At 38.7% G+C, this 57,671-nt stretch carries 54 protein-coding genes (1 of these 54 running past the window's edge); 33 read left to right on the forward strand and 21 right to left on the reverse strand.

Going from position 1 to position 57,671, the window contains the following annotated elements:
* Nucleotides 1-1,121: 1,121 nt before the first annotated feature.
* From HF078_RS04945 to HF078_RS05000, 12 genes are all read left to right on the forward strand, one after another.
* Nucleotides 1,122-1,505, forward strand: coding sequence for a thioesterase family protein (locus HF078_RS04945; protein WP_169290136.1), 384 nt, complete (start codon nucleotides 1,122-1,124; stop codon nucleotides 1,503-1,505).
* Between the two features lie 36 nt (nucleotides 1,506-1,541).
* A complete protein-coding gene (locus tag HF078_RS04950) occupies nucleotides 1,542-2,678 on the forward strand; it encodes a Leu/Phe/Val dehydrogenase (protein ID WP_010193997.1) in 1,137 nt (378 codons plus the stop codon).
* Between the two features lie 16 nt (nucleotides 2,679-2,694).
* Entirely contained in the window at nucleotides 2,695-3,759 is a 1,065-nt protein-coding gene (gene pdhA / locus HF078_RS04955) for a pyruvate dehydrogenase (acetyl-transferring) E1 component subunit alpha (RefSeq protein WP_169290137.1), read from the forward strand.
* Nucleotides 3,760-3,791: 32 nt separating this feature from the next.
* Nucleotides 3,792-4,754 (forward strand): alpha-ketoacid dehydrogenase subunit beta, encoded by a 963-nt coding sequence (locus tag HF078_RS04960; protein WP_205831529.1) that lies wholly within the window; start codon nucleotides 3,792-3,794, stop codon nucleotides 4,752-4,754.
* An 18-nt stretch (nucleotides 4,755-4,772) separates the two neighbouring features.
* Nucleotides 4,773-6,026, forward strand: a complete 1,254-nt coding sequence (locus tag HF078_RS04965) for a dihydrolipoamide acetyltransferase family protein (protein ID WP_205831528.1) — start codon at nucleotides 4,773-4,775, stop codon at nucleotides 6,024-6,026.
* The gene (locus tag HF078_RS04970) at nucleotides 6,027-7,463 is read left to right on the forward strand and encodes a dihydrolipoyl dehydrogenase family protein (protein WP_169290139.1); all 1,437 of its coding nucleotides are present in this window, start codon (nucleotides 6,027-6,029) and stop codon (nucleotides 7,461-7,463) included.
* Nucleotides 7,464-7,581: 118 nt separating this feature from the next.
* Nucleotides 7,582-8,700, forward strand: coding sequence for a 4-hydroxyphenylpyruvate dioxygenase (hppD, locus tag HF078_RS04975; RefSeq protein ID WP_169290140.1), 1,119 nt, complete (start codon nucleotides 7,582-7,584; stop codon nucleotides 8,698-8,700).
* Between the two features lie 58 nt (nucleotides 8,701-8,758).
* Nucleotides 8,759-9,847 (forward strand): histidinol-phosphate transaminase, encoded by a 1,089-nt coding sequence (gene hisC, locus HF078_RS04980; protein ID WP_169290141.1) that lies wholly within the window; start codon nucleotides 8,759-8,761, stop codon nucleotides 9,845-9,847.
* Between the two features lie 19 nt (nucleotides 9,848-9,866).
* Nucleotides 9,867-10,475, forward strand: a complete 609-nt coding sequence (locus tag HF078_RS04985) for a flavin reductase family protein (protein WP_169290142.1) — start codon at nucleotides 9,867-9,869, stop codon at nucleotides 10,473-10,475.
* Between the two features lie 19 nt (nucleotides 10,476-10,494).
* Nucleotides 10,495-11,406: a fumarylacetoacetate hydrolase family protein gene (locus HF078_RS04990; protein WP_169290143.1), complete on the forward strand. Its 912-nt coding sequence runs from the start codon at nucleotides 10,495-10,497 to the stop codon at nucleotides 11,404-11,406.
* Nucleotides 11,407-11,429: 23 nt separating this feature from the next.
* Entirely contained in the window at nucleotides 11,430-12,581 is a 1,152-nt protein-coding gene (locus tag HF078_RS04995) for a homogentisate 1,2-dioxygenase (RefSeq protein WP_169290144.1), read from the forward strand.
* Nucleotides 12,582-12,961: 380 nt separating this feature from the next.
* Entirely contained in the window at nucleotides 12,962-13,798 is an 837-nt protein-coding gene (locus tag HF078_RS05000; protein ID WP_169290145.1) for a CAP domain-containing protein, read from the forward strand.
* Between the two features lie 42 nt (nucleotides 13,799-13,840).
* Here the strand turns inward: HF078_RS05000 and HF078_RS05005 are convergent, their stop codons facing one another.
* Nucleotides 13,841-14,218, reverse strand: coding sequence for a hypothetical protein (locus tag HF078_RS05005; protein WP_169290146.1), 378 nt, complete (start codon nucleotides 14,216-14,218; stop codon nucleotides 13,841-13,843).
* A 91-nt stretch (nucleotides 14,219-14,309) separates the two neighbouring features.
* Complete coding sequence (locus HF078_RS05010) at nucleotides 14,310-15,674, reverse strand: MATE family efflux transporter (protein WP_169290147.1); 1,365 nt, start codon at nucleotides 15,672-15,674, stop codon at nucleotides 14,310-14,312.
* Between the two features lie 417 nt (nucleotides 15,675-16,091).
* Between HF078_RS05010 and HF078_RS05015 the strand changes: the two genes are divergently transcribed.
* The 8 genes from HF078_RS05015 (at nucleotide 16,092) to HF078_RS05050 (ending at nucleotide 25,361) form a co-directional block, all read left to right on the forward strand.
* Complete coding sequence (locus HF078_RS05015) at nucleotides 16,092-16,874, forward strand: TerC family protein (RefSeq protein WP_169290148.1); 783 nt, start codon at nucleotides 16,092-16,094, stop codon at nucleotides 16,872-16,874.
* Between the two features lie 150 nt (nucleotides 16,875-17,024).
* Nucleotides 17,025-17,897, forward strand: a complete 873-nt coding sequence (locus tag HF078_RS05020; RefSeq protein ID WP_169290149.1) for an ATP-binding protein — start codon at nucleotides 17,025-17,027, stop codon at nucleotides 17,895-17,897.
* A 10-nt stretch (nucleotides 17,898-17,907) separates the two neighbouring features.
* Nucleotides 17,908-19,833 carry a vWA domain-containing protein gene (locus HF078_RS05025; protein ID WP_169290150.1) on the forward strand — a complete coding sequence of 642 codons (1,926 nt, stop codon included), beginning with the start codon at nucleotides 17,908-17,910 and terminating at the stop codon, nucleotides 19,831-19,833.
* A gap of 63 nt (nucleotides 19,834-19,896) precedes the next feature.
* On the forward strand, nucleotides 19,897-20,541 hold the full coding sequence (locus HF078_RS05030) for a phosphatase PAP2 family protein (protein WP_169290151.1): 645 nt from the start codon (nucleotides 19,897-19,899) through the stop codon (nucleotides 20,539-20,541).
* 36 nt (nucleotides 20,542-20,577) lie between these two features.
* Nucleotides 20,578-21,783 carry an MFS transporter gene (locus HF078_RS05035; RefSeq protein WP_169290152.1) on the forward strand — a complete coding sequence of 402 codons (1,206 nt, stop codon included), beginning with the start codon at nucleotides 20,578-20,580 and terminating at the stop codon, nucleotides 21,781-21,783.
* Between the two features lie 95 nt (nucleotides 21,784-21,878).
* A complete protein-coding gene (locus HF078_RS05040; protein ID WP_346775311.1) occupies nucleotides 21,879-23,294 on the forward strand; it encodes an NAD-dependent succinate-semialdehyde dehydrogenase in 1,416 nt (471 codons plus the stop codon).
* A gap of 198 nt (nucleotides 23,295-23,492) precedes the next feature.
* On the forward strand, nucleotides 23,493-24,140 hold the full coding sequence (locus HF078_RS05045) for a 5-bromo-4-chloroindolyl phosphate hydrolysis family protein (protein WP_169290153.1): 648 nt from the start codon (nucleotides 23,493-23,495) through the stop codon (nucleotides 24,138-24,140).
* Nucleotides 24,141-24,158: 18 nt separating this feature from the next.
* Complete coding sequence (locus tag HF078_RS05050) at nucleotides 24,159-25,361, forward strand: toxic anion resistance protein (protein ID WP_169290154.1); 1,203 nt, start codon at nucleotides 24,159-24,161, stop codon at nucleotides 25,359-25,361.
* 46 nt (nucleotides 25,362-25,407) lie between these two features.
* Here HF078_RS05050 and HF078_RS05055 read toward each other — a convergent pair whose 3' ends face one another.
* On the reverse strand, nucleotides 25,408-25,944 hold the full coding sequence (locus HF078_RS05055; RefSeq protein WP_240951674.1) for a YhcN/YlaJ family sporulation lipoprotein: 537 nt from the start codon (nucleotides 25,942-25,944) through the stop codon (nucleotides 25,408-25,410).
* Nucleotides 25,945-26,075: 131 nt separating this feature from the next.
* On the opposite strand from HF078_RS05055, the gene HF078_RS05060 reads away from it, so the two are divergent.
* Entirely contained in the window at nucleotides 26,076-26,957 is an 882-nt protein-coding gene (locus HF078_RS05060) for an alpha/beta hydrolase (protein WP_169290155.1), read from the forward strand.
* A gap of 42 nt (nucleotides 26,958-26,999) precedes the next feature.
* Nucleotides 27,000-27,191 (forward strand): DUF2187 family protein, encoded by a 192-nt coding sequence (locus HF078_RS05065; RefSeq protein ID WP_060663773.1) that lies wholly within the window; start codon nucleotides 27,000-27,002, stop codon nucleotides 27,189-27,191.
* 47 nt (nucleotides 27,192-27,238) lie between these two features.
* Here the strand turns inward: HF078_RS05065 and HF078_RS05070 are convergent, their stop codons facing one another.
* A complete protein-coding gene (locus HF078_RS05070; RefSeq protein WP_169290156.1) occupies nucleotides 27,239-27,826 on the reverse strand; it encodes a cell wall hydrolase in 588 nt (195 codons plus the stop codon).
* 228 nt (nucleotides 27,827-28,054) lie between these two features.
* On the opposite strand from HF078_RS05070, the gene HF078_RS05075 reads away from it, so the two are divergent.
* The gene (locus tag HF078_RS05075; RefSeq protein WP_169290157.1) at nucleotides 28,055-28,507 is read left to right on the forward strand and encodes a hypothetical protein; all 453 of its coding nucleotides are present in this window, start codon (nucleotides 28,055-28,057) and stop codon (nucleotides 28,505-28,507) included.
* A 26-nt stretch (nucleotides 28,508-28,533) separates the two neighbouring features.
* Here HF078_RS05075 and HF078_RS05080 read toward each other — a convergent pair whose 3' ends face one another.
* Nucleotides 28,534-29,235, reverse strand: a complete 702-nt coding sequence (locus HF078_RS05080; protein WP_169290158.1) for a class I SAM-dependent methyltransferase — start codon at nucleotides 29,233-29,235, stop codon at nucleotides 28,534-28,536.
* Between the two features lie 103 nt (nucleotides 29,236-29,338).
* Here HF078_RS05080 and HF078_RS05085 point away from each other — a divergent pair, with 103 nt between their 5' ends.
* From HF078_RS05085 to HF078_RS05095, 3 genes are all read left to right on the forward strand, one after another.
* Nucleotides 29,339-29,542: a DUF6501 family protein gene (locus HF078_RS05085; RefSeq protein WP_169290212.1), complete on the forward strand. Its 204-nt coding sequence runs from the start codon at nucleotides 29,339-29,341 to the stop codon at nucleotides 29,540-29,542.
* Nucleotides 29,543-29,650: 108 nt separating this feature from the next.
* Nucleotides 29,651-30,763, forward strand: coding sequence for a PQQ-dependent sugar dehydrogenase (locus HF078_RS05090; RefSeq protein ID WP_240951675.1), 1,113 nt, complete (start codon nucleotides 29,651-29,653; stop codon nucleotides 30,761-30,763).
* Nucleotides 30,764-30,819: 56 nt separating this feature from the next.
* Complete coding sequence (locus tag HF078_RS05095) at nucleotides 30,820-32,247, forward strand: phospholipase D family protein (protein WP_169290159.1); 1,428 nt, start codon at nucleotides 30,820-30,822, stop codon at nucleotides 32,245-32,247.
* A 253-nt stretch (nucleotides 32,248-32,500) separates the two neighbouring features.
* Here HF078_RS05095 and trhA read toward each other — a convergent pair whose 3' ends face one another.
* From trhA to HF078_RS05115, 4 genes are all read right to left on the reverse strand, one after another.
* Nucleotides 32,501-33,148 carry a PAQR family membrane homeostasis protein TrhA gene (gene trhA / locus HF078_RS05100; protein ID WP_169290160.1) on the reverse strand — a complete coding sequence of 216 codons (648 nt, stop codon included), beginning with the start codon at nucleotides 33,146-33,148 and terminating at the stop codon, nucleotides 32,501-32,503.
* 515 nt (nucleotides 33,149-33,663) lie between these two features.
* Nucleotides 33,664-34,767 carry an AI-2E family transporter gene (locus HF078_RS05105; RefSeq protein ID WP_169290161.1) on the reverse strand — a complete coding sequence of 368 codons (1,104 nt, stop codon included), beginning with the start codon at nucleotides 34,765-34,767 and terminating at the stop codon, nucleotides 33,664-33,666.
* Nucleotides 34,768-34,904: 137 nt separating this feature from the next.
* On the reverse strand, nucleotides 34,905-36,524 hold the full coding sequence (locus tag HF078_RS05110) for an ABC-F family ATP-binding cassette domain-containing protein (RefSeq protein WP_148989988.1): 1,620 nt from the start codon (nucleotides 36,522-36,524) through the stop codon (nucleotides 34,905-34,907).
* A gap of 138 nt (nucleotides 36,525-36,662) precedes the next feature.
* Nucleotides 36,663-37,115: a cupredoxin domain-containing protein gene (locus HF078_RS05115; RefSeq protein ID WP_169290162.1), complete on the reverse strand. Its 453-nt coding sequence runs from the start codon at nucleotides 37,113-37,115 to the stop codon at nucleotides 36,663-36,665.
* A gap of 157 nt (nucleotides 37,116-37,272) precedes the next feature.
* Between HF078_RS05115 and HF078_RS05120 the strand changes: the two genes are divergently transcribed.
* The gene (locus tag HF078_RS05120; RefSeq protein WP_169290163.1) at nucleotides 37,273-38,259 is read left to right on the forward strand and encodes a DUF3231 family protein; all 987 of its coding nucleotides are present in this window, start codon (nucleotides 37,273-37,275) and stop codon (nucleotides 38,257-38,259) included.
* Nucleotides 38,260-38,293: 34 nt separating this feature from the next.
* On the opposite strand, the gene HF078_RS05125 is transcribed toward HF078_RS05120, so the two are convergent.
* Nucleotides 38,294-38,623 carry a DUF779 domain-containing protein gene (locus HF078_RS05125; protein ID WP_169290164.1) on the reverse strand — a complete coding sequence of 110 codons (330 nt, stop codon included), beginning with the start codon at nucleotides 38,621-38,623 and terminating at the stop codon, nucleotides 38,294-38,296.
* A gap of 1 nt (nucleotide 38,624) precedes the next feature.
* Nucleotides 38,625-40,145: an aldehyde dehydrogenase gene (gene adh, locus HF078_RS05130; RefSeq protein ID WP_169290165.1), complete on the reverse strand. Its 1,521-nt coding sequence runs from the start codon at nucleotides 40,143-40,145 to the stop codon at nucleotides 38,625-38,627.
* A 303-nt stretch (nucleotides 40,146-40,448) separates the two neighbouring features.
* Between adh and recQ the strand changes: the two genes are divergently transcribed.
* On the forward strand, nucleotides 40,449-42,593 hold the full coding sequence (gene recQ, locus HF078_RS05135; protein WP_169290166.1) for a DNA helicase RecQ: 2,145 nt from the start codon (nucleotides 40,449-40,451) through the stop codon (nucleotides 42,591-42,593).
* A 66-nt stretch (nucleotides 42,594-42,659) separates the two neighbouring features.
* Entirely contained in the window at nucleotides 42,660-42,932 is a 273-nt protein-coding gene (locus tag HF078_RS05140; protein ID WP_169290167.1) for a hypothetical protein, read from the forward strand.
* Nucleotides 42,933-42,973: 41 nt separating this feature from the next.
* Here the strand turns inward: HF078_RS05140 and HF078_RS05145 are convergent, their stop codons facing one another.
* A complete protein-coding gene (locus HF078_RS05145; RefSeq protein ID WP_169290168.1) occupies nucleotides 42,974-44,503 on the reverse strand; it encodes a hypothetical protein in 1,530 nt (509 codons plus the stop codon).
* 238 nt (nucleotides 44,504-44,741) lie between these two features.
* On the opposite strand from HF078_RS05145, the gene msrA reads away from it, so the two are divergent.
* The 3 genes from msrA to HF078_RS05160 are packed head-to-tail and all read left to right on the forward strand — an operon-like array spanning nucleotide 44,742 to nucleotide 46,945.
* A complete protein-coding gene (msrA, locus tag HF078_RS05150; RefSeq protein ID WP_169290169.1) occupies nucleotides 44,742-45,287 on the forward strand; it encodes a peptide-methionine (S)-S-oxide reductase MsrA in 546 nt (181 codons plus the stop codon).
* A gap of 48 nt (nucleotides 45,288-45,335) precedes the next feature.
* Entirely contained in the window at nucleotides 45,336-46,526 is a 1,191-nt protein-coding gene (locus HF078_RS05155; protein ID WP_169290170.1) for a DHH family phosphoesterase, read from the forward strand.
* A gap of 26 nt (nucleotides 46,527-46,552) precedes the next feature.
* Entirely contained in the window at nucleotides 46,553-46,945 is a 393-nt protein-coding gene (locus tag HF078_RS05160) for a VOC family protein (protein WP_169290171.1), read from the forward strand.
* Nucleotides 46,946-47,529: 584 nt separating this feature from the next.
* Here the strand turns inward: HF078_RS05160 and HF078_RS05165 are convergent.
* Nucleotides 47,530-48,597 carry a DUF3900 domain-containing protein gene (locus HF078_RS05165; RefSeq protein ID WP_169290172.1) on the reverse strand — a complete coding sequence of 356 codons (1,068 nt, stop codon included), beginning with the start codon at nucleotides 48,595-48,597 and terminating at the stop codon, nucleotides 47,530-47,532.
* Nucleotides 48,598-48,687: 90 nt separating this feature from the next.
* Nucleotides 48,688-49,929, reverse strand: coding sequence for an MFS transporter (locus HF078_RS05170; protein ID WP_169290173.1), 1,242 nt, complete (start codon nucleotides 49,927-49,929; stop codon nucleotides 48,688-48,690).
* A gap of 158 nt (nucleotides 49,930-50,087) precedes the next feature.
* Here HF078_RS05170 and ltaE point away from each other — a divergent pair, with 158 nt between their 5' ends.
* Nucleotides 50,088-51,116, forward strand: coding sequence for a low-specificity L-threonine aldolase (ltaE, locus tag HF078_RS05175; protein WP_169290174.1), 1,029 nt, complete (start codon nucleotides 50,088-50,090; stop codon nucleotides 51,114-51,116).
* A gap of 34 nt (nucleotides 51,117-51,150) precedes the next feature.
* Here the strand turns inward: ltaE and HF078_RS05180 are convergent, their stop codons facing one another.
* The 7 genes from HF078_RS05180 to HF078_RS05210 all read right to left on the reverse strand — a co-directional run.
* Complete coding sequence (locus HF078_RS05180) at nucleotides 51,151-52,806, reverse strand: AMP-binding protein (protein WP_169290175.1); 1,656 nt, start codon at nucleotides 52,804-52,806, stop codon at nucleotides 51,151-51,153.
* Nucleotides 52,807-52,882: 76 nt separating this feature from the next.
* The gene (locus HF078_RS05185; protein ID WP_169290176.1) at nucleotides 52,883-53,821 is read right to left on the reverse strand and encodes a hypothetical protein; all 939 of its coding nucleotides are present in this window, start codon (nucleotides 53,819-53,821) and stop codon (nucleotides 52,883-52,885) included.
* Between the two features lie 318 nt (nucleotides 53,822-54,139).
* Nucleotides 54,140-54,607: a spore coat protein gene (locus HF078_RS05190; RefSeq protein WP_169290177.1), complete on the reverse strand. Its 468-nt coding sequence runs from the start codon at nucleotides 54,605-54,607 to the stop codon at nucleotides 54,140-54,142.
* Nucleotides 54,608-54,634: 27 nt separating this feature from the next.
* Nucleotides 54,635-54,847: a hypothetical protein gene (locus HF078_RS05195; RefSeq protein ID WP_169290178.1), complete on the reverse strand. Its 213-nt coding sequence runs from the start codon at nucleotides 54,845-54,847 to the stop codon at nucleotides 54,635-54,637.
* Nucleotides 54,848-55,385: 538 nt separating this feature from the next.
* On the reverse strand, nucleotides 55,386-55,859 hold the full coding sequence (locus tag HF078_RS05200) for a GNAT family N-acetyltransferase (RefSeq protein WP_169290179.1): 474 nt from the start codon (nucleotides 55,857-55,859) through the stop codon (nucleotides 55,386-55,388).
* A gap of 72 nt (nucleotides 55,860-55,931) precedes the next feature.
* Nucleotides 55,932-56,849, reverse strand: a complete 918-nt coding sequence (locus HF078_RS05205; RefSeq protein ID WP_169290180.1) for a nuclease-related domain-containing protein — start codon at nucleotides 56,847-56,849, stop codon at nucleotides 55,932-55,934.
* A gap of 743 nt (nucleotides 56,850-57,592) precedes the next feature.
* Nucleotides 57,593-57,671: the 3' portion of a Gfo/Idh/MocA family protein gene (locus tag HF078_RS05210; protein WP_169290181.1), read on the reverse strand. Its footprint extends 908 nt past the window's final position; 79 of the gene's 987 nt are visible here — the last part of the coding sequence; the start codon falls outside the window, past its right edge; it ends in the stop codon at nucleotides 57,593-57,595.

A 57,671-nucleotide genomic window follows, 5' to 3' on the forward strand; every position in this document is an offset into this window, starting at 1 on the left:
GCATAGTGGGAAAGAAGGAAACGGTAACAGAGAAGGCGTCTCAATCATGCCCGGAAAGAGTGAAAATGCAGAGGAGCGGTCGTCATAGGAGGTGTATGACGACCGGTGAGGGTGAAAAAGCAGAGGAGCGGTCGTCATAGGAGGTGTATGACGACCGGTGAGGGTGAAAAAGCAGAGGAGCGGTCGTCATAGGAGGTGTATGACGACCGGTGAAGGTGAAAAAGCAGAGGAGCGGTCGTCATAGGAGGTGTATGACGACAGGTGAGGGTGGAAAAGCAGAGGAGCGGTCGTCATAGGAGGTGTATGACGACAGGTGAGGGTGAAAAAGCAGAGGAGCGGTCGTCATAGGAGGTGTATGACGACCGGTGAAGGTGAAAAAGCAGAGGAGCGGTCGTCATAGGAGGTGTATGACGACAGGTGAGGGTGAAAAAGTAGAGGAGTCGTCGTCATAGGAAGTGTATGACGACCGGTGAAGGTGAAAAAGCAGAGGAGCGGTCGTCATAGGAGGTGTATGACGACAGGTGAGGGTGAAAAAGTAGAGGGGCTAGCGTCATAGGAGGTGTATGACGACAGGTGAGGGTGAAAAAGCAGAGGGGCAGTGGTCATAGGGGATTTATCCTTAGATCATGTTGTAACTATTTTTGCACATTAATATGGACTTGACTCCTCATCACCGTTATGAAGACCTCAGTGACGAGAATTTACAGTAAAGAGGTCCTCATCGCCACCGATATGAAGGTAATTGAATTAGTCAAAGAAATTCGCACGACTTCCACTTCAATCAACAAGAAAGCTACATTAATTTAAGAGGTTATAAAAAAGGAAACTTTAACTGAAGTAGCTGATAATGCATTCATTTAACATTTATGCAATATTCAGCAGTGTATTGGAACAAAAGGCGAAGACTCCAGCGGGGGAGTAACGGTAGATTGAGACCTTACAACAAAGTGAGGAGGCTCAAGGCACCGTCCCGCGGAAAGGAACAGCGGTGATAAACCAATCAACTTAACTAATACAATTTATGATTGACTATTTATAAAATTTCTACAATTTATTGACGGTTCATTTAACGGAATGTTATTATAGCGTTGAATAAACGTTATACGTTTTGAGGTGAACACATGAAGCCGGAACTAACCATAGGTACGAAACATTCCATTCAAATCACGGTTACCAACAAAATGTTTGCACAATTTGAAGGGGAACTGGTCCACCCCGTGTATTCCACCGCAATGATGGTATATCACATGGAGTGGGTTTCACGGCAAATGATATTAGGAGTTTTGGATGAGACGGAAGAAGGAATGGGTGCAGAAGTTAAAGTAAAGCACCTGGCACCGGCAAAAGAAGGAACTATTTTAACGTTAGAAGCAACGGTAGTGGGTATCAAGAAGAACTTCATTATCACGAAAGTCCTAATATTTTCTGAAGATCGCATAATGGGCGAAGGGGAAGTAACGCAAGTGATAATACCAAAAAGTAAAATTAAAACAATGATAGACTAAAAGAATAATTGAAAAAGGGTGGTTGCTTTGACAAATATGAAAACGCTTACTTCAGAAGTTGGAGGAATGGAGATGTTCGATAAAATTCAACAACACCAACAAGTAGTTTTTTGTAATGATCCAGATACAGGGTTGAAAGCCATAATTGCGATACATAACACAACGCTTGGGCCAGCTTTGGGCGGGTGTCGTATGCAACCATATCAATCAGTGGATGCTGCTTTATATGATGTTCTTCGTCTTTCAAAAGGGATGACGTATAAATGCGCAGCAGCTGACGTTGATTTTGGCGGAGGGAAAGCGGTCATTATTGGTGACCCGAATAAAGACAAAACTCCAGAACTATTTAGAGCGTTCGGTCAATTTGTCGAATCGTTAAATGGTCGTTTTTATACTGGTACTGATATGGGAACATCACCGGAGGATTTTGTGCATGCCTTAAAAGAAACGAATTGTATTGTAGGTGTGGATGAGGTGTATGGCGGAAGTGGGGATTCATCAGTTCCGACAGCTCAAGGAGTAATCTACGGAATCGAAGCGACAAACCTTACACTATGGGGGTCAAAAAATCTTTACGGAAAAAGTTATGCAATCCAAGGCCTAGGAAAGGTTGGGGCAAAAGTGGCAGAGCAACTAATGCATGCTGGAGCAGACATTTATGTATCTGACATCAATGAATTCGCCATTAACCAACTCGTCTCTAAAGCGAAAGAGATTGGAGCAGGGATCAAAGTGGTTGGCGGAGATGAAATCTACTCGGTTGATGCAGATGTGTTTGTACCGTGCGCCCTTGGTGGAATCATCAACGACCAGACGATAGAACAGTTGAAGGTAAAAGCAGTGGTAGGTTCAGCCAATAACCAGCTGATCGAAAATCATCACTGTGCGATGCTGCAAGAAAAAGGGATCCTTTATGCTCCAGATTACATCGTCAATGCCGGTGGACTGATTCAAGTGGCAGATGAACTATATGAGCCAAACAAAGAACGTGTTCTTCGCAAAACTATGGCTATCTACAATTCTTTAATGGATGTATATAAAGAAGCAGAGAAAATGAATATTACGACAGTGGAAGCGGCAAATAACTTCTGCGAACAGAGATTAGTAGATAGAAGCAGAAGAAACAGCTTCTTCACTCATTCCAAGCGACCAAAATGGTCAGTACGAGTTTAATAGAGGGGGAAATAAGGTGATAAATCAATTTCCTATCATACAGATTATCGATAATCAAGGAAATATCCTTGATAAAACGTATGAAGAAAGAATCACAGAAGATCTTGCAAAGTCAATGTATAGACACTTACTTAGAATTCGCACCTTTGACAAAAAATGTATTAGTCTTCAACGACAAGGCCGCATCGGCACCTATGCTCCATATGAAGGGCAAGAAGCTTCCCAAGTAGGGAGTGCGATGGCATTGAATGATGAAGACTGGCTATTTCCTTCTTATAGAGACCACGGTGCTACCATGACGTTCGGTCACTCCCTTCGCAATATTCTCCTGTTTTGGAATGGGAGAAATGAAGGGTGTATTCCGGCAAATGGGAAGAAAGTATTTCCACCGGGGATTCCAATAGCAACACAGTTACCACATGCTGTAGGCGCAGCCTATGCAGAGAAAAGAAAAGGAACGAAAAATGCAAGTATTGTTTATTTCGGGGATGGAGCAACATCTGAAGGTGATTTTCATGAAGGGTTAAACTTTGCAAGCGTTCTTAAGGCGCCGGTTGTGTTTTTTAACCAGAACAATCATTTTGCCATTTCGGTACCTTTATCAAAACAAATGAATACTGAAACTATTGCTCAGAAAGCACTAGCTTATGATATGAGAAGTGTCCGTATAGATGGTAATGATGTTTTCGCCGTTTATTTTCATACGTTGGAATCATTAGAACAAGCAAGAAATGGGGAGGGTCCAACCTTAATCGAAGCGGTAACATGGAGATATGGTGCTCATACGACAGCTGATGACCCAACCAAATACAGAGACCAATCAGAAAATGAGAAAAGACGTGAGAATGACCCTGTTCTTCGTTTGGAACGCTTTATGAAAAATCAAGGCTGGTTTACAGAAGACTGGAAAGAATCAATGTTAGTGGATCTTTCTCAAGAAGTCGATACTGCAATAGAAGAAATGGAGAATTTTCCTAAGGCAGACCCTGCTGACATGTTCGACTACGTGTTTGAAAAACCGACATGGGGAATTGAGCAGCAGAAAAAGGAACTTCTTAACATGATGAGAGGTGAAGCATAGTGGAAACGGCATTGAAAACGAAAACATTGACAATGGTTCAAGCAATTACGGATGGGTTAGATACCATGCTTCGAGAAAACAAAAATGTACTTCTCATGGGCGAAGACATTGGGGTAAATGGTGGTGTTTTCCGGGCTACAGAAGGCCTGCAACAAAAATATGGCGAAGACCGTGTGATTGATACACCTTTAAGTGAAGCTGGTTTCATTGGAGCTGCAATCGGTATGGCGATAAATGGTTTCCGTCCGGTAACAGAGATACAATTTCTTGGATTTATTTATCCTGCCTACGAACAGATCATGACACATGCATCAAGGATTAGAGCTAGAACGATGGGGCATTATACGGTCCCTATGGTCATCCGGGCACCATATGGGGCAGGAGTAAGGGCACCAGAAATCCACTCAGATAGTACAGAGGCAATTTTCACCCATATGCCGGGAATCAAAGTGGTTTGTCCGTCTAATCCATATGACGCCAAAGGATTATTGATTGCTGCAATCGAGGATCCAGATCCTGTACTATTTTTAGAGCCGATGCGTTGTTATCGATCTGTAAGAGAAGATGTACCTGAAGGGAAATATACGGTGGAAATCGGGAAAGGAAAGATTTGCAAGGAAGGCGAGGATGTTACCATTATCGCTTGGGGAGCGATGGTTCCTGTTGCCCTTCAATCTGCAAAAAAACTAGAATCAGAGGGTGTTAGTTGCGAAGTAATTGACTTAAGAAGCCTCTACCCTATTGATAAAGATATCATTGCAGAATCTGTACAGAAAACTGGTAGAACGGTTATTGTTCACGAAGCGCATGCGGCAACAAGTGTTAGTGGAGATGTTCTTGCCATTATCAATGAAACATCATTCCTCTATCAAAAGGCGCCAGTGGAGCGAGTAACGGGATTTGATGTGCCTGTTCCTTATTTCGGTTTTGAAGACTACTATCTGCCTACTACTGACAGAGTCGTTGCGGCAGTAAATAAAGTGATGAAGTTTTAGTATAAGGGGGTTCAACGTATGATCGAGGTCAAACTTCATGATATTGGGGAAGGAATGACACAGGCTGATATTTTATCTTTTTTTGTGAAAAAGGGAGATAAAGTAAAGCCAGATGAGCCTCTAGTTGAGGTACAGACAGATAAAATGACTGCTGAAATACCGGCACCACTTGCTGGAGTCATCAAAGAGATATTAGTAGAGGAAGGGGAAACCATTTCAGTTGGTACCACTTTATTTTTATTAGAAGCTGAATCAGCTGGGAAGGAATTAATAACGGCTCCCAATTCTACAGATAAAAACATTTCCACAAATGCTGTCGATACAACAAGAGAGCATCAACCACAAACAAAGCTTAAATCATTTAGAATCATGGCGGCCCCATATACAAGAAAGATTGCGAGGGACGCAGGAGTTGATATTGAACAAATTGAGGGGACCGGCCTTGCTGGAAGAATTACTGATGAAGATGTATATAGATTCATAGAAAGTAAAGAGCAGCCTGCACCAAAAGTTGAAATGAAAGAACAGCCCGTTCAGCCACCTCAATCCGATACAGAATTAAATGATTATCAAGAACCTACAACTGTCATTCCATACAGAGGCCGGAGAAAACAGATAGGCAAAAAAATGTCACAGTCACTTCTTACGATTCCTCATTGCACTCATTTTGAAGAAATAGATGTGACAAATATTTTAGAACTCAGGGAGATTTGGAAAAAAAGCAATCAAAACATTTCAGCAACTGCTCTATTCTTAAAAGCCATATCCATCGCCCTAAAAGATTATCCAATCTTTAATGCCAGATTGAATGAGCAAGAAGAGACAATCGAGTTAATGAGAGAACATCACATAGGAATAGCTACCGATACAGAAGAAGGACTGATTGTCCCTGTGATCCGTAATGTAGAGAAAAAGTCATTAAAAGAAATACATGCCAATTTAAAAGAGTTAACAAAAAAGGCACTGGATAATAAGATTTCCATGAAGGAATTGACTGGCGGCAGTTTTACAATCAGTAATGTTGGTCCTCTTGGGGGAAGTATTGGCGCTACACCAATTATCAATCAGCCGGAAGTGGGCTTGATCTCCTTCCACAAAACCAAAAAGCGACCAGTTGTAAATGAGCAGGATGAAATTGTTATACGTTCCATCATGAACATTTCTATGTCCTTCGATCATCGTGTGGCAGATGGAGCTACAGCTGTAGCATTTACCAACAGGCTGACTCAACTTTTAGAAGAACCAAAATTATTAATGCTGGAGCTGGTTTAAATGGTTGTGGGCGAACTTACTCAAGAACGTGATGTAATGGTTATTGGTGGAGGTCCTGGTGGTTATCACGCTGCAATTAGAGCGGCTCAATTAGGTCGACAAGTTACCATTATTGAGAAAAACAAACTTGGCGGCGTCTGTTTAAATGAAGGATGTATACCATCCAAAGTACATACTGCAGCAGCGCAATCTTTCCAAAGGATGGAATCTTTTCTGCAACTAGGGCTAGATACTAGCGGTGTAACATTCGATATAACAAGGTTACAGGAACACAAAAAGAAGGTTGTGGAGCAATTGCTTCAAGGTGTCGTTGCATTATGTAAAGCTAATAAAATCGAGATCATAGAGGGAGAGGCCTCCTTTATATCCGCCAGAAAAATAGGGGTGGAGAATGGGCATCAATATGATACTTTCACTTTTAATGATGTAATAATTGCTGCCGGCTGCAATAAAAAACCGATCGCAGAAATACATCATCATGCTCTAACACCAACTTCGATATGGAACCATGAAGAATTGCCGAGTGACCTAATATTATATGGAAACGATGATATTACCCTTGAAGCTGCAACAACCTTTAACAGTTTAGGATCAAAGGTGACATTGATTCTTCCGCCAGAACAGCATGAGTTTACATTTGACCCTGCCATTAACAAGGAGCTGCAGAGACAGTTAAAAAAACAAAAAATTAAACTCTATAAGACTGATACTACTCCTAAGTTCAGGTTTGATGAGATTCAGTGGGAAGTGTCATTTGAAAACGGTAAGAATGAATCAGTTATTTTGGAGAGTTCTCATCTATATTGTGCGGAAGAAAGAAACCCGGTAACAGAATCACTTGGTATTCAGCGTGCAGGCATTCATTTGAGTGATGAAGGCTTTATTAAAATCAATGAAGCATGCCGTACTAATATTGCCTCCATTTATGCTATTGGCGATATTACAGAAGGCCCTGCCTTAGCAGTTAAAGCCATTAAACAGGGAAAAGTGGCCGCGGAAAACATTGCAGGCCAACAATCCGAGTGCGATTTTACTTTTCTACCTAGAATCGTTCAGTCCATCCCTCCAATTGCATCTGTCGGAATGACTGAAACAGAAGCGATCGAAAATGGATTTGAAGTGAAGGTAGGAGAAAGCAGCCTGCAATCAAATGGTTATACAAGCATTCTTGGCCAAAAAGAGGGGTTCACTAAAACTGTTACTGACGCCAAAACAGATCTAGTATTGGGTATACATATGATGGGAGCCCAAGCGGTAGAAATGGTTAGTACCGGAACTCTTGCTTTAGAAATGGTTGCAAGAGAAGAGGATTTGCTGTTTCCTTCCTACCCGCACCCGAGTGTAAATGAAAGTATGTGGGAGTCGGTGGAGGATCTTGAAGGAAAAGCAATTCATAAGGTCCCGAAAGTGACAAAACAAAAAGTAACTTCGTCATGACACGTTGGCGCGTCAAAGCATTCTAGCTTTAAACGAGACTCTTGCAGACTATGAAAATAATAGATTATATTATATTCAGAATAATAATATTTTTTAAAAAAGATCAGGAGGGATATTTATGAACGTAGAAAAAACGATGCAATTAAAAGAGCAAGCAGAAGAAGTTTTCCCCGTAAAAGATGTTGACTATTTGGAGATATACACTGGCAATGCCAAACAAGCTTCTCATTTTTTCGCTACCACATTCGGATTTCAGCCTATTGCTTATTCAGGATTAGAGACAGGCAACAGGGAAACCGTTTCCTATGTTTTAAAACAGCGTAATGTACGACTTGTCATTACAGGTTCCCTTAAACAAGATACAAAGATTTCTGAGTTTGTTAAAAAGCATGGAGACGGAGTAAAGGATATTGCGCTTGTCGTGGAAGATGTTGAAAGTGCTTACAACGGAGCGGTGGAAAGAGGAGCGATAGCTATACAACCCCCACAAGAGCTGACAGACGAGCACGGAACATTGAAGAAAGCGGTAATTGGTACATACGGAGATACCATTCACACATTGGTTGAACGCAAAAATTATAATGGGGTATTCATGCCTGGATTCAAGGCATACACGAACTCCACTCCAGTTAAGGACGCTGGCATTATCGGAATCGATCATGTGGTGGGGAACGTAGAACAAATGGAAGAATGGGTTGCTTACTACGAAAAAGTAATGGGCTTCAAAGAAATGACTCATTTTACAGATAAAGATATTAACACAGAATATTCCGCCCTAATGTCAAAAGTAATGCACAATGGCGGCAGAATCAAATTCCCAATCAATGAACCTGCGGAAGGAAAAAGAAAATCACAAATTGAAGAATACTTGGAGTTCTATAATGGCGCCGGTGTTCAACATATCGCTATTTTAACGGAAGACATTGTTCAGACAGTAAGCAAACTAAAAGAAAATGGTGTAGAGTTTCTAAATACTCCTGACACTTACTATGAAATGTTGTCAGATAGAGTAGGGGAAATTGATGAGGAAATTGCAAAGCTTCGCGAACTGAGCATACTGGTTGACCGAGATGATGAGGGATATCTGCTTCAAATCTTTACAAAACCTATTGTAGATAGACCAACCCTTTTCATTGAAGTTATCCAGCGTAAGGGAGCAAAAGGCTTTGGTGAAGGAAATTTCAAAGCATTGTTTGAATCCATTGAAAGAGAGCAAGAATTGAGAGGAAATCTGTAAGCACGTTACTAAGGGGAGGACCAGTTTCCTCCCTTTTTTATAGGAGGTAGATTAAAGCATGGCGGTAAAAGTTAAAAGCCGAGAAATTCTCCAGCATATTGCTGCCTACCCTTTAGGGAAAAGCTTGCAGGATATACAGACGGAATTAGGAATTGCGAATATAAGAAACATGTCTGAAATTGAAAATGTGTTTGGATGTTCACCGCTGGTAAAAAAACAATTAATGCAAAGACTAGATCATCTATTTACATACCCTGATGGTTCCGCTAGAGCTCTCTCTACCAAATTGGGGGATTTTTTGGGAGTAGCACAAAATCAGTTGTTCATTGGGAATGGGTCAGATGAAATAATTAGGCTGCTTATTCGAGCTTTTCTCAATAAAGAGGAAGAAGCTATTATGGCTGATGTTACATTCCCTAGATACAAAACCAATGTCTCCATTGAAGGTGGCAAGCCGGTGATCGTTCCATTAAAAGATGGTGTACATGATTTGACAGCCATGCTAGCTAATATTACAGATGAGACAAAAATGATTTTTGTCTGCAATCCTAATAATCCGACAGGAACTATCGTTGAAAAGGGGGAACTTGTTTCTTTCATTCAAAAAGTGCCAGAGCATATCTTGATTGTTCTAGATGAAGCGTACTATGAATACGCAACAAGTGAGGACTATCTTCAATCCATCCCTCTTTTAAAGAGACATGCCAACCTTGTTGTTTTAAGAACGTTTTCTAAAGTATATGGCTTAGCAGGATTACGAATTGGTTATGGCATCATGGATCCTTCCATATCAGCAGAATTAAACAAAGTGAAAGAGGTTTTCAATGTAAATCAGCTTGCTCAAGCAGCTGCGATGGAAGCCATTATGGATCAGGAATTTAGAAGGGTGTGTATCCTTCGCAATGAAGAAGGAAGAGCGTACTTGGAGTCAGAATTAGATGAACTGGGTTATACCTATTTCCTTACACAAGCGAATTTCATGATGATACATATCGGCAGAGATGGAAATGAGATTACTCAAAAATTATTAACAAAGGGGATCATGGTTAAATCAGGAGCAGTCTTGGGGTACCCAAACAGTATAAGGGTCACCATCTGCTCCATGGAAGATAACCGTTATTTTATCGAAACGTTAAAAAATTTGTAGCAAAGTGCAGGTGACAAACATGGATATTCAACCAAGCAATCTTGCCTGGAAAGATGCATATAAGCTGATGGTGGGTTCTATTTTGCCAAGACCCATTGCACTAGTTTCTTCTATTAATAAAGAAGGAGTTGCAAACATCGCTCCTTTCAGTTTTTTTACAGCCATAAGTGCTGAGCCGATGCTAGTCTGCTTTTCCCCTATGAGAAGAGGAACAGATGGCTCGAAAAAGGACACCTTATTGAATATTGAAAGTACAAAGGAGTTTGTCATCAATATTGTCAGTGAAGAAATAGTGGAACAAATGAATATCACCGCAACGGAATTCCCAAGCGATGTGGATGAATTTGTAGAATCAGGTTTCACGAAAGAACCTAGTCTAATAGTAGCACCGCCGCGGGTGAAGGAAAGCCTTGTGCAAATGGAATGCACTCTTCACCAAGTGTTGCATTTCGGTGATGTACCAGGTTCAGGCAGCCTAGTTATCGGAAAAGTAGAGAGTTTTCACATATCAGATGATCTTTATTTCGATGGAAAGATTGATACAAAGAAATTGAATCCTGTAGGTAGAATGGCAGGGAGCATGTACACAAGGGCCATACATGATATGTTCGAACTTCAACGCAAATAATGAAATGTGAGGGTGTGTCATGAAGTATATTACCTTTAAAAATAGCTCTGGTGAGATAAAAGCAGGCTGGATAAATCATGACATGGTTGTCGATATGAACGAAGCATCTGATGGATTATTACCTAATGACCTTTTGACATTAATAAATCATTATGAAAAATTTAAAGACATCGTCGCACTTCACGATGCTAGTGATAGCGAAAAAGGGAGATATCCTTTTGAAGAAGTCACACTCCTTGCACCTTTACCAAAACCAGTAAGTGTCCGAGATTTCTATGCATTTGAGGATCACGTAAAAACGGCAAGGGCAAAAAGAGGACTTGATGTAATTCCGGAATGGTATGAGATTCCCGTTTTTTATTTTACGAATCATTTGGCCATAAAGGGACCAGGTGACTTAATTGAAAAACCATCAGCCTGTGAGTGGTTGGATTATGAGCTGGAAATCGCCTGCATCATTGGAAAAGAAGGTAGAAATGTTAAAGCTCAGGATGCTGATGAATACATTTTCGGCTATTGCATCATGAATGACTGGAGTGCAAGGGACCTTCAAGCAAAAGAGATGAAGGTAGGATTAGGGCCGGCAAAGGGGAAAGATTTCGCCACATCTTTAGGGCCTGTCATTGTGACACCAGATGAACTAGAATCGTTTAAGACAAATAAAGGCTACAACTTAGAAATGACCGCTTCTGTCAATGGAAGTCTTCTTTCTAAAGGGAATTTCGAGCAGATCCACTATAATTTTGCTCAAATGATTGAAAGAGCTTCAGCTGATGTTACATTGCACCCAGGAGAAGTGATAGGATCAGGAACTGTCGGAACAGGTTGTATCTTAGAACTTGGCACTGACGTCCACCGCTGGCTAAAGCCCGGTGACGAAGTAGAATTATCCATCACTGGCCTAGGAACATTGAAAAACACAATCAGATAACTACTATGATATGAGGTGAGCTCATGTATTATCGTAAAATGGGAGAAATACCACATAAACGCCACACCATGTTCAAAAAAGAAGATGGCACATTATATAGAGAACAAGTAATGGGAACCAAAGGTTTCTCAGGCACACAATCTATCCTCTATCATCACTACCTGCCCACAGAAGTAGTAAAATCAAACGTGCTTGGCAGCTATATGCCTGAATATGAAGAACAAGAAGCCCTGAACCACCGGCACCTACTCACTACATCCATCGAGACCAAAGGAAATGCACTCGATGCCAGAGAATACTTATTAGGAAACAGTGATCTATTAATAGGTACAGCCTTGGTTACGGAACCGATGGAGAATTATTACCGAAATGGAGACGGAGACGAACTCCTTTTCATTCATTACGGTTCAGGTAAAATAGAAACCATGTTCGGAACGATTACATACCGCCCTGGTGATTATGTAACAATACCGATCGGCACCATTTACCGAGTAGTTCCAAATGAAGAAACGAAAATCCTCTTCATTGAATCATTCAGTCAATTAACCACACCTAGAAGGTACCGCAATGAATATGGTCAGATGCTCGAGCACAGTCCATTTTGTGAGCGTGACTTCAGAGGTCCTGAAATGTTGGAAACATACACAGAAAAAGGAGAGTATGAGGTAATTACCAAAACAAGGGGTTATTTGCATTCTCACATACTTGGGCACCATCCGCTTGATGTTGTGGGTTGGGACGGTTATCTCTATCCTTGGGTATTTAATATAGAAGATTTTGAACCAATAACAGGAAGGGTTCATCAGCCACCTCCAGTCCATCAGACGTTTGAAGGCCATAACTTTGTTGTCTGTTCTTTTGTGCCAAGATTATACGATTACCACCCAGAAGCAATACCGGCTCCTTATTATCATAGTAACGTGAACAGTGATGAACTGCTTTATTATGTGGCAGGAAACTTCATGAGCCGCAAAGGAATTGAGGAAGGATCCATAACATTGCATCCATCAGGAATTCCACATGGTCCGCATCCTGGTACCACTGAAGCTAGTATTGGAAAGAAGGAGACCTTGGAGCTTGCAGTTATGATAGATACATTCAAGCCTTTGAAAGTTGTAAAAAAAGCTCACGGTATTGAAGATAAAAAGTATATGTTCACGTGGATAGAAAAATAATTTTGTGGGAAACACCAGGCTTTCCAAAAAGCTTGGTGTTTTTTATGGTTTTTTTATCCAAAAAAGTAAGATTTCCTGTAAATAATGTAACATAACAGTACTATCTTGTAATAAAATGGACGGTATCAAAACTTGTCAACACCATTTTTTTAGTATAATTTAAATTTGTTTCATTTTACTGGAAAAATGCATCAAATCCGTTTCAATTATACTCTCTTGAAATCCGTTGATACATAAAGATTCTTGTAGTATATGGATAATTATAGAATAATAACATTTTCAATATCCACATTATTCCTCTAATATTACACAAAACCCATGATATGATTTTAGTGTAGCAAGAAAGCAACACAAAAAACTTTCAAGGGGGAAACACACCTATGAAAATCAACAAAAAGTCAATCATCACTGCTGTAACTACTGCAGCTGTATTAACTGCAGCACCATTCGGAATGAATGCAAAGGCAGAATCAAACGCACCAACAAAACCAACATGTGACTTAACAAACAAAGTCACTTCATTTAATAGTAATAAAGCATTCACTAACCAAGAAGATGCAAAGGCGTTCTTAGACGGTTATGTGAAAGAACTTGAAGAAAAATACGGTGTAAAAGTTAATTTAAATGGCGCACCATCTGCTGAAGCAGCTGAAAAAGAAGCACCTAAGCAAGAAGCTCCAAAACAAGCTGAGCAGAAACCTGCTGAAAAAGTAGAAGCGCCTAAGGAAGAAAAAGCGGAAGCTCCTGCAGAGGCACCAAAACAGGAAGCTCAAGCACCACAACAACAAGCTCCACAGCAAAATGCTGAAAAACCAGCAACTGAACAAGCAGCAGGCGCTGTAAGTGAGTTTGAAAAGAAAGTAGTAGAATTAACAAACGCTGAGCGTGAAAAACAAGGTCTAGCTCCATTAACATTAGATGAAGAATTAAGCAAAGTAGCAAAAGAGAAGTCTAAAGACATGCAACAAAATAATTATTTCTCTCATAACAGCCCAACTTACGGATCTCCATTTGATATGATGAAACAATTTGGAGTAGAATACCGTACAGCAGGTGAAAACATTGCACAAGGACAACAAAGCCCTGAAGAGGTAGTAAATGCATGGATGAATTCTGAAGGACACCGTGCTAATATCATGAACGAAAACTTCACTCATATCGGTGTAGGTCATGTAGAAGAAGGTAACTACTGGACGCAAATGTTCATTGGAAAATAATATAGTAACTATTGAAAAGGCAGCCGACTGGCTGCCTTTTTCCTATGTCTCTATTTTAAAGCGTTGATCACAACGTTCCATAAAAAAGTAGGCCTTTTTAATTTGTTGGACCACCTTTTGGATACTATTAGGATTAATGCGGTTGACCCCGATATCCTGCAAATAGGCAAAAACAACAGCCAAGGAAGGTAAGAGAAAGTCTGAACTCAAAAGATTGGCATCGTAATCAATCAAGATTTTAATTTCGCTTTTTAACTTAACTTTGTATCTTTTGAAATGTAGAATCAAGTCTTCATGTAATTTTGTCTTTTGCTCATAGTTTGCCATTTCATAGCTTTCTAACAAATCAAGAAGAATTTTAAGCTCATGTCGAAAATAGTGTAAAGAAGCTCGGACTTTTTCCATATCATAATCATTCATCGGTATTACCTCACTTAAAAAATTATCATATGACTTTTTTCGACAATTTACTACAAAACTCCTTTTTTTATTCCTATAAGAATAGTTATAGTTATTTTGCGGTTCCTGATATAGCCATATATCTGTTTTGGAGAATGTTTAATCGCCAAGAAAGCCCTATTGCTCCTGCTGCTAAACCGCAAATTAAACCAATCCAATAGCCAAATGCTCCGAAATCAGTATAGTTTGCCAATATATACCCAATTGGTAAACCAATAATCCAATAAGATACAAAGGCAAGCATGAACGTAACATTCACATCTTTATATCCTCGTAGGGCCCCCTGTATCGGGGCAGCAATGGCATCAGAAAGCTGAAAGAAAATGGCGTACAGAAGGAAAGCGGTAGTTAGGGTAATAACTTCTGGATCTTTTGTGTAAAGATAAGCGACTTCTGCTCTAAAGAAATATAGAAATACAGCACAAATGGAAGAAAGAAGGACAGCAGAAACGACTCCCATAATGGTGTATTGTTTGGCATCTTGAATGCGTCCAGCTCCAACTTCAAATCCGACCAAAATAGTTAAAGCCATGGAAATACTGAGCGGTATCATGTAAAGAAGGGAAGCGAAATTCAGTGCTACTTGATGAGAGGCGATTGTCACAGTATCAAATGAACTCATCAAAAGAGTCACAGCTGAAAAAATACTCGTTTCAAAGAAAATGGAAAGACCTATTGGAACCCCGATCAGTAATATTTCTTTCCACTTTGAAAATGATACGGGATATAGTTTTTTGAAAAGCGGATACTTGGTAAATGGTCTCTTCTTTAGGACAATATATAAGGAAATAATCATAATTAGCCAATAAGTCAAAGCAGATGCCACTCCTGCACCAATTCCTCCAAGGGCAGGAAGTCCAAGTTTGCCGAAAATCAATAAGTAGTTTAGCAAGACATTAATAGGTAAGGACAGAAGAGTGATGATCATAGACGTTCTTGTGTGTCCTAGCGCATCAATAAAACATCGAAGTACTGTATAAACAAAGAGCGGTACTATTCCGAAGCCAAGTGCAATCAAATAGTATTTTGCTACATATCTAACTTCTGCTTCTAAATTCATACCAGTAAGAATCGGATTGATTAACACTGCCCCAATACAGATAACAAGAATACTCATGGCAAACGCAACATACACACCTTGGGTAATGGAAAAAGGAACACCTTTTGTCTTTTTAGCGCCAACAAGCTGTGCGACAATTGGAGTAATAGAGAGCAGTATTCCGCTTAGACCTGTGTAAACTGGGACCCAGAGTCCAGAAGCAATCGCAACGCCGGCCAAGTCAGTAGCTCCTACGTTTCCCGTCATCATGATGTCAAAGAGATTCATCGAAAATAAGCCAAGTTGTGTTATCAGAATAGGTACTACAATTTTAATGAAAAGATGGAGACGTTCTTTATAAGAAAATACTTGATGCATACTAATCCCACGACCTTTAATATAGAAATAGATAATAATGTTATGGATTATATCACAAAAAAATTATTTAGAGTGTAGAAATAAATTATTTGAAATTTAAGATATTGGCCTTCCAATACCTACTTACTTCCGAAAAATAATGTGTTGACACTCTTCTATAAACCTACTAGAATAGTTATATATTAAAACTACATATGCACAAGCCCAATCAAAGGGGAGTAGCTATGAGAACGATATTGCCGTCATGACGTGACTGAATTATTCAGCACCGGCATTATCGGCAACGAATATGTTGTTAGCAAGACCTTTGCCTAAACTGGAAATTGGACAGTTCTAGGTAAAGGTCTTTTATGTGTTCATAAAAGCCTTTGCCTGTTTCTTAGGAAAGGCTTTTGTTATGTAAAAGGAGAGGAAACCATGGAGATATCATTATTATTGGAATACGGCTGGGTTCTTCTTGTCTTGATTGCACTTGAAGGTATTTTGGCGGCTGACAACGCACTAGTACTAGCAATTATGGTTAAGCACCTACCAGAAGAGGCACGTAAAAAGGCTTTATTTTACGGTCTGGCAGGGGCTCTCGTCTTCAGGCTTGGATCTTTGTTTGCCATCTCATTCTTAGTAACAATTTGGCAAGTTCAGGCGATTGGAGCCGCATACTTGCTGTTTATCGCACTCAACCATATATGGCGAAGGTTTGCAGTGGCAAAAGTGGAGCATGCTGCCACTATTGATACGCCTAAAAAACAGTCCGGTTTTTGGATGACAGTTTTCAAAGTAGAAGTTGCTGACATTGCTTTCGCTGTCGACTCTATCCTTGCAGCTTTCGCATTGGCCATGACGTTGCCAAAAACAAACCTCCCTCAAATCGGAGGTATTGATGGAGGGCAATTCATCATCATCTTCCTTGGTGGATTTATCGGGGTAGTGATTATGCGTTTTGCTGCTACCTTGTTTGTTAAATTGTTAAAGGAAAGACCAAGTTTGGAAACAGCCGCATTTTTAATTGTAGGTTGGGTAGGTTTCAAACTGGCTATGTACACACTGGCACATCCAAGTGTTGGCGTGCTTCCTTACCACTTCCCACACAGTCCCTTGTTTAAAGCGATGTTCTGGATTGTCTTAATTGGTATCGCTGTTGGTGGCTGGATTGTTTCAGGAAAGAACAAAGTAGTTCAGGAAGTGGATAGCATCAAGTAAGTTAACTCATTTTACTTCAAGTAACATGCAATTATTGATATAATGTACTTGGCTGTTGACAATCTAATGTCAGCAGCCTTTTTCAATAATTCGATATCTACGCCCTTATTGTGGGATACTAAATGGAATAAGTTAAAAGGAGACGGAAAGATGTTTGCTATAGATCAATTACCTACAGCTATTCAAGAAAAGATAAAAAGAAACAAAGAAAAAGAAGGTACTAGTTCCCTTATTGGGGCTGCAGGGTATACATCAGCCGACGATGATGTTTTGTTTGATTGTATTATTGCATTATCTATGGGGAAGAACGTCCTATTAAAAGGGCCAACCGGCTCAGGAAAAACGAAGTTGGCAGAAACGTTATCTTCCATTTTTCATCAACCAATGCATAGTATCAACTGCTCAGTAGATTTAGATGCTGAGGCACTGCTTGGTTTTAAGACCATTCATAATAATGATGGAAAAGCGACCATAGAGTTTGTGCCAGGTCCAGTTATTAATGCAATGAAACAAGGAAACCTTTTATATATAGATGAGATAAATATGGCGAAACCTGAAACCTTGCCAATTTTGAACGGAGTATTAGATTACCGTAAAACCATTACGAATCCTTTTACAGGTGAAGTAGTGAAAGCAAATCAGGACTTTGGGGTTATTGCCGCCATCAATGAAGGGTATGTGGGAACGGTCCCATTAAATGAAGCATTGAAAAATCGTTTTGTCGTCATCGATGTACCTTATGTGCAGGGAGAAGTTTTACTTCAAGTATTGAAAAGTCAATCCAAGTTGGAAGACGAAAAACTACTTGGCAAATATGTAACATTATCTGCTGACCTTATCGCGCTTGTTGAAAACGGAAATCTTTCAGAAGAAGCTGCATCTGTGCGCGCACTATTAGACACTTGTGATCTTAGTGTATACTTACCGCCACTTAGAGCGATTAAGCGTGGTATTGTAGAAAAGTTGGAAGATGAAAGAGAAAAAGCCGCTATCTTAAACATCGCACAAACTTTGTTTGAATGAGGAGATTAACTTGAGACCTATCGTTTTTAATGATAAAAAAATTGATTCCTTTCTATTTATGGAGTTATCGGACTTAGCGACTTCCCTTTCTAAAAAGAATGACCTTGAAGTGGAATATGCGTTCAAATCTTACTATGACCCATATGTGAATAAAATGTTTATCAGTTTATTTTGGGATAACCATCCTACTTTTGAAAAACTGCACGGCATGAAAAGTGATGTGTATTTACGAAGTGTGGGATCTGTTGCACATACTGATTATAAAGTGATTAAACAGCTTTTTACTTTTATGAAAAAAACACACTTATCAAGCTTTAGCAGACAATTGTTTATCCTGATGGAAGACATAAGACTTGAGGAACTCTGCAAACGAGAACGGCCTGGCACCACTAAAACCTTTCTGGTGAGAAGAGTGGAGTATCGCAAGTATTTTAGAAGCCAACTTACCGTCAATTTGGAAAGAAATATTATGACAGATGCGCTTTACAATCTGTTGTACCTTCTATTGACCACTGATAATCCTTTGGAGGAAGTACCTCAACTAAATGAGGAGTTAGACCTTGCGCTCCCATTCCTTCGGGACGAAATTGCTAAGGCATATGAAGCAAAAAATACGAAAGATATCTTTCGAAGTGTCAAAACCATAGTAGAAGTACTAGAGGACCTCTTAGAGAAGGATATGCTTAATACGTATTTTTTCCTTCCGGACTTTTCAGAGATGCCTGAAGATGAAGAGTCCCCAAGCTTTGATGAGATGAAGAGAAAAAGCGAACTAAAAAATGACGATATTAAGCAAAAAGATAATGAAGACGACGAAGAAGATGTACATGAGGACAAGCTTCCAACTTGGCACCGTGAATCAGAAAGCAACAATAAAAGCTTCCTCCAATTCGATATGGAGCAAGGAACGAAAACCGATCTAATGGGGGAGGGCGTTCGAGAAGGGGAAGATGGAGACCAGGCAATGGGCTTTGTCCAAGGCCAGAGTCAGCAAACGAATAAAAATGATTATTCCCAGTTAGAAGCACTGGATGTTTTAAATGATACCAAAAAAGAAGGAGGTAGTGGCGCGGAGTTTGGGAAAGAGAACAAATACGCCTATCCGGTCTTCTTAAAGCCAGAAAAGATACCAGCGGAACATTATGTGGGGTATGATGAATACAAACTGTTTGTCTCCACCTATCAAAAAAAATTAAAACAATTGATACAGAAAACGTTGGAGCACAAAAAAATCATGCCAAGAAGTGATCTTCCTTTCGGCAGATTAAGCAAAAAGCTCTTACCGTGGTTTACAGAAGAAAACCCAAGAGTATTTTATAAAAAAGATAATCCATCCATTGAAATTGATGCTGTGTTCTCCCTTTTGGTTGATTGTTCGGCTTCCATGTTCGATAAAATGGAACAGACCAAATATGGGATAACTCTTTTTCATGAAGCGTTAAAATCTGTATTTGTCCCACACGAAGTGGTAGGATTCTGGGAAGATACGAATGATGCAACAAAAACAAGCCAACCGAACTATTTTAAAACAGTGATAAACTTCAACTCAAGTCTAAAACCTGCTTCTGGGCCAGAGATTCTCCAGCTTGAACCCGAAGAAGATAACAGGGATGGTTATGCGATCAGACATATGACCAAAAGACTTGTGCATCGGAGTGAAAAGCAAAAATTTCTACTCGTATTCTCCGATGGGGAACCTGCAGCAATGGACTACGAAAAGAACGGGATAGTTGATACACATCAAGCCGTCATGGAAGCAAGGAAAAATGGTCTTGAAGTAATCAATGTATTCTTGGCAAACGGTGAAATTGATGAGGGACAGGTCAAAACCATTCAAAATATGTATGGAAAGTATAGTATTTTAGTTCCAGATATTGAAGAGTTACCAGATGTGCTCTTCCCACTATTGAAAAAGTTATTGTTAAAAAGCTTATAAAACAAGCATTTAGGCTAACTCTAAGATACAAGGAGTTAGCCTTATTTTTCTGGGAGTGACATCATGAATAGTTACATAAAACCTAACACTATGTTTAAAGCAAGCGGTATTCTTTTTTTTCTTTTCCTATTTGTAGCTTTATTGACAAGAATAGAAGTAACGGAATCGTGGGACAAGATGATTGGTGAAAGCCTCTATAGAATGGGTGATATTGACGGATTTTTTATCTTTTTTTCCTACATAGGGTCGAAGCTTTTTTTCTACCCAGCACTTGTTGTAATGACCCTATTCATTCTTTTTAAACGAAAATGGTATTTAGGCTTATTCCTTTGGGCTAATCTTGTAGGCGTGAGAATGCTAAATACACTGTTAAAGACGATATTTTCAAGAGACAGACCAGACTTAGATCACATTGTAGAGGCAGGGTATTATAGCTTTCCAAGTGGACACTCCATGAATTCCATGGCATTCTACGGGGCTATCACATTCTTGTGTTACTTACTAATAAAGAAAAGTTGGATAAGAAATACGCTAATGATTTTTTGCCTATTCCTTATAGGATTAATTGGACTTAGCAGAATATATCTTGGAGTACACTATCCGCTTGATGTGTTAGGCGGATTCCTCATGGGTGCTTCTTGGCAACTGTTTATTATGGGAGTATGGTTGAAAATTTCGAGTGGCGAATTAATTCGTTCCATGGTATAGTTTTCTTAAACAACATAAGTGATCGGAGAAACTATTATGTGGAAAAACCGGAATGTATGGATTATCTTAATTGGTGAATTTATTGCAGGATTAGGCTTATGGACTGGTATTATCGGAAACTTGGAGTTTATGCAGGCATTGGTTCCTTCAGATTTTGCCAAGTCTCTTATTTTATTTGCAGGGCTACTCGCAGGGGTGATGGTAGGACCGTTAGCCGGTAAAATTATTGATTCAACAAGTAAAAAGCGAGTAATGCTAGTATCAGGATTTGGACGGATGATCAGCGTAGTATTTATGTTTTTAGCGATTGAATATCAATCTATTCTTTTCATGATTATTTTTATGATTGCCATTCAGTTGTCTGCCGCATTTTATTTTCCGGCCTTGCAATCATCAATTCCTCTGATTGTGAAGGATAAAGACTTATTAGAAATGAACGGGGTACATATGAATGTATCCACTGTTTCTAGGATTGCAGGGACAGCACTTGCAGGAGCGATGCTTGTCATCATGAGTTTATCGTCCTTGTATATGGCATCAATGGTTGCATATGGAATTCTATTTTTACTTACCTTTTTACTGAACTTTGAAGAACCAAACCAAATCGATGCAATAGAAGGTAAGAATAAAAAATCCGGAGACTTCAAAGAGGTTCTGCCGGTTTTAAAAGAAACGCCAATAGCTCTTACTGTATTGATTTTAACGTTTATCCCATTTTTATTCATTGGCGGTTTCAACCTGATGGTCATCAACATCAGTGAAATCCAAGATGATCAAACGATTAAAAGCTGGATTTACACGATTGAAGGTGTCTGCTTTATGATTGGAGCATTTGCCGTAAAACGCATTTCCAATGATAAAAATATGGTACCGTTGATGTTTTTCTTTGTTACGCTCATCGCGATTTCCCACTTAAGTTTGTATTTTGCAGACATAAAATGGATGACCTTATTCTCTTTTGGATTATTCGGCTTGGCTGTTGGATGTTTCTTCCCGATTGCAGCAACCATCTTTCAGACAAAAATACCGAAAGAGTATCATGGACGTTTTTTCTCATTCCGGAATATGCTTGATCGGGTACTATTCCAAGTAGTTCTCCTTGGAACGGGGCTTTTCCTTGATACCATAGGACTTCAAATGATGGCTATCGTTTTTGGAATGCTCTCTTTAACGTTAATTTTGATATATGGTTTGAGACTATTTCGCCATCCAATGGCAGTTGCCGAACAAAAAACACCTTAACGGGTGTTTTTTTGTGTTCAATAAAGGGAATGTTCCATAAAGAGTGAATATATTAAGGGAGAATGTCCTGAAAACTTTTTACTGGAGGGATTGTAGTGGATAAATATTCAATGTACATAAACGGGGAATGGGTGAATTCAGAAGAAGTAATTGAGGTAACAAATCCAGCAACAGGTGAAGTGATTGGTACGGTACCTAGCATCTCTAAGGACCAACTAGAAAAAGTGGTTCAACATGCAGAGGAAGCGTTTCAAACATGGAGGAATTATACCGCATATGAGCGTGCAGATATTTTGAATAAATGGTTCCTTTTATTGGAGGAAAATAAAAAGCATATTGCAGAAACTCTTACTAAGGAACAAGGGAAACCGTTTCGTGAAGCATTGGGAGAGGTTGGGTATGCAAATAGTTTTGTAGATTGGTACAAAGAGGAAGGGAAAAGGATTTATGGAGAGACCATACCATCTTCCTCTAAAGACAAAAGAGTCCTTATTCAAAAGCAGCCGGTTGGCGTTGTTGCTGCAATCACGCCTTGGAATTTTCCTGCCGCTATGATTACAAGGAAAGTTGCCCCTGCGCTTGCTGCTGGATGCACGGTGATCGTTAAACCCGCCGGACAGACTCCACTGACTGCTTTATTATTGGCAAAATATGCAGATGAAGCGGGGATCCCTAAAGGTGTTCTGCAAATCATCACTGGAAAGTCCTCTATTATTGGCGAGTCATTAATGAAGCATAAAGATGTGAAAAAGCTTACCTTTACAGGTTCTACAGAAATAGGTAAGAAGTTAATGGAACAAGCATCTCATACAGTCAAGAAACTGTCATTGGAGCTTGGCGGACATGCGCCATTTATCGTATTTGAGGATGCAGACCTGGAGAAAGCAGCAAAAGGACTTGTTCAGTCAAAATTCAGAAATGCCGGGCAGACATGTATTTGTGCGAATAGAATATATGTACAGGAGAGTGTAGCGGAAGAATTCACATCTCTTTTTGTCAAAGAAGTTTCTAAACTTAAAGTAGGAAACGGGATGGAACGCGGAGTGGATCTTGGACCATTGATTGACGAAGATGCATTGAAAAAAGTGAAAGAGCACTTAAGCGATGCAAAAGATAAAGGTGCAGCTGTTGCTTTTGGTGGCGAAGTGAAGGATAAAACGTTCATGGAACCGACAGTCATAACGGGAGTGACAGATGAAATGCTTTGCATGAATGAAGAAACGTTTGGCCCTCTTGCACCTATAACCTCTTTTAAAGAGGAAGATGAGGCAGTTAAGCGGGCTAATAATTCACCGTATGGGCTCGCTGCATACGTGTTTACTGAAAATATGTCTCGAATCTACCGTGTTACAGAAGGATTGGATTATGGCATTATTGGCGTCAATGATGGAGCTCCGTCTGTTGCTCAGGCACCTTTTGGAGGATTAAAGGAAAGTGGTATCGGCAGAGAAGGTGGACATCACGGGATGGAAGAATATTTGGAAGTGAAATATGTTTCCATAGGAATTTAATCTACTTTTAAGAGCCCTTGATTTATACACAATCAAGGGCCTTTTTCATATATGCTGGTTGCTGATTCATAAAACATTTCGTATTCCGACTTCTTTCCTATATAATAAAACTATAAATAACTGAAACCTTTACCTTGTTAAATACGTAAGAAAGGTATAGTTTATCTTAAGCCTTTAAAAAAGGTGAGGAGTGAAAATATGAAACGGTTCTTACTGCAAAGTTTTATAATCATACTTTCTTTTAATTTAGCTGCCGTTGGTTTTTTAATAGTATTTTTTCTTACAGGTAATCAAATACAACTTGGCATCCTTGGCGCTTTTGGAGGATTCTTAGGAAGCTATTGGGCGTTGAAGAGAAGGCTCCTTCCCAATAACGATTTGGAAAAATTAGAACGGAAAGAAAAGAAATATGTAAATGCTCAATTGAAGGATGCAAAAGAAAAGGCAAAGAAAATCAATAGTTCAAGGTTTCGAGTGCGCTCGATATTTGTTTATCAAACAATAACAAAATTATCTAAGATCTCCAATAAAATCATTAAAATGGTGGAAAAGGAGCCGGTACGGTACCGTACAGCGCAAAATTTCTTTCACCATCATCTGGATTCCTCGGCTATCATCACTGAAAAATATGTGCATCTATTAAATCAACCAGTGCGGACTCATGAAGTTTCTTTAGCTCTTAGAGAAACGGAAGGTGCTTTAAAGCAATTAGAGCGTAGTATGGAAAAAGAATTGATGGCAGTATTATCGGGTGACATGAATAATCTTACGACAGAAATCAAGCTAATGAATCAATCTAATCATCAACAACTTGATACAGATAAGAGAATAATTGAGAAGAAGTAGCTTATGGGGTGAGTGACAATGAAAAACAATGACCAGTTAAAAAACCAAGTAAAAGAAGATACACTGAATGACTTATTAAGCAATCCATTCGCGACACCTAAAATGGAAAACGAAATGATGACGCAAGATTTCAAGGAAGTTCAACCTGAACCTAAAAAAGAAAAGGTAATGGATACACTTTCTGAGGAATACAAAGCCAAAGCAATCGATATTGCAAAACAAATTGATCCTACAGATCAACAGGCTATATCTTCTTACGGAATTACCGCACAGAACGAACTGTCTACTTTTTCAAATTCCATTTTGTCTCATGTTCAGGCTAAAGACGCTGGACCGGTAGGAGAAGTAGTTTCTGATTTGATGAGAAAGATCAAAGAAGTGAAACCCGGAGAGCTGGAGCCTCAGAAAAAAGGATTTTTTGGTAAACTTTTTGGAAATGTAAATAATTCGGTACAACAACTTTTCGCAAAGTACCGAAAAATTGGTTTTGAAATCGATAAAATTTCTGATCAACTGGAAAGCTTCAAAAAGGTGTTACAACGTGACAATATCATGCTGGAATCTTTATATGACAAAAACAAAGATTATTTCCAAGCGCTGAATATCTATATTGCAGCAGCGGAGCATAAATTCGATGAAATTCAAGAATCTATTATCCCAGAGCTAGAGCGAAAAGCACGTGAAACGAATAATCAAATGGATGTACAGGCAGTTAGTGATATGATGCAATTTGCAGACCGCCTTCAAAAGCGCACCCATGACTTGAAAATCAGCCGTCAAATTACCCTGCAAATGGCACCGCAAATACGAATGATTCAACATACCAATCAGACACTAGTTGAGAGAATACAATCTTCTATTCTAACCGCCATACCTTTATGGAAGAACCAGCTAGTTATAGCAGTTTCTCTATATAATCAGCAAAAGGCAGTCGACACACAGAAAAACGTATCTGAGACTACCAATGAACTGTTATTGAGAAATTCTGAAATGCTTAAACAAAACACGATTTCTGCAGCTCGTGAAAACGAACGAGGTCTTGTTGACATTGAAACGCTGAAGAAAACACAAGAAAACTTAATCGAGACACTAGAAGAAACCCTGCAAATTCAACAAGAAGGCCGAGAAAAACGTCATCAAGTAGAACTAGAACTAGTCCAAATGGAAAACGAACTCAAAAACAAACTACTTGAAGTACGATCTAAAGCAAAACGGAACTAAATATACAAAATAAAACCCCTGCAACATTATTGCAGGGGTCATACTATTATCTTGAAGTCGGGAATAGTCGTTGTACTACTTCTGTAAACTCATCAAAAATTCCAGCAACGGGTCTGCCTTCTCTAATATCATTCGTATAACCTTCCATACGATCGACAAACTCAGGATTTACAGAAACATATACATTTCGGATACTGCCATCAGACTTGCGTACCTGATTTGCTATTTTTTCTTCCACATCTTTCGTTAACTCCTGCTTACCTTCTCCTTCTAATACAGCTGCCACATATGCATTTCGATTAGTTACGATAATACTGCAAGATTCCACTTCCTTCAGATTAGTAATCTTCTTAGAAGCTTCATCTGCTACTTCAAGCCTTGGTTCATTTGTGTCATTAACTCTACGGGGGTTAATGTCACCATTTCTTACATTCCTATTGTAACGCCCCATTTTATCGTAATTAACATTTAGAGCGTTATCTGGGTTATCATTCTGACCTGCACCGTAATTATCTACATTTCCACAACCTGTCATCACCATTGTCATGATAAGGCCAGTTACTAAAAATCCTTTAATTTTCAATTCTCTACACCTCTTTCATCATATTTACCTATATGTTTCATCAAGAGGAAGGGATTTATTCGGTTTTTATAATTAAAGTAAGGTAATATAAGAATAAGAAATTTTGTTTATAGGACAAAGAGGGGTCAACTATGGTAACGTATGACAAGCAGGAGTATTTAAACTTTTATGATCTAGAACAATGGGGTTCCATACATACAAGTGAAATGATTTCCCACAATCAACACGAAATATTTATCCAGACATTTATGCCTGAAAAAACTAAGGAATTAGTCACGATTGTTCACGGTTATCTTGATCATGCAGGAGCACTATCTAAAATTATTGATACATTAGTATCTGATGGGTATGGTGTCGTTACTTTTGACTTGCCGGGTCATGGACACTCTAACGGGGTAAGGGGAGATATTCAAGATTTCTCTGAGTACGTCCAAGTTCTGCATGCCGTCCATTCTCACACCATAAATAAAGGAATAACCCATAAAAGATGGTCAATATTGGGGCATAGTACTGGTGGTGCCATCATTCTGAATTACATTAATGAGTACAGATACACATTTGATAAAGTGATTTTGGTAGCACCATTGATTCAACCATATTTGTGGTCATTTTCAAAGTTTGGTGTTAAACTCATTGGGGAGAAAATAATTCATATAAAGAGAACATTTAGAAAAAACTCTTCAGATCCAGAATATTTAGCACATGTGAAAAAGGATCCACTACAATTCACAAAGTTACCTGTAAGTTGGCTTCAGTCTCTTGAGCGGTGGAACAGCAGTCTTTCAGACCAACTATCAAAAAGTGAAAAGACATTATTAATTATTCAGGGAAATAAGGACACAACGGTTGATTGGAGGTATAATATAACATTCATTCAAAAAAAATACCCAAATGCTTCATGTGTTCTTGTTGATGGAGGTAATCATCAACTTTTCAATGAAACGGCAATAATTAGGGACATAACTTTTACACATATTAAAAGATATTTATCAGCCATTGGGGATAATAAGTAAGGGTAGAAGAGACTAAAGTATTAAAAAAAGGTGGAATAAGAAATGGAAGAGACAAAAGCTACAAACGTTCAAGTTGGAGATACCATTCAAATTAATAAAGGCACAAAAAAAGGGAGTAAAGGCACCGTTATTGTTGTTAGAGACAGCTCTGTGATCGTTGAATTAGGTAAAAATCCTAATACAGGAGAACCAATTCGTACTGTCATAAACCATAAGAACTATAAAGCTTTATAAATATAAAGAAAAAGACACCGGACATCCGGTGTCTTTTTTAAGGTGAATTACTGTGCAAATACGTGGTTTCCGATTGTCTTCGTTACTTTTCTTGTGCGGATCCACTCATCACTTGTTTTGTCTGGATTAAAGAAGTAAAGTGAGTTGTTGCCATCCCCTCGGAATGCAATAGCTTCTTCAACTGCTTTTTGTGCTTCCTCATCCGCTGCCTTATCAATCTGACCGTTTCCTACTGGAGAGAATTGGTATACTCCACCTGGACTCGTTTCATAGACTACTTCCTTAATGGAGTCAGGGAATTGGTCACTATCAACTCGATTTAAAACAACTGTTGCCACAGCAACTTTTCCTTCATACGGTTCTCCTTTTGATTCCGCATGTACAAGGCGTGCCAATAATTCTTTCTCTTTCTGTGATACTTTCTCTGGAAGCTGTAATGCTTCTCCAGGGAAAATAAGGTGATTGTTTTTATTGTTTAATTCCTTCATTTCCTTAACGGAAACTCCGTACGTTTTACCTATATTCCAAAGCGTATCGCCAGATTTTACTTTATGTGAGCCAGCTGCTTGTGCATCAAATCCAGTTCCTGCAAATAATGCCACAGCTGCAGTAGAAATTGCAATAAGTTTTTTCATAAAAAAATTCCTCCTTGTGTTGTGGATAATCATCAACTCTCGGACGCTCTAAGAAATATCCTAACAAGTATATACAACTATTTCACTGTATAAATGTTGGCATGGGATGATATATATTGTAGATATTACCTACTTTTCACAATTAAGAGGATAATTATGGGATTAAGGTGGGAAAATAAGTTCATTACGCCAAGTATAACCTAATCCAAATTGATGGGAGATGTTGTATTGCGCTACATAGCAAAGTATCCGACAGCAGTTCACAGCTTTATTCTATCCTTGATGTTAATCCAAGGAACCTATCAAATGTTGCAAGCTCATTACGGAAGGGGAGTAACACAGCTCTCCATAGGTATGATAATCTTGTTTTCCTATTTCATTCGATATGAGATAAAATTGGACGAAACAAGAGTACATTACGAAATACGGTTTGTAGGTCATACGTTTTATTCGAGAAAAATAAATGCCGGTGATATAAGGAAAATAGTCTTTAAGCGAGTGGGATGGTCAGCAATGGGAGCATTCATTTATACAGATAAATTTTTCCCCATCCGATTAATAAATTTTAAACCTGATAATATGTATGATCAATTACTTATGTATGGGAAGAAAAACGGAATTTCTGTCATAAGTAGGGAAGATCTGGTACAGCAAAAAGGGAATGTCACAAAAGAAAGCTGAAGCATACATAAGTAGCTCCAGCTTTTTTATCGTTGTGCTCGAATTATACTTAATTCAATATGTTCCTGGGATTCATAAGTTAGCTTCTCATGTTGATGCATCAATTCAAAATACATATCTTCTATTACTTCAGAAGGGTTCATTTCGGGTTCAGATAGCTCCAATTTTCCCAAGGAGAGAGGAGAGATTTCTACCTTCTTAAACCCATGTTCTTCAAGAGACTTTTTCCAGTCATCTTTACTAAATATATAGGGCATATTGTAGAAATGTTTCATTCTGTCTTCCAATTCACTCTGCAATGTACCTTTCTTCGTCATCTCAAACGCTAACAGAACTCCATCCTCGTTGAGAAGTCGAACCACTTCCGGAAGAGTTTTGTTTGTATCAGTAAAAGATAGAACTGATTCAGAGAGTATAAAATCAAAACTGCTATCTCTAAATTCTGTTTCTTCAATATCCATTTGTAGGGCAGTTATCCCTGCTTGATGTTCTGCAAATCGATTGTTGGCTTTCTCAATCATAATTGGATGATTATCTATGGGTGTAATATCTACATTCATAGCATTTAAAAATAAAGACGTTTGTCCTGTTCCACACCCAATTTCAAGTAGCTTTTTCTCTGAAAGATTTTCTTTTAATAGGATGGTTTTGGTTAGCTCCAAACCTCCAGGATGAGCACCGCCAATTCCAAACAATGCTAATAAATCTGTATATGGTCTATTGTTCATTCATTTTTCACCTCATCTAATCATATGAAGGAACAGTTGTGTTTGTTCATTGAGAAAAGATGAGGTAAAATAGTTGAGAGATAATGGTGGAGGTGCAAAGCAAATGATACATAATTCTTGGGATAAAAAAGAAACTGTACAGCATGTTAAGTGTGTACATACAGATGCAAAAAAATATCTAGTGAGCAATATGCTGACTGTTGGAAAAACGTACGAAGTGAAAAATGAAACGGAAGAATTCATATTCGTAAAAGACAACAGCGGCCACATTGGTGGATATTATAAAACCTATTTTGAAAAAGCATAAGGAAACGAAGAGACAAGGCGGAAACACGTCTTGTTTTTTTTGTATTTTCATTCGTTATTTGGATTAGACTTGAAAGATGAGGGGAAAAGAGTAGAGGGGTGACTTTTTTTGAGAAATTTTATGTTAACAATAACCTTGCTGTGCACATTTTTAACAGGTTGTACTCCTTTAGTGGAACCCGAAAATGAAAGTAAAAATGAAGTGCTAGAAACGAACACATCACCTGAAAAAGATGTTGAAAATCAACAATATAGCATCACGAATAAAGAAGTAATAGCGACCAATTTAAACATACCTTGGTCTATTGCTAAATCAGGAGATACATTTTTCATTACTGAAAGAACCGGGAAAATTGTAAAAATAAATAAAGAAGGCATGACAAGGGAAGATATCCAACTGGAAAGACCATTATTGGTCTATGGTGAGGGCGGATTGCTTGGCTTGGAACTACACCCTGACTTTCAAAAAAACGGACTCGCGTTTGCCTATCATACATATGGGACTGAAGAGAGAGTAAAGAATAGAATTGTAACATTGAAATATGACGGAACAGAATGGAAGGAAGCAGGAGTTCTGTTGGAAGACATCGATGGAGCTATTTATCACAATGGCGGACGGATAAAAATTGGACCAGATAACAAGTTATATATAACAGTCGGAGATGCCAATAAACCCGAGACTGCACAGAACAAAGAACTGATTACTGGCAGCATTCTCCGCATGAACTTGGATGGTACTGTACCTGAAAATAATTCTTTTCCAGGATCCTATGTTTACAGTTATGGCCATCGTAATCCTCAAGGGTTAGCATGGGACAAAGAAACAGGTGAGATGTATGCATCAGAGCATGGCCCATCTGCTTTTGATGAAATCAATATTATAAAAAAAGGCAAAAACTACGGTTGGCCAACTTATACAGGGGATGACCATGCTGAAGAAGTAGAACCGCCGCTATTTCACTCTGGTACTGATACTTGGGCTCCATCTGGCATTGTTGTTGAGAAAGGAATTCTGTTTGTAGCAAACCTAAGAGGTGAAATGGTGAGAGCTTTCGACATTAGCTCCAACCAACAACATGTAATTTGGAAAGATAATGGCCGAATTAGGGATGTGTGGAAGGAGGGGGATTCCATCTACTTTATAACCAATAACACAGATGGGAGAGGAAACCCTGTCTCAGAAGATGACCAGTTGATCAAACTGGACCTATCGTTTGATTAACTGGAAAACAATAAGATTTTTAGTTGATCTTTTGCCAATATTCTAGGGGGAACAATATGAAGAACTGGATAAAGAAAAATAAACTTCTGACCATTATACTAATTCTTATCTTAATTATAATACTTACCAGCGTTTATCATAGTTATAAGCCATTGCCAGAAGGCGTATCCTTTGAAGGTGATGTCCACTACGTATCTGAGGTAGATTTTCTCTATGATCTTACTTATGGAGACAAGGATAACCTTCAAAAGGAACATAAGATATTTGATCGGATTTTTCAAATAATTGATGAAGCAGAAAAGTTTATAGTAATCGACATGTTCTTATTCAATGGATATCATGATGGAGAAATGGATTACCCTCCGTTAAGCTCCAACTTGATGGAAAGTCTTATTTCTAAAAAGAAGGAGAGCCCAGATGTAGATATTGTATTCATCACCGATGAAATCAATACAACTTACGGGTCACATGAGGCGGAAGAGTTGTCAGTTTTAGAAGATAACGGAATAAGAGTCATCGAGACGAATGTGAAGGTGTTGCGAGATTCCAATCCGCTATATTCTGGAGTCTGGCGAGTGTTCTTTCAATGGTTCGGTCAAGGTGGTTCGGGCTGGATCAAGAACCCAATGGCAGAAGATGCACCTGAGACAACCGTCCGTTCTTATTTGAAACTTTTAAACATAAAAGCAAACCACAGAAAGGTAATTGCGACAGATAAAACAGCCATGATCTCTTCAGCCAACCCACATGATGCAAGTGGACTGCATTCAAATACCGCCTTTGAAGTTTCTGGTAATATTATTGCTGATATATTAAAAACGGAACAGGCAATCCTTGATTTTTCTGGGGGTGGCACTTTACCAAAGTTTACTGGAGAGGAGGAGGAAGGTGACATTGCAGTTCAGCTGTTAACGGAGAGGAAAATATTAAATCATGTTCTTGAAGAAATAAGAAAATCCAAAGATAAAGAAGAAATCTGGGTAGGGATGTTCTATCTGGCAGAAAGAAAGATTATTGAGGAACTAATTGACGCTGCAGACCGGGGAGTGACCGTTAATTTAATTCTTGATCCTAATGAACATGCATTCGGCCAACAGAAGATAGGACTTCCGAATCGACCTGTTGCATCAGAGCTGTTAGAAGAAGGGCAAGGCAATATTGAATTAAAATGGTACAACACCCAAGGGGAACAATACCATCCTAAAATGATCTATTTTAATCGGGCAGAAGAATCCACCATTATCGGAGGGTCAGCAAATTTTACAAGAAGAAATCTCTATGATCTCAATTTGGAAACGGATATAAAGATAACTGCCAATAACAACGAGCAAGTAATGAAGGATATGGATGATTATTTCCTGAGGTTATGGAGTAACGAGGACGAGATATATACCCTCCCTTACGAAACTTATAAAGACGAAATGCCTATCGTAAAAAAAGCCATGTACCGCCTACAAAAAATATTCAGATTCACAACTTACTAAAACAAGCTGTCCAGATTTTTTGGAAGCCGCTGAAAAACTGAAATATCTTATACTTAGTAATTTTTAGCTGTGGATTGTAGCAAAAGGCGAAGACTCCTAAGGGAGATAGCGCTAGGTGGAGACCCCGCAGGCGTAGCCGAGGAGGCTCACGTCAGCCCCTAGGAAAGCGAAGCCATTTGTGGAAATCCACAGCGGTGTCTGAACAACATCTTATTTTTAGAGATTTTTCCAGCGGATTCAATTATTGGACAGCTTATTGTATAGGCAACACATATAACAAAACAAAAAAGAAATGCAAAACAGTCCCGCCTAATACAAAAACATGCCAAACCGCATGATGATACGGAAACGCCCGCCAAACATAAAAAACTGCTCCTAAACTATAAACAACCCCTCCAGCAACAAGAAAAGCTATACCGCCAGTCCCCACAGTAGAAGTAATATCATTCCAACCAAACACCGCAAGCCAACCCATCAATACATAAAGAAGGGTAGAAGCCAAAATAAATCTTTTTACAAAAAACACTTTAAACACCGTTCCCGCTATAGCCAGGCCCCATACTATTCCAAAAAGTGTCCAGCCTAGGGCACCATCCATAATAATAAGGGTAATGGGAGTGTAGCTTCCCGCAATAAAAAAGTAAATCGATGAATGATCTAGAATTTCAAAAACATTCTTAGCTTTCCCCTTAGGCAATGCATGTAATAGGGTAGAGGCTGTGTAAAGCATTATCATGGTTACACCGTAAACGATAAAAGTTGTCACATGAAGGGAAGTCCCGTGGATAGCAGAGAACACTATCAATAATACAAGAGCAGCAATACTCGTTAAAATGCCGATTCCATGAGTAATTGTATTTGCAATTTCTTCTCCTTTTGAAAAGGTATGTGTTTGAGCCATGTTTATCATCTCACTTTTGTTGTTTAATGAATTAAACTAAATTGTTTCTTTCTATCATAACAACTATAAGTATTTTTTTCCAATAAAAAAGCATGTCATGAAAGTGAGATTAACTTTGCATGACATGTTTTTGGGGGAAGTTCCGGTTTTGTTGTAATTTTTGTACAAAAAATAGGTGGACACACTCGTTTTGATGAGGGTTTTGAATCGTTCGGTCATTTCGAGTCTTGGTTCGGACATTTTTCTCATGGTATAGGAGGGGGTTCGGACATTTGAGATGCGTGTTCGGTCAACTTTCAACGACCTTTGGACAAATCAAAATTTCATTCGGTCAATTTTGAGAAAACTTCGGTCAACTTTGCCAAAACTTCGGTCAAATTCGGACAAAATTTGGTCAACTTTCGAAAAACTTCGGACAATTGGCCCGTTGCCCCCCCCCGACCCGCGTTGACCTTCGTTGACCTTCGTTGACCCGCGTTGACCTCCGTCAAACCTTGCCCAAGACCCTACTTATCCTATTTATAGAGCGAATCTTCCGTTACTTTTACTTTTCTAAGTTTGATAAATCGTATTGTATGCAGAACAATTACCTTTGAAACTGCATAAGTTGGTACCGCGAGCAGTAGACCAAGCAAACCTGCAAATTTGCTTGCGACTAATAAAAGTAAAATGATGGTCAATGGGTGAACATCCAATTTTTTGCCCATAACCTGTGGCGAGATCAAATTGCTCTCAATTTGCTGAACAATTACAACTACCAAGAGTACCCATAAGGCCATAATAGGTTCATCAAAAAAGGCTACGATGACACTTGGAATGGTCCCGATAAATGGTCCAATAAAGGGAATCACATTTGTAAACATGGCAATTAAAGCTAAGACTAGAGAGTATTCCAGCCCAATAATTAGGAACCCGATATAAATTAAAACCCCAACAAATACACTGACAATAATTTGACCTTGAATATAGGAACTTAAAGCAATATCCATATCTTTAAGTACACTTCTACCTTCCCTTTCATGTTGGCGGGGTATTATTTTAATTACTTGATCGGGTAGTCTGTCTCCATCTTTTAACATGTAAAATAGAACAAATGGAATTACTACCAGTAAAATTAGAAAGCCCGTTATTGCGCTAATCACATTCACTACGTTTGATCCAAATGCAGTGACATAAGCATTTAGATTATCAGCAAGCTTTGCTGATATTTCTTCCAGAGAAAACATTTCATTCTGCTGAAACCTTGCAACATATTCATTTTCCTGCAATTCGAATGTGTAATCTCTAATATCATTAATAATTTCTGGAGTATTCTTTACAAGACTATTAACCTGTTGTTGTAAAGTAGGACCAATGAAGAACAATAACAAGGTAATTAGTCCAATAAACATAAGGTATATGCTCAAAATAGCTAACCCTCTTGGAACATATCGAGCAGCAAGGTTTACAAGGGGTCTAAGTAAATAGTAAAGAACACCTGCAAGTATAATTGGAGCAAATAACGTGCTGATCATCACGGTGAGAGGGGTGAAGATAAAATCTACCAGTGATGCTAAGAAAATAATTAACAGTATGACAATAATTCCATAGCCAACCTTAAACCACTTCGTTTGCGGCATTCCTACACCTCATTCATTCTAAGTTATTAACTTCATCATTATATAGTTAAAAAGCGAATAATACTAATACGAAATAATGCCAAGAAGGTTTCAGAATTTGAAAAAAGCCCTTTTATTCTAAAGGGCCTTTAACAATTTTAGGAATGAAGATCAGCTAACTGCTGTTGTACACTTGCATCCTCTAAATATTCATCATACGTCATTTGTTTATCAACCATACCTTTCGGTGTGATTTCAATAATTCTATTTGCAATCGTTTCGATGAACTGGTGATCATGAGACGTGAAAATAATGGAACCTTTAAAATTAATTAATCCATTATTAAGAGCTGTAATAGATTCAAGGTCCAAGTGGTTCGTAGGGTCATCAAGCAATAGTACGTTTGATCCTGAAAGCATCATTTTTGAAAGCATACAACGTACTTTTTCCCCTCCAGATAGAACACTTGCCTTTTTCATTACTTCTTCTCCAGAGAATAGCATTCTACCGAGGAAACCTCGCAGGAAGCTCTCAGTCTGGTCATTAGGAGAGTACTGACGCAACCAATCTACAAGGTTCATGTCTACGCCTTCGAAATACTTTGAGTTGTCTCTTGGGAAATATGCCTGTGTAGTCGTGATTCCCCATTTGAAGGTTCCACTATCAGGTTCCATTTCACCAGAGATAATTTTTAAAAGGGTGGTATTAGCAATTTCATTTCCACCCACAAGGGCAATTTTATCATCCTTGTTCATAATGAAACTTACATTATCTAGTACTTTCTCGCCATCGATCGTTTTAGTCAAACCTTCTACACGTAAAAGGTCATTTCCGATTTCGCGTTCCGGTGTGAAATTCACATAAGGATAACGACGGGATGAAGGCTTTATGTCATCCAAAGAAATCTTATCTAAAAGCTTTTTACGGGATGTAGCCTGTTTAGATTTAGATGCATTTGCACTGAATCGTGCAATAAAGGCTTGAAGCTCTTTAATTTTTTCTTCTTTTTTACGGTTCACATCAGATGCCATCCTTGCCGCAAGCTGACTGGACTCATACCAGAAGTCATAGTTACCAACATAGATTTGAATTTTTCCGTAATCTAAGTCAGCAATATGCGTACAAACTTTATTTAAGAAGTGACGGTCATGGGATACAACAATGACTGTATTCTCAAAGTTGATAAGGAACTCTTCTAACCATTGAATCGCTTTAATGTCCAAGTGGTTGGTAGGCTCATCGAGTAATAGTACATCTGGCTTACCAAAAAGAGCTTGTGCCAATAGTACTTTTACCTTTTCGCCACCAGTGATGTCGGCCATTTTCTTTGTATGAAGATCTTCAGAAATTCCTAAACCTTTTAAAAGGATTGCTGCTTCTGATTCGGCTTCCCAACCATTTAATTCAGCAAATTCGCCTTCAAGCTCTGCAGCTCTCATACCATCTTCATCTGAAAAGTCTTCTTTCATATAAATAGCATCTTTTTCCTGCATCACTTCATAAAGACGACTATGTCCCATGATTACCACTTTAAGAACTTCGTGTTCTTCATATTCAAAGTGATTCTGCTTCAGGATAGCCATACGCTCATCCTTATTCATGTGTACGTCGCCAGTTTGAGCTTCTACTTCACCGGACAAGATTTTCAAGAAAGTAGATTTACCGGCACCATTAGCTCCTATTAACCCGTAACAGTTTCCAGGGGTGAATTTTATATTAACATCTTCAAATAACTTTCGATCGCCATAACGTAGACCAATATTCGTAACTGTAAGCATGTAATTAGTTTCCTCCAAAATTAATGTCGTTGAAATTATACCATTAAATGAGGACGTTGCAAAAGATTCATTTACGATAGAAGCATTAATTATGTAAATAAAAATGACCAGTCTCCATCTTGACTGGTCATTTTGTATTTAATAGACGTAAATATAAGCCACCATTGGAGGACTATGGTGCCCGTTATGGTGTGAATGGGTGGAACAGATTAGTTTATATACTCCGGCTTCATCAAATCGCACATCAATTAGTGTTTCTTCGCCTTTCTTAATTACCCCGTTAATATCTGTTCCTTCAATTGAAAACGGATGTTCACTGCCATTTACCCCAAAAATACTTAATGTTATATCTTTCCCTTTTGGTACGGTAATCGTACCAGGATCAAAACGGTATGCTTCTATTTCCGTACCATCATCCAATTTCGTCTTAAATTCAGAAGTAATCATATTAAATACCAATTTTTCTTCTTCAGATGGTTTGCCAGTGGTCGGAACTACCCCTTTATTTACCACATACCATCCGCCTAATCCAGCGATTATACAAAGTACAATCGTAAGAAGAAAGCTTTTCTTTATGACAAAGTACCTCATCAAAACCTCACCCTTTCTTTTGCTTGTCTTTTACTTAAATGTGTATGCAAGGAAAGGGAGAGGGTTGTCTACATTTTTATAAAAGTAATGATAATTTTAATAACAATGATTTTTGGCGGATATACTAAAAAAATAATCATGGGAGGGGCAAGTCTAAATGGACAAGCAGTTGTCATCGTCTGAAATAGGTAATCTTTGGATGACGTTTCAACAAAAAACGATGCTGGCACGACTTTTAGAGCATTTTCTTGCGAACAAACAAAATGAAGAAGTTCACAATTTAGTACAAACTTATTACGAACATGAAATAAATTTTATAAATGAACTAACAGAACTCTTTAAGCGAGAAAATATTGTGGTACCTGTAGGGTATGTCGAAAGTGACGTAAAACCGTCAACGAAGCCATTGTATGACCAGTATTTTGATGCACTTTTCCTAAGAGTGATGATGAAATTAACAATTGGTTTTAACGCTTTGAATGTCAGCATGTCTTATCGACAAGACATCACCCAATTATATAAAAGATTTTTGGATGTATCGCAAAATACATATAACGACTCGACTCAATTCTTATTGAAAGATGGGGTTCTTACTCGTCCACCGATGATTCCGATGCCTGAAAAAGTGGAGTTTGTAAAAGGGGAAAGCTATATGACGGGCTTTAATATCTTCAGTGAAAAGAGACCGTTAAATGCAATTGAACTTTCGCTTTTATATCAGGGTATTGAAACCAATGTACTGGGGTTTCAGTTGTTAAAAGGGTTTGAACAGGTTACCGAGGACAAAGAAGTGAAGAAATACTTTGAAAGAGGAAAAGATTTGGCGAAACAAATTATTGATACTTTCAGCGAAATACTTTTAAAAAGTGATATACAGCCCCCAATAGTTGCTTGGGGTAATCCAACCTTGTCAACGGAATCGCCTTATTCTGAGAAGCTTATGATGTACCTGACGAACTTGCTCAGTAGCTTCGGGCTTACAAGTAATGCCCTTGGTACATCATTCAGTCTCCGTTCGGATTTACCGGCAAAGATGACATTGATTGCTAAAGACATTTTTGATTATGCAAAAGATGGAGGACAGTTAATGATTAAGAATGGCTGGATGGAAGAACCACCGCAGTCATTAAAAAGCACAAAATAAAAAGACGAAGGCGTCCATATGCGGACGCCTTTCGTCATTTTGGAAAAACTTTTGATCTAGTCAAAAAACGTACACCTTCTGGACCCTCCAAGGAAAACATTCCACCCCTTCCAGGAACGACATCAATAATGAGTTGGGTATGTTTCCAATACTCATATTGCTTTTTATTCATATAGAAGGGAGCGCCGCCTATTTCCCCAAGAAGTACATCAGAATCGCCAATCAAAAAGTCTTCCTTTGGATAGCACATTGGGGAACTGCCGTCGCAGCAACCCCCAGATTGATGGAATAGTACAGGTCCATGTTTGCCTACAAGCTTTTCAATTAATTCAAGGGCAGCTTCGGTAGCCAGTACTTTTTCCATCTTAAAAGAATCCTAATTTTTTCGGACTGTAGCTTACTAAAAGATTCTTCGTCTGCTGGTAGTGGGATAGCATCATTTTATGGTTTTCACGGCCGATTCCACTCATTTTATATCCACCAAATGCCGCATTGGCAGGGTATGCGTGGTAGCAGTTTGTCCATACGCGACCGGCTTCAATTTGGCGGCCGAAACGATATGCAGTGTTTACGTCTCTTGTCCAAATTCCTGCACCAAGTCCATAAAGAGTGTTATTTGCAATTTCCAATGCTTCTTCAGCGGTTTTAAAGGTGGTGACAGATACAACAGGACCAAAGATTTCTTCCTGGAAAATTCTCATTTTGTTATCACCTTTAAAAACAGTTGGTTTTACATAATAACCATTTGCTAGGTCGCCTTCAAGCATATTTCGTTCTCCGCCTGCAAGTAGTTCGGCACCTTCTTCTTTCCCAATTTCGAGATAAGAAAGGATTTTTTCTAACTGCTCAGAAGAGGCTTGTGCTCCTATCATCGTCTCCGTATCAAGTGGATTACCTTGTTTGATTTGAGAAACCCGTTCAAGTGCACGCTCCATAAACTTATCATAAATTGATTCATGAATGAGGGCACGGGAAGGGCATGTACATACTTCTCCTTGGTTAAGTGCAAACATAACAAAGCCTTCCACTGCTTTATCAAAGAAATCATCATCATGAGCCAACACGTCTTCAAAGAAAATGTTCGGGGATTTCCCACCTAGCTCAAGCGTTACCGGAATGATGTTTTGAGAAGCATATTGCATGATAAGACGTCCTGTTGTCGTTTCTCCTGTAAAAGCAATTTTTGCTATTCTGTCACTGGATGCTAATGGTTTCCCAGCTTCCACACCAAATCCATTGACGATGTTTAACACACCAGGAGGTAAAAGGTCTGAAATTAGTTCAGTTAAAACCATGATGGAAGCAGGTGTCTGCTCAGCAGGTTTTAATACTACACAGTTACCTGCAGCCAAGGCAGGAGCAAGCTTCCAAGTGGCCATCAATAAAGGAAAATTCCATGGGATAATTTGACCGACCACCCCTAATGGTTCATGGAAGTGGTAAGCGATTGTATCATTATCGATTTCTCCAAGCGAGCCTTCTTGAGCTCTAATACAACCTGCAAAATATCTAAAGTGATCAACCGCAAGAGGGAGATCAGCTGCCATCGTCTCTCGAACCGGCTTTCCGTTCTCCCATGTTTCCGCAACTGCTAGCATCTCCAAGTTTTCTTCCATGCGATCTGCAATTTTATTAAGAATGTTGGCTCTTTCAGCTACCGAGGTTTGACCCCAAGCTGATTTTGCTTTATGTGCGGCATCCAATGCCAATTCAATGTCTTCTGCAGTGGAACGGGCAACTTCACAAAAGACCTGACCTGTAACGGGAGTGACATTTTCAAAATATTCACCTTTAACTGGAGCGACCCATTCGCCACCAATATAGTTGTCATACCGGTTTTTAAAAGAAACTTTTGAATCTTTCTCACCTGGATTAGCATAAATCATTTGAAAATTCCTCCTCATAATAGATTAATAGGTTGTGAACTAGACTTATTTATGTAAGCGTATTCAAAAGAATAAAAAAAAGAGAGGTTAGACAACCTATTGTATAATGAATTTTAAACATTCTGATAATAAAATGCAAGAGAAAAGGTTTTTCCAGCCAACAATGATGGTCAGGCTCTATTTCACTTTGGTTGCAGGTCATCCATCATTCAGTTAAAATGATATGGAAACTTAAAATACTCCTTCATTTACCTATCCCCAATTACCTTCTAAACCTTTTCCCATTTAAAAACGAGGTGTACTATGTACGAACAAGGAAAAATTATTTTAAAAAAATACTTTGGTTATGAAGATTTTAGGCCTGGCCAGAAAAAAATTGTTGAAAGTATTGTAAACAAGTCAAATACATTAGGAGTCATGCCCACAGGAGGCGGGAAGTCCATTTGTTATCAAGTGCCAGCACTGTTGGAAAGTGGACTGACTATTGTTATCTCACCTTTAATTTCTTTAATGAAAGATCAAGTGGATTCCTTGATTAATATTGGGGTAGAGGCAACCTATATTAATAGTTCATTGAACGCTGGAGAAATAAGAGAAAGAGTTCAAAAGGTGGAACAAGGGCAAATTAAACTGTTATACCTTGCACCAGAAAGACTGGATTCTTACGATTTCCAATCTATCTTATCTCATGTTGAGGTTTCAATCGTTGCAATTGATGAAGCACATTGTATGTCCCAATGGGGGCATGATTTTAGGCCAAGTTATCGTGAAGTGGGTACCTTTATTAAAAGGATACCAGGAAACCCAGTCATAACTGCGTTTACAGCAACTGCAACAGAACAAGTTATCGAAGACATCCAAACGATGCTTGGAATAACAACAAATCATACATATGTAACCGGTTTTTCACGAGATAACCTGACATTTTCCGTTTTGAGAGGACAAAATAAGGACACTTTTTTGGAAAAATTCCTAAAAGCGAACAAGGGAGAATCGGGGATAATCTATGCAACTACCAGAAAAGAGGTAGATCAAATTTTTTCTTCATTCACCAAAAAGGGTTACAAAATTGGCAAGTATCATGCAGGACTATCTGAAGAAGAAAGAAAGGATTATCAAGATGACTTTCTCCATGATCGACTCAAACTGATGGTTGCCACTAATGCATTTGGGATGGGAATCGATAAGTCTAATGTTCGATTTGTCATTCATTACAACATGCCGAAAAATGTTGAATCTTACTATCAAGAGGCTGGAAGGGCAGGAAGGGATGGAGAGGAAAGCGAATGCATCCTCTTGTTTAATGCGAGGGATATACAAATTCAGAAGTTTCTGATTGAGGAAAGTATTCGCTCACCAGAACGCAAAATGCAAGAATATAAGAAACTTCAAGCAATGATGGATTACTGTTATACCCAACGTTGCCTGCAATGTTATATCGTACAATACTTCGGTGAAGATTCAGAACAAGTTTGCGGTAAATGCAGTAATTGTTCCACCGATTTCGTAGAGCAAGATATTACCCTAGAGGCACAGAAGATATTTAGTTGCGTCCATAGAATGAACGAAAGATTTGGAGCACTTCTTGTAGCAAAAGTTTTAAAGGGGTCAAAAGATAAGCGTATACAGCAATTCCGCTTTGATAGCTTGCCAACTTACGGGTTAATGAATTCCTATACGGAAAAACAATTGGTCGATCTGATCAATATACTGATTGCAGAAGGTTACTTAATACTGACGGAGGGGCAATATCCAGTCGTAAGATTAGGTGCGCGCGCCGTTCCAGTTCTAAAAGGGCAGGAAAAGGTACTCTTTAAAGTGAAAGAGCAAGTGAGAGCTGTCGTTGAGGACAATGAATTGTTTGATAGGTTGAGAGAGTTACGTAGAAACTTATCAAAAGAAGAGGGGGTACCTCCCTATGTTATTTTTTCCGATAGCACTTTAAGAGAAATGTGTGAGGTCCTTCCAAGAGATGAAACGGCCATGCTAGAAATCAAAGGGGTAGGATCGTTAAAGTTTGAGAAGTATGGGACTTTATTTTTGAGTGAGATAGGTGAGTTTGTTGGTAGTGAAACCTCTGCTAAATTAAATACATCCACTAAAAAAGATTCTATTAAGCCTAACAAGCCCTCTATTCCAATGAACCTAGGAGAATCCAGTCATATGTTTACTTATAGGCTTCTGCAAGAAGGCCTGACTTTTAAAGAAATAGCCAAGGAACGGGGTATGAGTCTAATCACAGTTCAAAACCATCTTTTTAAATGTGCAAGTGATGAGGGTATGGAGGTTGATTGGGATTCTTTTATTCCAGAGGAGTTTGAGGAGGAAATAATTAGAGTTATTGAGGAAGTTGGAACTGAAAAACTGAAGCCCATCAAGGAGAATTTACCTGATGCGGTTGATTATTTAGCAATAAAAGCGGTAATGGCCAAGCATGACATAATATAATGTTTAGTTTTTCTCTTGTCGGGAATATCATGGTTATAGATAAATCCATTAAACAGGAGGCGTAATATGATGAATGCTCGTGGAGTGAAGAAACCTTTAATCGTGGCAGGAGCTGCAAGCCTCACCGGTGCAGGACTATTAGTTTATAAACCGTATAGAGAGAAGATTGTGCAATACTCTAAAAAAGTTAAAAATAAATTAGTACCTTTAAAATTCAGAAAGACCGACTTACCAATTGAAAAGGCAGGGAACCCAGACCCTGAAGATATTCAAGATAATAGCATGGTCAGTGAGGGAGCCCAATATTCAGTAGAGTATTATAATAAGAAAATGCAATAACAAAAGGCGTTCGGTGCAATCCGAACGCCTTTTTATACAATTTAAACAAAGAAGATAGCGTAAGCTACACCAATAACACCTATTAACGCTAAGGTATACACAGGTTTTATTGGCATTTCACCATTGTTCTCCATAGCTTTCCCGAACATGAAGAATACAAGTGGATGAACTAGGAATGGCATAGAGAAGATGAAAGGAATTAAAGCGGCAGCATCAGCTCCAAACATCTCTCCTTGTATTGCGGCAAACAATCCAAAATGTGAAATGGCTGAAGATTGTGCCATGGCAGCATAGTCAATAGACATGGTACTTAGGCTCAATAAAGCCAATCCACCAAAAACTGCACACATTTGCCAACCAAATGAGAACTGCATTAATGCCTTTACTTCTTTTTTGTCTTCTCCATTAGCTTTTCTTAAGTTAACCAATGCGAGAATAGTCAATCCTAATCCAAGAGCTACAATTACCATGGAGGGCAATACCCAAAGGCTACCTCTCTCAGCACTTATTGCAAGTACGGAGAAAACAAAAATATGACCGAAAAACGGAATGTTAATCATAATTGGAGCACGTTGTGCAGCAGTTTTCCCGAAGTCTCCAGCTGTACATGCGCCAGTTAATCCTGAATGTGATAAAGAACCAGCCATACCAGGTGCAAGGTTTCTTGTGTTGGTGTTCTTTGCAAAAAACATGATTAATGCAATTCCACCAAACATCCAAAACAATTGCCCAAAGAATCCATAGGCCAATACCGCATTCATGCCATCAATGGCAAAGGCGTCCCCAATTCGAGATCCACCTACTAAAAAGTTGGCAGCTAATACAACCGGGATACCTGCAACTAATAATGCTCGAATGGTCGGTCCAAAACTCCAATTATAGAAAACAGCTCCTAAAGCAGCCGCAATCATCATCGCAAAGAAAATTTGAGGCAATGCAATCAACGGCTTTATCCACATCGCGATATGATAAGAAACCACAAGTAACAGGATAATTGCTAATGTTTCAACAATCCCTTTTTTCATGTATTGTTTCTTATTCTGAAGCTTAGCTTTGTTATCAATAAAAAGAATGGATCCGATAATACCAATGTAAGCAATCAACGGATAAACATTATCAAAACTTTGAGTACCATCTGAAAGGATCATCCGAGTGATTCCTTCTAGTCCAAATAATAGGAAGAATGCACGGACGATAAAGAAAAACTGTGTTCGTGAAGTTCCAAGAAAAGATTCTTCATCAGAAGGTACAACACTGTCCTCCACATCCAAGTCTTTGTTACCTAAAATCTTTCGTAGTTCCTGACCACCCACAAAAAAGGATACGGTCAATGCAATAATAGTTGTTCTTGCCATAAGGTCAACAAAGGGGTACTCTACTAATCCTGGAGTTGCAACCCCTGTATCTACAAGTAAGTAGCCCATACCCAGTCCAAGGATTACGATAATAAGGATCGGGGAAAATCTTGTACCTGCTACAACCATCCTTGATACCAACACTATAGGTATAAGGAAGAAAAGTATCAGCCAAAACTGATTGATCAATTCTATATTTGAAAATTGTTCTACCATCTTTCTGATCAGACTCCTATCGTTCATTTATTCACAAAGAATTATCGTACAATACTCTATGAAAAGTGTAAATCATTGTAAACGCCATCATTAAAATGTTTAACTATTGAAATAATAAGTGGTGCTTTATAATTTTATTATGTAAACTATTAATAGGTAAATGAGCGTTGTTATTGTAACAATAAGATAGTTAGTGTAAAATTCCATCAAACACATATAAAACAGGAGGAAACAACATATGACAACGAACAAAACGGAATTAGCTACCTTTGCCGGAGGTTGCTTTTGGTGTATGGTAAAACCTTTTGATGAGTTACCTGGAATTGAGAACGTAGTTTCCGGTTATACAGGAGGTAGCGTCGCCAATCCTACATATGAAGAAATAAAAAAAGGAAATACAGGTCATTACGAAGCTGTCCAAATAGAATTTAATCCAGATATCTTTCCATACGAAAATTTATTGGAATTGTATTGGCCACAAATAGACCCTACAGATGATGAAGGTCAATTTTTTGATAGAGGAAGTCAGTATCGTACAGCAATCTTTTATCATAATGAAAAACAGCTAAAACTTGCAGAGAAAACAAAAAATGATTTAGAAACAAGCGGAAGATATAAAAAACCAATTGTAACTGGGATTAAACCAGCTACGCCATTCTATGTAGCAGAAGAATATCATCAGAAATTTTATAAGAAAAATCCTGAAAAATATAAACAAGAACGTGAAGAATCAGGTAGAGATGCTCATATAAAAGAGCATTGGGGTGAAGAATATACAAAGTAAGTGAGGGTGTGAAAGACTTACCCACCAAGAAGAAAAGGGGGACTACCATTGATTCATCTTTTTACACACAATGATTTAGACGGGGTAGGCTGCGGGATTTTAGCCAAGCTTGCGTTTGATGAGAAGGTAAAGGTTCATTATAATTCAGTCGGCAGTTTAAATTATCAGGTTGCGGAATTTATGGAAGAAGCAACTCCGCGCCATCAAATATACATAACTGATTTATCGGTCAATGAAGAGAACGCCAAAAAGCTCGATCAGTTTGCAAAACAACAAGAAGGCTTTGTTCAGTTTATCGATCATCATAAGACTGCCATTCATCTAAATGAATATAGCTGGGCTTCTGTTACTGTCGAATATGAGGATGGCAGACTGACAAGTGCCACTTCTTTATTTTATGAATATCTGTTAGAAAAAGGTTTCATAGCCCAGTCTGAACTATTAGATGAAGTAGTGGAATTAATACGACAATATGATACGTGGGAATGGGATCGAAATAAGAATACAAAGGCAAAAAGATTAAACGATCTTTTGTATATGATTTCCATTGAAGACTTTGAAGAGAGAATGCTTCAGAAGTTAAAAAGTACAGCCCAGTTCGATTTCGATGACTTTGAAACACAAATTCTAGATATGGAAGAACAAAAGCTAGAAAGATATTTGCGTAAAAAACGAAGAGAAATTGTTCAAAAGCCTGTCGATGACAAGTGGGTAGGAATTGTTCACGCTGAATCTTTTCTATCAGAACTTGGAAATGTTTTGGGGAAGGAAAACCCCCATTTGGACTATATAGCAATGATAAATATGGGAAGCAAGCGGATTAGCTTACGCACCATACATGATGATGTGGATGTTTCACAAGTGGCAGGGAAATTTGATGGAGGTGGCCATGCGAAAGCTTCTGGTTGCAGTTTAACTGAACAAGCGTACAAGCTTTTTGTAGCGGAGGCATTCCCGTTAGATTCTCTAAAACAAGACGCTCGCCACAACGTTTTTAATGTTAAAGAGTCATCTAATGGCGTATTGTATGATTCAAAGGAAAAAGGATCATTGTTTCTATTACCGAAAGAAGACGGCACATGGAAGGTGGAAAACAAGGAAAAGTTTCTGGATACTTCCTTTTCTTCTTTTCAAGAAGCGGAAACGTTTATTAAAAGGAAGTATGCAGCATGGTTGGTGAAAGACGAGGAATATGTCAATTTCCTAGTTGAAAACATAAGAAGGTTAAAGGCAAACTAAAGGTAAGCTATGGGGAGAGATAGGTTATGGCAATTAAAAGATTAGAACATGTTGGAATCATGGTTAAAGATATTCAGACATCCATAGAGTTTTATACAAACGTGGTCGGATTTTCATTAAAGGGGCAGATAGATCATCCAAATGGTGAGATAAAGCTTGCATTTCTAGGGTTTAATGAAAGTGAAGAAACGGAATTAGAGCTGATCCAAGGCTACAATGACAATCTACCTGTAGAAGGTAAAGTTCACCATATAGCATTAACGGTAGATGATGTAGAGGCAGAACATGATAGGTTGAAAAGTTTGGGAGTCACTTTTATTGAACAGGAAATCACCACGTTGCCAAATGGAGCAAGATATATCTTTTTTGCAGGTCCAGACGGTGAATGGATTGAATTGTTTGAAACACCGGTAAAATAAAGAGAAGGCAGGGAGTAATTTCCCAGCCTTCTTTTTTTTAAAAAGGAAAGTATAAAAACTATTGATTTCCGTTCCAGCCGCTTCGCTTACCTGCGAGCTTCTACGCGCCATTCACTCCAATCAACAAGGTGACTACGTTCAACTTAAGGTCAATAAATTTAACTAACCGAATTTGATAATTCAATAACGTTTATTTAACCTTTTTTCTAGCTGTGGATTGGAGCAAATGGCGAAGACTCCAGCGGGGGAGAAACGGTAGGTTGAGACCCCGCAACGAAGTGAGGAGGCTCAAACACCGTCCTGCGGAAAGAGAAGCCAGTTGTGGAAAGTAACAGCGTCTATTACCCAAACAACTGATGTTTTTTAGGTTTAAAAAAGAACGTGTCGTTCCTTATTTCCTATCAATTGGTTTTCCTTTAGCTCGTGAGCTTTTTAACATATGTGTATATGTAAAGCCAAGACAAATGATTCCGGTGATAGAACAAGCATACCGAATGATGGACATCCAATCCATGAGTGTCACCCCTAAAAGGTATTTGTTCTTATTCTCTCAAAGGGTGTAAAAATTATGCTTGACCTAAGTTTTAAGAGCTATATTTTTTATTCAAACGCTCTAATATCATCGTCAATTCACTCGGCTTTAGCATTTCAACTGGTGATACATTCTTTTCAAATTGAAGAAAATCCCCCTCAAGGAGGACCACATAACGGTTATTAATTTTAGCTATATGGACATTTTCACCAAAATCCGCCAGCAAACCTTTAACAGAGATATGATCTAGCTTGAATTTCAGTTCTATGTCGGGTGTCTGTTCAATGATAGAGGAGGATGCTTCTATCACTTGCTCGTCAGACCAACGTTCCTGAAGTTCGCGTTTAGGTGAAGTGGCCCAAGCTTCCATCGCCTGCTCTACTTTTTCTTTTTCTTCGCTTTCATCTTGATAGGTCTCGGAAATTTCTTGATGAACCATCCCCATCACTTGGTTCTTAATGATTTCTGGCATCGACTCACCATACTCTACATACTTCAAGAAATCCTCAAAGTAACGGGAATGAGAGGACTGGTGAATCTTTAATTCTCCATCCTCTACCATCCCATCCTCTACCATAAAAGGATACTGGATAGACTTCATATTTTTAGTAGTGATTGCCATCTGGACATTATGGATTAGCGTCTGTTCGTCTGTGATGGAAGCAACCTTTTGTTCAAAATCACACTTTAAAATAAACACAAAGGGTTCATCAAAATATTTATTCAATTTAGCTCTTGTGATAATAAGAACGCCTCCACGTACAGCAGTTGTATCTGTATAGGTGGTCGCTATTTCATCAGCAGCGGCGGAAAATGCCTCTAAGCTTTCAGCCTGTTTAATCCGATTAAATTGATTATAGTTGGGGTTTGAGCCAAGGTCGTATCCTGGTTCCACGATAAATCTCCCAATCTTCGTGGGTACTTGTTCATTTTTAGGATGACGATCTACCTTCCTTTTCGTGATTTTCATCAGTTCCCCATCTAGGAAAGGTTTTAGTGCGCTTTCTTCATATGTATTTTCATCCAACACTGCCATAGGTTTATATTGTTTCTTGGCATTATCTCCACTACCTTCTACTTCTATTAGGTAGAAGGCTAATGATTTTATATCAAAATCCATCTTTATCACCATTTTCGCAAGGTATCTTTAAACACTTAAACAAGTATAGGCAAAAGAAAAGAAAGGGTCAACAGGAACCCCTTCTTCGAATTAACTATGCATGTCTCTAACTTTTTGATCACTAGGAAGGAAAAACGTCAACAATCCTATAAAAGGTAAGCAAACAGTAAATATGATGGTATTAGTTAACCCAATCCAGTCTGCTAGTATACCAAGTGCAACAGATCCCACAGCACCCATTCCAAATGCTAGTCCTACAATCAAGCCTGAAACCAGCCCAATTCGACCAGGAACCAGTTCCTGAGCGTATACTACAGTAACCGAAAAGCTAGAGAGGATGATGAACCCGATAATGGCAACAAGTATATAGGCAAGTGTCGGACCTACAAAAGGCAGCAACAAGGCAAGTGGAGCCGACCCCAGCATAGAGAGAGAAATGATAAGTCTTTTTCCAAAGCGGTCTGCCAATGGCCCTCCAAAGAATGTGCCAACAGCACCTGCACCTAAAAACACAAAAATATAAATTTGGGAATCTGCTATTGGTATACCATAATTCTCTATGGCGTAAAATGCGTAGAAGTTGGTGATACCCGCATGAAACCATGAACGTGCAAACACAAGAAAAATCAGTAAACAGATAGAAAAGGTGATGATTCGTCTATTCCCATTGATTTTTCTAGAAGATTTAGCTTGTGGTGTTTTCTTTTGTTTAACCGGTCTGTTTGTATTTGCTACTTGCTGTTTGTACCATGCAGCAATGTAGAAAAGTAATATCACAGCTGCAGCAGCAACAACTGTAAACCAAAGCACGCCTTTTTGTCCAAGTGGTAACAGAATATAAGCCGCCATCAACGGTGCTAAAGCCTGTCCAGAATTTCCTCCTACTTGGTAAATGGACTGCGCCAGCCCTCTGCGATTTCCTGCAGCCATATAAGCTACACGAGATCCTTCTGGATGGAATGCCGCTGAACCAAGGCCAATAAATAATACGGAAATTATTATCACCCAAAAGCTAGGTGCCAATGCCAAGCCAATAATTCCGAATAAGGAAAAAGTAAGTCCGATAGGCAGGGCATATGGAGACGGCCTTTTATCTGTAATTATGCCAACAACCGGTTGAATAAGGGAAGAGGTAGCATTTAACGCAAATGCAATCAGTCCCAACTGAGTAAATGTTAACCCCATGGAATTTTGCAACACGGGGAATAAGGCTGGCACCACTGATTGTAAAGCGTCATTCAGCAGGTGAACAAGGCCAATGATAAAAAGAATTGGATAAACGGTGGAGCTTTCGGTGGAAGCGGTATCTAGTTTGACTTTTTGTGCTTGCATATGATTAAACTCCTTCTATGGTAATAGGTGGTAAAAGTCAAGATATGTATGTTAAATAATAATAGCATGTGAATGAGGAACAATGGTAGATAATTTTACGGTATGCGAAACAAATAACATTCTGGTAAACTGTAAGAAAAAAAGAGAAGGGGAAGGCCATGATTGATTTAAGAAGTGATACGGTAACAAAACCAACAGAGGAAATGAGAAAGGCTGCCTATGAAGCAGAAGTGGGAGATGATGTGTACGGAGAAGATCCCACGGTTACGCTATTAGAAGAAAAAGCAGCAGAGATTCTTGGAAAAGAAGCGGCACTGTTTGTTACAAGCGGAACGCAAGGAAACCAAATTGCTGTATTGACGCATTGTCGACCAGGAAATGAGATATTACTAGAAGAAGAATCTCATATCTTTTATTACGAATCTGGTGCTGTTGCCGCATTGGCAGGGGTTCAAACAAGAACCATTCCAGGCGTTAACGGGATAATGAATCCACAAGATATAGAATCTGCTATACGTGGAGAGGATCAACACTTTCCTGAAACTGGTCTAATTTGTATAGAGAACACTCATAATCGTGCTGGTGGCGCAGTGGTACCTGCAACAAACATGGCAGAAATCTACAAAGTAGCACAGAGATATTCTATACCTGTTCACGTGGATGGCGCACGACTATTTAATGCCGCAGCAAGTTCGGGCACACCTATAAAAGAGTTTACAAAACATTGCGATACGGTACAAGTATGTTTGTCCAAAGGATTGGGTGCACCAGTTGGTTCGATCATTGCCGGTTCAAACGACTTCATTAAACGAGCGAGAAAATGGAGAAAGCGTCTTGGTGGGGGATTGAGGCAAGTTGGAATCATTGCGGCACCTGGGTTAATTGCTTTAACCCAAATGACGGAAAGACTTTCACAAGATCATGAAAATGCCACATTTCTTGCTGAAGGATTAAGGGGAATTAGCTCTTTAAAAATAGTAAATTCGGTTGATACGAATATTGTGGTAGTGGATGTAGCCGGGTTGAATATGATGGCTGATCAGTTTGTACAATCGTTAAAAGAGAAAGGGGTTTTGGCTGTTACGTTTGGACCTACGCTTGTGCGTCTAACGACTCATTTTGATGTGAGTAGAGGGGATATCGAGAGAGTTATTTATACGATTGATACGATAGTCAAAACAAGATAAAAAAATGGTAAGGGGCAAAATACCCCTTACCATTTTATATTCTTACTAGTGTATTTACGGCATGTTCTCTGAGCTTGAATTTTTGGATTTTTCCCGATGCTGTCATTGGATACTCGTCTACGATCTCTACATAGTAAGGTATTTTATATTTTGATATTTTTCCGGTGCAGTAGTCTTTGACTTCTTTACTGTTTAAGCTTTCGCCCGGTTTGACTTTAATAAATGCTGCAACCTGCTCGCCGAACTTTTCATCTGGAACTCCTACAATTTGAACATCGAAAATTTTCGGATGAGAGTATAAAAATTCCTCTATCTCACGTGGATAAATATTCTCTCCACCTCGAATAATCATATCTTTTAGTCTTCCAGTAATGACGACATACCCATCCTCATCGATAGTAGCAAGATCTCCGGTATGAAGCCATCCATCTTTATCAATTGTATCTTTTGTTTGATCTTCCATTTTGTAGTAGCCTTTCATAACAAGGTAACCTCTTGTACATAGTTCGCCTTGAACGCCATATGGAACATTTTCCCCTGTTGCAAGGTCAATAATTTTTACTTCCACATTATTTAAAGCGCTTCCAACAGTTGATACGCGCCTTTCAATACTGTCGTGTGGGCGAGTTTGTGTAATAACTGGGGAGGCTTCGGTTTGGCCATAAGCGATGGTAATTTCCTTAGCTCCCATATCATTTACAACTCTTTTCATAATTTCGGTAGGACAAGGTGATCCTGCCATAATACCGGTTCGTAAACTTGACAGATTGTAGTTATTAAATTCAGGGTGGTTTAGTTCAGCAATGAACATGGTTGGAACTCCGTATAGAGCGGTACATTTTTCTTGCTCCACCGCTTTTAGAACTAATAACGGATCAAACATAACAATAGGGACCATCGTCGCTCCTGTAGCTACTGCAGCCAAGGTGCCCATCACACATCCAAAACAATGGAAAAAAGGAACCGGAATACAAATCCTATCTTCTGCTGTAAGCTTTTGGCATTCAGCAACATTAATGGCATTATTGATAATATTGGAGTGGGTAAGCATGACTCCTTTTGGGAAGCCGGTTGTACCAGATGTATATTGCATGTTGATCACTTCATCATAGTTTGTACTGTTCTGCCGGGTGAGTAATTCTTCGTCTGAAATGGACATGGAGTTTCTCAGTAGGTCATCCCATTGGAACATACCAGGGTGACTTTCGCTACCCATAAAAATGACGTTCTTTAATTTAGGTAGTCTATTAGATATAAGATCGCCAGGTGCACAGTTTGCAAGCTCTGGACATAAATCTTGAAGCATATCCAAATAGCTTACTCCTTTAAAATTATCCATAAGAAGAAGCGTAGTGGACTCTGATTGCCGCAATAAATACTCGAGTTCCTTAGATTGATAGCTAGTATTGACTGTCACTAAAACTGCACCAATTTTTGCACTCGCGTACTGTGTAATTAACCACTCCGGTTTATTGGAAGCCCAAACCGCAATGTTATCTCCTTTTTGAATCCCTAGGCTCATTAAACCTTTTGCTACTTGGTTACAGATTTGCTGAAACTCTTTATAACTATAACGCAATCCTGTTTCTACATAGACCACAGCTTCTTTATCAGGGTAACGTCCTACGGTTTCATCCAATAAATTACCAATTGTTTTATGTACTAACTCTGCCATCGTCCAAACCTCCATAATAGAAAAGTAAGTGCTAGTTAAATATTAGTATGAATGTTCAGAAAAATCAAACGAAAAAAGAGCAGTCCGAAGACTACTCTTGCCTCACCTCTACTTTTTTCATTTCATTGCTTTCGGTCTCAAGGGGTGCCTTTTGAATGATTCTTTCTTTTAATCCGACCATACTTCCACTCAAGTAGTGGAGTGTTTGCTTATATTTACTGTCAATGGATGTAATGGCGTTTTCCAATTTGTCCACAAGTGTTTGTCTCAAGGTGTTAAGCTGATCGGCAATTTTTTGGGAAGCAATATCTTGGCTGTCCATACGCTCCATTACTGACTTATGAAACATTTCTTGAACTTGTAATTTATTGTTTATTTCTTGGTAAAAATGTTCTTGGTCATGTAATGTTAATTGAATATCTTCATACAATTCTTCATATTTTTCTAACTTAGTGTGTATGCCACGGGTCAGATTCTCTTGAATTGCCAACTGATCTATTGTAGCCTGACTTAGTAGTTTTTCTTCTTCCACCAATACTTCCAATTTATCCAATCTTTGCTCGACTTTTTTACTGCTTTCTTCATTTGATGTGATATTTTCTTGAAGTTCTTCACTTAATAATGACTGAACTTTTAATAGTTCGAGGAGCTGTGCATAATTATTATCCTGCTCGTTTAGTTTTTGTGTTAGATCCAAATGACTTTTTTCATGAACATGTACTTTGTCGTATACCTGCTGCACATTTAAGTCTTGAATGGCTATCATTTCCGATAAATCTTTCTGCGCTTCTCCCTGGGCGTATAATTTATCTAACAGAAGTTGGTGATTATTTTCTTGTGTGAACATACTTTGTTGTAAATTATTATTAATCATGCTAACTGTTCTTGAAACAGTCAGATTCGTTCTTTCTTGTTGCATTAAAATATCTTGTAAATAGTTTTTTCGAAATTCCTGCTGATTGGAAGAAATGGATTTCGTCTGATCGTACAATTTTGGGATAGGTAGCAGGTTGTCGTTTTTCTCTCTCATAACGTAACTCCTTTAGGTTTAAATTAGGTTATTTAACTACACTATCTTATGAGAGAGCAATGAATTTGCGAGCGTTTTGGAGAAAACTAGGCAAAAGACTAGATTTATAATTAAAGCAAATAAAAGAAGACCAACTTGGTGGTCTTCCTTTTAACGAACTATTAGCAGGTGTGGTGTAAGATGGGTTTAGCAAGGAGGCAATGATATTCTTTACCAGGAATTGTAGGTGTTTTCCGGCACTTTAGATAAGAAGGAGTGTTACATGGCAGGTGATTTTTTTGAAAAATGTTTGCTTAAACGGGCAAGTCTTCAGCAAAATTATAAGATGTCTACAGCTACAACAAGTGCAATTAATAGTTGAAGAAGCAGTTGGATATTTAGTACTAGGTCTGTGTCTGTAGTAGTTACTCTTACACCACGAGAATTAGAGATATACGTTTGTTGGCGATTTACTTGTTCAGATTTAGAACTTTGAAGCAACTCTTGGATCACTTGCTCTGCTTTGTTGCTATCAGCAATGCTCACGCTGATAACTAAAGCAATAGCTGCTTGAATTGCTGCTTGAAGCGATACAGCAATTTTTGTGTCAGTAGTAGTTACTTCAATATCCGCAGAATCTTTAATAACAATTTGCTCATAAGATCTTTGAATCATTTTGTTTACTTGGTCAGCTTCTTGAGCTACACCATCATTGTCAAGCGGGTGTCTACTTCCTGCAGCTAAAGCATTCCAGCTATCATTCTCATAGCCACAGCTTCTTCCACCGAATAACCAGTCTTTATTCATAATTTAAATCCCCCAATTTAAAATTTTTTATTTTTTTTCTTCTTTCTGTAGTTTTTCCATTTTCCCAAAAGAATCTTGGATATCTGCAACCAATTTCTTCAGTTGTGCTTTTTGCTCTTTGGAGAAGTTATCTCCACTTAGTTTCACATTGTGTTTTCTTAAAACATTTTGAATCATCATGTTTGTTGTTGCTTGGGTGAGTTTTGAAATCTCTCGTTGCATATCTTTGCTATCTGCCATTCTTACACCCCCTTTTTCTTATCTACCACATACTATGTATTTACTAGAGAAGAGAGTGGACGCCTGTCCTCTAGCAAACGTCCATTTTTGATAGATTTAGTAAAATAGGCGTAAATCTATTAATTAAACGATAGTTTTTGATTGGCCACTGGCTGGAGGGGAAGACTTTCATTCTGTGCGTTGAGGACCTTTCTAGTACAAGTAAGGAATAGGGGAGGTCTTCATTCGAGTAATGAGGGCCTCTCTAGCAGGAAAAAGGAATAGGGGAGGTCTTCATTCGAGTAATGAGGACCTCTCTAGCAGGAAAAAGGAATAGGGGATGTCTTCATCCGAGTAATGAGGACCTCTCTAGCAGGAAAAAGGAACGAGAAAGGTCTTCATTCGTGCATGAGTTCTCTTCCCTGTCTTTCCCTTCACTGAGGTCTTCATCTTTTAATAAACTGGTGTTTTAGCACATAAAAAAGCGAAGATGGAATACTCTCCAACCTCGCTTACTATTCTAAAAACCTATTTTATTACCACAAAATCTAACCAAGACTTACTTTCCATTATTTCGATCCAGCCTGTAAACAAATATCTCCTCGTCAAATTCTTCATCCACTAATCCTGTATTATCAAATCCATGCTGTACATAAAAGGCTTTTGCAAATGAGTTTTCTTTTATGATACTTAATACAATTTCATCGACCTCATGTTGGTTGGCAATGAATTCAATTATTAGTAAAAGAAATGCAGTTCCAAGGCCTCTCCCTTGAAACTTTGCATCCATCATGAAACGGTCCAGCCAAATGTAGCGGTCTTCCTTATTTTCTACACCAATCATGACAAATCCAACCGGTGTTTTATTTTCAAACAATCCGTAACATTTCCAATCGTGTTTTGTGTCATAAACAGATTCTAATAGGGAAATCTCATTTTTCTCAATAAATCGTTGTTGGTTACCTGCAACTTGCAGTGAAATTATTTGTCGCCAATTTGAAGAATTGACTGTTTGTATTTTTAGTAATTCCATATTTAAACCTCCAGCTAGCTAGTAAGCTTAACAATAAAAATGCTTCTAGGTTCATTGTGTCAGCCCACATTCTCAAAACTCATAATAACTCCACTGATGTACACCGTTAGTGTTCAAGTGTTTTTGTAGCACTCGCCTGATCACCCGTTTTGCAAGTTTACCATTACCCCAGTCAAAAATCGCATTTGTAGTTATTTTCATCTCAGGAAACAGCATAGCAAAATGATGAACAATTGGTAGAATACGTTTTTCCATAGTTTCTTTTTTCGAGCACACCGAACAATAACAGTAAGATCCCTTAGTAGTAAATTCTAACGAGTCACAATACGAGCAAGGGATGCCTTTTTGTAGCTCATCATATTGATAAGTGGGTGGAAAATAAAATGAAGCATTTGGGTTATGAAGGGACTTAAGTTTTTCTGCAAGTAGGTAATGGTTATTATCTAGTCTTAAAGAGAGAGGATTAATGCTTTTTAGGAATCTATTAATCTGACCTGGGTATACGAATTGCTTGATGATGGGTGCTTGATATAGCGTGAATTCGGGGTTAACGAACACTACGTATGATTGAATAGTCATATTACTACCGAGCTGCTGTAAAAGTTGTCGGAACAAAGACTCGCTTCTATTTAGTTGAATAAGCGGGTTGGTTATTTCAGAATGTGGTGGGACGCTTGTATAAAGGCGGTCTTTTTCATAAAAATAATCCCCTTCGAAATTTTTCACTTCAATTATGTAAAGGGTCTCTGGGACAATGATCAGTGAGTCAATTTGAAATGTATTTTTGTTGTGGGGAAGAAGTAAGTCGTTGAGGATGAGACATTCGGCTTTAACAACTGAAGAAGTAACGTTATCAAATAGCAATTCTCCCTCGTACCCTTTTTGAAGGGCATAAAGGTGTTTCCTCTCATTATCGAGTAGATTTTTGCGAGAATTAAGTAATTGATAAACTTCTAACTCGCGAGGTATAGTCCGAGCTTTATATATCATGGCACACTCCTTTATTCATTGTACTTCTTACATTACCAATACTATAGTGTTAAAAAATTCAAATTTCATCCATTTGGTATCGTTGTGGTAATTATGAAGACCTATCTTCCTTCGATGCCGTTCCACTGAAGTCCTCATCAGCCCTGTGAGGACTTCTCTTTCATGAGAAGGGAACGAGAGAGGTCCTCATCCGTACAATGAGGACTTCACTTTCATGAAAAGGGTACACGAGAGGTCTTCATCCGTACAATGAGGACTTCACTTTCATGAAAAGGGAACAGGAAAGGTCTTCATCCGTGCAATGAGGATCTCTCTAGCACGAAAAAGGAACGAGAGAGGTCTTCATCCGTGCGATGAGGACCTCTCTTTCATGAAAAGGGAACAGGAAAGGTCTTCATCCGTGCAATGAAGACCTCTCTAGCACGAAAAAGGAACGAGAGAGGTCTTCATCCGTACAATGAGGACCTCACTTTCATGAAAAGGGAACAGGAGAGGTCATCCGTGCAATGAGGACCTCTCTAGCACGAAAAAGGAACGAGAGAGGTCTTCATCCGTACAATGAGGACCTCACTTTCATGAAAAGGGAACTGGAAAGGTCTTCATCCGTGCAATGAGGACCTCTCTTAAACGAAAAGAGAACGAGAGAGGTCTTCATTGTTTGACCTTAAGTTAAATGGTAAATGAAGAAACTGAATAAAAAAGAACCGCCCGTGTGCAACAGGCGATCCTTTCAGGAGTATAGGTTAACTTTTGTCCGCCGGGTAGACCAGACCTATTTGTGCGCGGGCTTCTTCTATTAGCTCCATGGTTTGCAAGGAAGTA

The organism is Bacillus sp. RO2 (assembly GCF_012911845.1).
Taxonomy (GTDB): domain Bacteria; phylum Bacillota; class Bacilli; order Bacillales; family Bacillaceae_I; genus Sutcliffiella_A.

Excerpts from the sequence above, each read along its gene's own strand:
- HF078_RS04945 (WP_169290136.1), top strand. The coding sequence starts at position 1,122 with ATGAAGCCGGAACTAACCATAGGTACGAAACATTCCATTCAAATCACG.
- HF078_RS04950 (WP_010193997.1), top strand. The coding sequence starts at position 1,542 with ATGAAAACGCTTACTTCAGAAGTTGGAGGAATGGAGATGTTCGATAAA.
- HF078_RS04960 (WP_205831529.1), top strand. The coding sequence starts at position 3,792 with ATGGTTCAAGCAATTACGGATGGGTTAGATACCATGCTTCGAGAAAAC.
- HF078_RS04965 (WP_205831528.1), top strand. The coding sequence starts at position 4,773 with ATGATCGAGGTCAAACTTCATGATATTGGGGAAGGAATGACACAGGCT.
- HF078_RS04970 (WP_169290139.1), top strand. The coding sequence starts at position 6,027 with ATGGTTGTGGGCGAACTTACTCAAGAACGTGATGTAATGGTTATTGGT.
- hppD (WP_169290140.1), top strand. The coding sequence starts at position 7,582 with ATGAACGTAGAAAAAACGATGCAATTAAAAGAGCAAGCAGAAGAAGTT.
- hisC (WP_169290141.1), top strand. The coding sequence starts at position 8,759 with ATGGCGGTAAAAGTTAAAAGCCGAGAAATTCTCCAGCATATTGCTGCC.
- HF078_RS04985 (WP_169290142.1), top strand. The coding sequence starts at position 9,867 with ATGGATATTCAACCAAGCAATCTTGCCTGGAAAGATGCATATAAGCTG.
- HF078_RS04990 (WP_169290143.1), top strand. The coding sequence starts at position 10,495 with ATGAAGTATATTACCTTTAAAAATAGCTCTGGTGAGATAAAAGCAGGC.
- HF078_RS04995 (WP_169290144.1), top strand. The coding sequence starts at position 11,430 with ATGTATTATCGTAAAATGGGAGAAATACCACATAAACGCCACACCATG.
- HF078_RS05000 (WP_169290145.1), top strand. The coding sequence starts at position 12,962 with ATGAAAATCAACAAAAAGTCAATCATCACTGCTGTAACTACTGCAGCT.
- HF078_RS05005 (WP_169290146.1), bottom strand. The coding sequence starts at position 14,218 with ATGAATGATTATGATATGGAAAAAGTCCGAGCTTCTTTACACTATTTT.
- HF078_RS05010 (WP_169290147.1), bottom strand. The coding sequence starts at position 15,674 with ATGCATCAAGTATTTTCTTATAAAGAACGTCTCCATCTTTTCATTAAA.
- HF078_RS05015 (WP_169290148.1), top strand. The coding sequence starts at position 16,092 with ATGGAGATATCATTATTATTGGAATACGGCTGGGTTCTTCTTGTCTTG.
- HF078_RS05020 (WP_169290149.1), top strand. The coding sequence starts at position 17,025 with ATGTTTGCTATAGATCAATTACCTACAGCTATTCAAGAAAAGATAAAA.
- HF078_RS05030 (WP_169290151.1), top strand. The coding sequence starts at position 19,897 with ATGAATAGTTACATAAAACCTAACACTATGTTTAAAGCAAGCGGTATT.
- HF078_RS05035 (WP_169290152.1), top strand. The coding sequence starts at position 20,578 with ATGTGGAAAAACCGGAATGTATGGATTATCTTAATTGGTGAATTTATT.
- HF078_RS05045 (WP_169290153.1), top strand. The coding sequence starts at position 23,493 with ATGAAACGGTTCTTACTGCAAAGTTTTATAATCATACTTTCTTTTAAT.
- HF078_RS05050 (WP_169290154.1), top strand. The coding sequence starts at position 24,159 with ATGAAAAACAATGACCAGTTAAAAAACCAAGTAAAAGAAGATACACTG.
- HF078_RS05060 (WP_169290155.1), top strand. The coding sequence starts at position 26,076 with ATGGTAACGTATGACAAGCAGGAGTATTTAAACTTTTATGATCTAGAA.
- HF078_RS05065 (WP_060663773.1), top strand. The coding sequence starts at position 27,000 with ATGGAAGAGACAAAAGCTACAAACGTTCAAGTTGGAGATACCATTCAA.
- HF078_RS05070 (WP_169290156.1), bottom strand. The coding sequence starts at position 27,826 with ATGAAAAAACTTATTGCAATTTCTACTGCAGCTGTGGCATTATTTGCA.
- HF078_RS05080 (WP_169290158.1), bottom strand. The coding sequence starts at position 29,235 with ATGAACAATAGACCATATACAGATTTATTAGCATTGTTTGGAATTGGC.
- HF078_RS05085 (WP_169290212.1), top strand. The coding sequence starts at position 29,339 with ATGATACATAATTCTTGGGATAAAAAAGAAACTGTACAGCATGTTAAG.
- HF078_RS05095 (WP_169290159.1), top strand. The coding sequence starts at position 30,820 with ATGAAGAACTGGATAAAGAAAAATAAACTTCTGACCATTATACTAATT.
- trhA (WP_169290160.1), bottom strand. The coding sequence starts at position 33,148 with ATGGCTCAAACACATACCTTTTCAAAAGGAGAAGAAATTGCAAATACA.
- HF078_RS05105 (WP_169290161.1), bottom strand. The coding sequence starts at position 34,767 with ATGCCGCAAACGAAGTGGTTTAAGGTTGGCTATGGAATTATTGTCATA.
- HF078_RS05110 (WP_148989988.1), bottom strand. The coding sequence starts at position 36,524 with ATGCTTACAGTTACGAATATTGGTCTACGTTATGGCGATCGAAAGTTA.
- HF078_RS05115 (WP_169290162.1), bottom strand. The coding sequence starts at position 37,115 with ATGAGGTACTTTGTCATAAAGAAAAGCTTTCTTCTTACGATTGTACTT.
- HF078_RS05120 (WP_169290163.1), top strand. The coding sequence starts at position 37,273 with ATGGACAAGCAGTTGTCATCGTCTGAAATAGGTAATCTTTGGATGACG.
- HF078_RS05125 (WP_169290164.1), bottom strand. The coding sequence starts at position 38,623 with ATGGAAAAAGTACTGGCTACCGAAGCTGCCCTTGAATTAATTGAAAAG.
- adh (WP_169290165.1), bottom strand. The coding sequence starts at position 40,145 with ATGATTTATGCTAATCCAGGTGAGAAAGATTCAAAAGTTTCTTTTAAA.
- recQ (WP_169290166.1), top strand. The coding sequence starts at position 40,449 with ATGTACGAACAAGGAAAAATTATTTTAAAAAAATACTTTGGTTATGAA.
- HF078_RS05140 (WP_169290167.1), top strand. The coding sequence starts at position 42,660 with ATGATGAATGCTCGTGGAGTGAAGAAACCTTTAATCGTGGCAGGAGCT.
- HF078_RS05145 (WP_169290168.1), bottom strand. The coding sequence starts at position 44,503 with ATGGTAGAACAATTTTCAAATATAGAATTGATCAATCAGTTTTGGCTG.
- msrA (WP_169290169.1), top strand. The coding sequence starts at position 44,742 with ATGACAACGAACAAAACGGAATTAGCTACCTTTGCCGGAGGTTGCTTT.
- HF078_RS05160 (WP_169290171.1), top strand. The coding sequence starts at position 46,553 with ATGGCAATTAAAAGATTAGAACATGTTGGAATCATGGTTAAAGATATT.
- HF078_RS05165 (WP_169290172.1), bottom strand. The coding sequence starts at position 48,597 with ATGGATTTTGATATAAAATCATTAGCCTTCTACCTAATAGAAGTAGAA.
- HF078_RS05170 (WP_169290173.1), bottom strand. The coding sequence starts at position 49,929 with ATGCAAGCACAAAAAGTCAAACTAGATACCGCTTCCACCGAAAGCTCC.
- ltaE (WP_169290174.1), top strand. The coding sequence starts at position 50,088 with ATGATTGATTTAAGAAGTGATACGGTAACAAAACCAACAGAGGAAATG.
- HF078_RS05180 (WP_169290175.1), bottom strand. The coding sequence starts at position 52,806 with ATGGAGGTTTGGACGATGGCAGAGTTAGTACATAAAACAATTGGTAAT.
- HF078_RS05185 (WP_169290176.1), bottom strand. The coding sequence starts at position 53,821 with ATGAGAGAGAAAAACGACAACCTGCTACCTATCCCAAAATTGTACGAT.
- HF078_RS05190 (WP_169290177.1), bottom strand. The coding sequence starts at position 54,607 with ATGAATAAAGACTGGTTATTCGGTGGAAGAAGCTGTGGCTATGAGAAT.
- HF078_RS05195 (WP_169290178.1), bottom strand. The coding sequence starts at position 54,847 with ATGGCAGATAGCAAAGATATGCAACGAGAGATTTCAAAACTCACCCAA.
- HF078_RS05200 (WP_169290179.1), bottom strand. The coding sequence starts at position 55,859 with ATGGAATTACTAAAAATACAAACAGTCAATTCTTCAAATTGGCGACAA.
- HF078_RS05205 (WP_169290180.1), bottom strand. The coding sequence starts at position 56,849 with ATGATATATAAAGCTCGGACTATACCTCGCGAGTTAGAAGTTTATCAA.